The sequence below is a fragment of the Kribbella soli genome (genome assembly GCF_004331345.1).
Classification (GTDB): domain Bacteria; phylum Actinomycetota; class Actinomycetes; order Propionibacteriales; family Kribbellaceae; genus Kribbella; species Kribbella soli.
Window position 1 is genome coordinate 1,538,953 of the sequence record NZ_SJJZ01000002.1, and the last position, 54,364, is coordinate 1,593,316.

Consider the following 54,364-nt stretch of genomic DNA (forward strand, 5'->3'; position numbering starts at 1 on the left):
TCATCACACCCGACGTCGCGTGGGTCGGTGGCGAGGAATCGCTCGAGCCCCTCCCTCCACCCGGTCAATGTTTCACCTCTACCTGTTGATCAGAAAGCTGGGGTTGTCCGTCGGCGCTCTGCCCAGATATCCGTTGGTGGTTGGACAGGCACGGATCTTACGGCCCGCATCGAAACAATTTCCCGACCCTCGCGTGGTAAGACGTCGAGTGTGCGGTGCCGCGAATGCTTACGAGCCGAAAGTGCCGCGTAGGCGAAAGACTGGATACAAGGAGGTGCCTGATGAGGGCGATCGTGGTGACGGACCAGGCAGCAGGAACGGCCGGGATGACGCTGGCGGAGCGACCGAAGCCGCCGGCGGCGATCAACGACGTCGTCGTCGAGGTTCATGCGTCGGGCTACGTCCCGACCGAGCTTGAGTGGCCCTCGACCTGGACCGACCGTGCCGACCGTGACCGATCACCGTCGGTCCCTGGGCACGAACTGGCCGGCGTGGTCACGACGCTCGGCTATGGCACGACGGGACTGTCCGTCGGTCAGCGGGTGTTCGGCCTTGCGGACTGGCATCGCGACGGCACGCTGGCCGAGTACGTGGCGATCGAGGCCCGCAACCTCGCGCCGCTCCCGGGTGACGTCGACTTCACAGTAGGCGCGAGTCTGCCCATTTCGGGACTGACAGCGTGGCAGGGACTGTTCCAGCACGGCCGCCTTCAGTCAGGCCAGAGCGTCCTCGCCCACGGCGCGGCCGGCGCAGTCGGCACGATGGTGACCCAGCTCGCCCGCGAGTTCGGCGCCTACGTCATCGGAACCGGACGCGCCTCCGACCGTGAGAAGGCGCTCGACTACGGCGCGAACGAGTTCGTTGACCTCGCCAACGACTCGCTGGACGACGTCGGCCCGGTCGACCTGGTGTTCGATGTCATCGGCGGCGACATCCAGAAGAGCTCCGCGGCCCGGGTCAAACCCGGTGGGACGCTGGTGACCATCGTAGGCCCGCCCGAGGCGCGGCCGGCGGACGGCCTGGCGATCGACTTCGTCGTCGAGGCCGATCGCGCCCAACTGACCGAGATCGTCCAGCGGGTTCGTGACGGACGGCTGCGGACGAACATCGGCACCGTCGCAACCCTCGACGACGCCGTCGCCACCTTCAACTCGACCGAGCGGCTCAAGGGCAAGACGATCATCAGCATTCGTCCGTAGCGGACTGTCCCGCCTCGCCTCGGTACCGCGATGAGGCGAGGCAGTGCCCCATGAGAAGCGTCGAAGTCACGGAGCGATCTCGAGCTTGGTGATCAGACCGTCGGCGAGGGTGAACCGGTAGATGATGTCGACGACACCGCCGGGGAAGTCACCCTCCAGGTGATGGGTGACGACGTAATGGGTGTCGTCGAACCTCTCGACGTGGCTGACCTCGACCGTATAGGTGTACTCGCTGGTCTCGGTCTCCCGCCAGCGGTGGATCTCGTCGTGACCGGTGTAGGTGGTGCCGTCGTCGTCGATCACGGTGGCGTCGGCGGCGAAGGCGGCCAGCAGGTCGTGAGCGTTCGCTTTGTGCTGGGGATCGGCCTCGCGCAGGTACCTCGTGATCGCCGGTGGTAAATGCATCGCCATCTCGGCGGCGGTCGGGTCGGGCGGGTGCTGGATAGTCATCAGGCGCCTTTCACAGTGAACGTGGTGCGGCCATGCGCTGTCTATGGCATTCCGGGCAAGTCGACGCAGTACATCCCATGGCCTTCGGTGAGCATCAGCAGAATCGTGTCGCAGTCCCGGCATCGCCCCACCGTGCCGGGTCCTGACATGTACACGACCATCTCCGCCATGACCCCGGAACGGCCACAACCCGCGCACTTGTAACCCATGGTCGTCATGTCTCGCGCGAGGAGGTCATGCATGACGCCCGCCATGGCGTTGCCGTCGAGGGGTCCCATCTTCGTCACACTCCTGTCCCGCCGAAGCGTTCGGTCCGGATCCGCGCCGCGTCGTACCCCAAAGCCACCAAGCCGGCCGCCGCCGTCTCGACGAACGCGGTCGGTCCACAGATATACGTGAGCGGCATCTGATCGGCTGCCCACCCGGCCATACTCAAGAGCATCGGGTCGATGCGTCCGCGATAGCCACGCCAGCTGCTCGGGGCCTCACGAGTCAACGTGATCGAAACATCGACGAGGTCGTAGGTCGCCATCTCCATGAGCTCCTCACGATAGATCAGCAGCTCGAGCGAGCGTGCCGAGCACAGCACACGAACAGGCACTCTGCTACCGATCGCGCGGTGATACCGAAGCATCGACCGCAGAGGGACCAATCCAGATCCGCCGGCCACCAGGAACAACGGACCACCGAAGTCGTTGTCCCAGACGAAATGTCCGCCGACCGGGCCACGGAACTCGAGCTCATCGCCTGCTCGCAGCTCGTCCACCAGATAAGGCGAAACCTCGCCGTCGTCGAGTCGCTCGACGGTGAGCGAGAGGTACTCGTCCGTCGGCGCCGTCGCGATCGAATAGCTCCGTTCCGTCTGATACCCGTCGGGTGCTGTCAGCCGCACATCCAGGTGCTGACCTGCACGATGCCCGCGCCAATCAGGCACTGCGAGCGTGATGGTCTTCACCCGCGGCGTCTCGAAGGTCGTCGAGATCACCGTGCCGGTCTGCCACGTCAGTCGCCGTAGTAGCGCTGCTCTTTCCACGGGTCTCCGTAGTTGTGATAGCCGAACATCTCCCAGAAGCCGGGTTGATCTGCGGCGCGCAGGTCCAGACCACGGATCCACTTCGCGCTCTTCCAGAAGTACAGGTGCGGTACCAGCAGTCGCGCCGGCCCGCCATGCTCCGGATCAAGCGGCCGCCCGTCGTACTCGTCGACGACCCAGGCCCTCCCACCGCGGAGGTCCGCCAGCGGAATGTTTGTGGTGTAGCCGCCGTCGGAGAACGCCAAGGCATAGGCCGCCTGGGTCGGCGTCGCGTCCAGGAAGGTATCGAGAGATACGCCCGACCAGGCCATGTCCAGCTTCGTCCACTTCGTCACACAGTGGATGTCGACCGTGAACTTCTCGTGGGGCAACGCCTGGAATTCGGTCCACGACCACGAGACCGGCCTGTCGACGCCGCCACGGATCGTGAAGTCCCACGCGTCCAACGGCGTATACGGGGTCGGGCCGGCCGACAACACCGGGAAATCCCGCGTGACGTACTGCCCGGGCGGTACTCGCGAAGAATCCGCAGTACGCCGACCGACGAACCCTCTGGTGACAGCCATCAGGCCTTCTCACCAAGCTGCACACGCAACAGCCACTGCTGCTTCTCCAACGCCCCTACCACCCTGACCAGTACGTCCTGCGTCACCAGATCCGCGGCCCCGATCGACTCGAGTCGCGCCCGGATCCGCTCAGCCACCGCCGCCACCCTCCGACCCAGCTCCCAGACCACTACGTGATCAGCCAGCGACCGCACCGCCACAGGTTCGACCCGCGACCCAGCCGCCACTGCCGAGCTCTGTCCATCGGGTACGAAACCCAAGGTCACCGCACGCTCAGCGACAACATCCGCCAATTCGCGCCACTCCCCCACCAACTCATCGAGGAACAGATGAAGACCATGAGCGGCCGCCCCGACCACACTCCAGTGCAACTGCTTCCCGACCAGCGACAGATCGATCAGATCCTGCAGCACCACCTGCAGCTCCGCACCAACCGCCGCCCGCTCGTTCGGATTCTCCAACGGCGGCAACTGCACCGAATTAGCAACAGCTTCCGTAGACATACCTCTTCAGTGTCACGCCCACCGCCGTACCTTTCCTCCCCACCCAAACCAATCGCTGCCAGCAGAACAACACGGAGGCGACGGCCCGGCCCTGGCCGTCCGGACCGTCGAGGCGAGCGCCGAGATGATGGGCTCGACACTCCGCGGGCCATCGAGGAACACGGAGGGATCGCATGATGCCGGAGAACAGCGGCAAGGAGTTGACAGCGGACGAGATCCTGCAGCCGCCGAACCCGGGCGGTGCGGTCGGCTTCCGGTTGACCTGGTGCGCGCTCCGGCATCGGGCGCGGACGTCGCCGCAGAGCGACTGGGCGATGTCAGAGTGCGGTCGAGCCAAGGAGCTGGCCTATGCCGAAGGTCACTGCCATAGCGAGAGCGCCACCCAGTACTAGCCTCAGGGTGGCCGGCCACCGGCGGGCCTCACCCAGTTGGGCGCTCACAGCTCCGGTTCCGGCCAGGGCCAGCAGGACCACGACGAAAGTGATAGGGACACGAGTCCCCGGTCCAGGCAGGATGATCGCGATCAGGGGCAGCAAGGCGCCGACCGTGAACGCGAGAGCGGACGCACCGGCCGCATGCCAGGGGTTGGTCAATTCGTCGGGGTGAATCCCGAGTTCGGCCTCCGCATGCGCAACCAGCGCGTCGCGTTCGGTCAGTTCGGTCGCGACCCGCTTCGCCGTCTCCGGACGCAGCCCCTTGTGCACGTAGAGGGCAGCCAGCTCGGCCAGCTCATCGTCTGGTGACGCGGCCAGTTCGGCACGCTCCTTCGCCAGCAGGGCGCGTTCGGTGTCACGTTGGCTGCTGACCGAGACGTACTCCCCCAGCGCCATCGACACCGCGCCAGCCGCCAGACCGGCAACGCCCGCTGTCACGATGGCCACCGTGGACGTAGTGGCACCGGCCACACCCACCACAAGCCCTGCCGTCGAGACGATGCCGTCATTGGCACCGAGTACACCGGCACGCAACCAGTTCAGGCGTCCGGCCAGTCCCCCGCGGTGCGGTTCACCGGGATGTGCGGGCACCTCTGCCGAGTGAGACATCAGCCCACCACGTACGGCGCGGGGCTCGCCACCAGCACGGCGGCGATCGCGATCCAGCGCGTCACCGTCTTCGATGCCGGACGCAACCAAGTACGACGCCCGACTGCCTGCTTGATCATCGTGGCGACACCGGCCGGATCAGGATCGTCGGACGGTGCCCGGGCGGCGGTCGCGATCGAGGTCGCCTCGTGCTCGCGCCACCAGACCACGATCGGCATCAGGGCGAGCGCGATTGCGGCGAAGATCGCCGAACTGCCGAGATCTGCGTGCTCGCGGATCAGGGCCGTCGACGCGACCCGGTCTTGCAGCCATTCACCCGCGCCCGCGGTGAGCGGCACCAAGACGACAACCGACAGGGCCAGGAGCGCGTTGGCGCCGGCGAGGCGGCGACGTGCAGCGGGCGAGACAACGGTGAGGACCAGCAGCAGAGCCGACAACGGCAGGAGAACCACCACTGCGCGGACCAGGATGATGTGCATCGGCAGGCCGTTCAATGTGTTCACTTTGTGCTCCTCGACTCCGCTGGTCTCCTCATCGTTCACGGGCCGGCATGACCGGCACAGGGTCGAACGGCACGTTCAGCTGGTCATTGGTCCTGCCAGGCGACGCCGAGTCATGATCGCGTCCCCGCGCCGGCGAGGTCCTGGGGCTCGGAAGGGAGTCCAAGGTCCGCGGTGCGGCGACGGCTCCGGGCACCTAGGACAGTCGCGACGGCCAGGGACAGTACGGCGACAGCCGTGGCGCCGGCGTTGGTCCAGGGTGTCAGCGGCCTGTTGGAGACGAGTACAGCACGTGGTGGCAGGCTGCTCGGGACGACCCAGGTTCCGGTGACCGTGGCCGGACCGGGATGATTCCGGACGGCCACTATTCGCAGCGGCAACTGTCCGGTCGCCTCGACATCGACGGCGGAACCGTCCGCGGTGACCGAGATCAGGTACTTACCCGGCGGCAGATTGCTCAGCGCGGTGCCGTCGTTCAGCTCCGCCTCGGTGCCTTGGGCAACGATCGGTGCGAAGCCCGACGTCGGGCGGGTCGACGGCCACGGGCACGTGTCGGCGTAGTCCGGATCCGACGAGCCGCCGGTAGCGGTCGCCGGCAGGCATCGATCCGTCAGCTGGTTCGCCCGGGTACCGGGGTCACCGGTGTCGTCGACGTTGATGAGCCACTTGTAGTGCGGCACCGGATCGTTCTCGTGCACGAATCCGGGACCTGAGTTCACCGACCGGGCACTGGCGACATGCAGCGTCAGGCTCCCCGGCCCGGCGGCCGCCGCAGGTGCCGCACCGCGCACCGCCTGGCCGGCCGACAACATCGCCGCGATCAGGCTGAGTCCGGCCACCGTCCGGACCCAGCGCCGCGACACAGCTCTCTGCTGGTACGTCACGATCCCTCCCCCATTTGCGTCCCCCGGCGGACGTCCCACGGACGTCACGCTGTCAGCGGCAACAGTGCGGCAGCGACCCGGTCGGCGGGCCCGGATGACACTGTTGTCACGCGACTCTCACGGAGGCCCGCGTCCGCCGGCGGACCGGCGACACAAACTCGTCATGGGTCAGACGGAGCTGAACAGCTCCGTGTGGATGCGACGCAGTGGGACTCCGAGGTCCCGCAGGTCCTGACAGATCCCGGCCACCATGGTCGGAGGACCGCACAGGAAGTACTCCAGGTGCCGTGCACGGCGTGGCAGAACCCGGGACAGCAGGTCGAGGTCGATCCGCCCGACCTCCCCGCGCCACCCCGCGTCCGGGGTCTCCACGACCTCGATCACCTTCAGGTTCAGTCTGCCGCGCAACTCGTCGACCTGTCGGCTCAGGAGGATCCGGTCCTCGGTGCGGGCTCCCACGATCAGCCGGTGCCGACGGCCGTCACCGCGATCGGCGAGCGTGCGCAACATGCTCAGCAGCGGAGTGATTCCTACCCCGCCGGCGATCATCACGAAGCCTTCGGAGGCGCCGTGTCCCTCGATCGTGAACCCGCCGTACGGACCGTCGAGGAACACCCGCCGGCCGGGCCGCACCGCACTCACCAGCTCGGTGAAGTCCCCCAGCGCCTTGATCGTGAACTCGACCCGCTCGGGATGTTCGGCGCTCGACGCCACACTGAACGGATGTTCCTCGAACACGAACGGCGAAGAACCGATCTTGATCCAGGCGAACTGCCCGGCGTGGAACTGCATACCGCGATGGTGGTCGGCCCGGAGTACGAGCGTCACGGCATCGCCGGGTTCCAGGCGAACCATCTCGACCCGGTAGGCGTTGCGGCGCGCCCGCAGCGGCAGCCAGATCCATCTGCGGACGGCGAGACCGGCGGCCAGCGCGCCCATCGCGATGAACCACCCGCCCAGCAACGGATGACGGACGAGGTGAGCGAGCCACCACACGTGCAGCCATGCCGTGGTCAGGACAACCGCCGCCAGGGCGTTGTGCACCAGCCGCCAGCCCTCGTAGCGCGGCTGGCGACGACGTCGGCGTACCGCCAGCCCGATCATCAGGAGCAGCGCGACGGTGGACGTCGTCGCGGCCCGGGCCGCCCAGGTGGTGTGCCAGAGCTCGAAGATCCGCAGACCACGCGGATCCACGAACAGCACGACGACCGCATGGAGCAGGACCAGGACGCCCGCCAGCATCGCGATAACGCGATGGATCCGCAGCACGGTCTCGATCCCGAACGTCGCGACGAGCCGATGGAGCCGGGCGGGAAGCACCACGGCGACTCCGAGTGTGGAGAACCCCACGATGCCCGCGCTCAGGGCCAGTCCCTCACCCGGCCTGATGTGGCTGTCGTGCAGGATCAGCCACGTGAGGAAGAACGGAAGCAGCAGGACGGCCAGGTACGCGGCGAACCATCGCAGCCGCGCAGCCAATCCGTACATGCGCATCGGGGCAGACCGAGAAGACGACATCCGGCGACAACTCCTGACCGGTCGGGACCCCGATGAAACAGAGACGAAGGTACACATCACGATCCGTCCCGTCGACTGCCGAAGCCAGAGCTCGTCCGGCTTTGCGGACGGCTTGCGTTACCAACCTGTGACCTGCTAACTTCCGTGCCCTACAGACGGAGGCAGGAGTGAGCGACCAGCAGCTCACGGGGAGATACAACGTCCAGAGGCGACGGATTCGAGTGCGGCGGCTGACAGGCGCCGGAACCGTGCTCAGTGCGATCACCGTGGCCGTCGCAGGTGCCCTCCTCTTCGGCACGGACGGCGACCAGTCGGACACCGCGTTGTCAGCACCGCAGGCGAGAGCCGGCCGGCCGGCCCCGAAAGCCGCCCCGCCGACGCGACCGATCTCGAGGACAACACCTCAGCGCCCGAGCCGTGGTCAGGCAAGGCCGCGCCCCACGACCACCGCGGCGAAGCCACGTCTTCCGGTTACTCCGGTCACACCTACCCGCACCAGCGCGTCGGCGCCGAGCGGAGTCAGTCGGCTCCATCACCTCGGCGACCTGCTACGTGACGACGCGCGACTGCTGGCCATCGACGAGCTGCGATCTGCGGCGGCACGCCTCGACCAGGCCGCCACTCAGCTCTCGGCCGGCGACACGGCACCGGCCGAGGCCTCGATTCAGAACGCGTTCGAGAAGATCGCCGACACTCAACGAACCGGAGACTGGCAGCCGAGCCGGACCGAGTCCCAACTCCTGGCATCGTTCGGCTACCGCCCGCCAGCCACCTCGCTCGCAACAGATCACCACCACGACGACTGAATCCACCGGTTGCGCCGTGGCTGCTCAGCGGGTGTCGCTGCCGGACGAAGTCGGGGCGACGGCGGCGCGTCCGGCTTCGAGGCGGGCGATCGGGATTCGGTACGGCGAGCACGAGACGTAGTCCAGGCCCGCCCCGGCGAAGAACGCGATGGAGGCAGGGTCGCCACCGTGTTCGCCGCAAACGCCGATGACCAGGTCCGGGTTGCCCTTGCGGCCTTCGGCGACTGCGATCCCGACGAGCCGGCCGACGCCCTCGACATCCAGCGACTCGAACGGCGAGACCGCGAAGATGCCGGCGTCCAGGTAGCGCGGGAAGATCGAAGCCTCGACATCGTCGCGGCTGAACGCCCACGTCAGTTGCGTGAGGTCGTTCGTGCCGAACGAGAAGAAGTCCGCGGACCGGGCGATGCGCTCAGCACCGAGCGCCGCCCGCGGCACCTCGATCATCGCCCCGATCCGGGTCGCGACCACGCACCCGGTGGATGCCGCCACATCGGCAAGCACACTCTCGATCTCGTTCCGCACCAACCGCAGCTCCGCCTCGCCGGCGACCAGGGGCACCATGATCTCCGGGTACACCTCCAGCCCCTCTGCGGTCACCGCGGCGGCCGCCTCGGCGATCGCTCGGGTCTGCATGGCGAACAGCCCCGGGATGACGATCCCCAGCCGAACCCCGCGCAGGCCGAGCATCGGGTTGCTCTCGTGCATCCGCTGCACCGCCGTGAGGAGACGCTCGGCCTCAGGATCAGGTGCGTCCGTCGCACGACCCACGGCCACCCGCACCGACAGATCGGTGAGGTCGGGCAGGAACTCGTGCAGCGGCGGATCGATCAGCCGTACGGTCACCGGCAGACCGGCCATCGCACGGAAGATTCCGACGAAGTCAGCACGCTGCAGTTGCAGCAGATCCTCGAGCGCGGCCTCCTGCTCCGCAGCACCGTCCGCGAGCACGAGCCGCTCGACCAGCTTGCGCCGCTCCCCCAGGAACATGTGCTCGGTCCGGCACAGACCGATACCTCCGGCACCGAACCGGCGAGCGCGATCGGCATCGGCCGGGGTGTCCGCATTAGCATGTACGCCGAGCACTCGACGAGCATCCGCATGACGCAAGAGGCGATCCACGGCCCGTACGAGATCGTCCGACTTCGAGAGCTCCAGTCGCCCCTCGAAGTACTCGACCACAGGTGAAGCGACGACCGGGACCTCTCCGCGGTAGACGACGCCGGCCAGGCCGTCGAGGGAGAGCATGTCCCCTTCCTCGATCACAACTCCGTCGGAGGTGACGGCCCGGCGAGCGACCGGATCGACGGTCAGGGTGTCGACACCGCAGACACACGTCTTTCCGAGCCCGCGGGCGACGACTGCCGCGTGTGACGTCTTGCCGCCCCTGGTGGTGAGGATTCCGACCGAAGCAAGCATGCCGGGCAGATCGTCGGGGTTCGTCTCACGGCGGACAAGGATCACCTGCAGGCCTTCATCCCAGAACCTGCGGGCCGCAGCGGAGTCGAACGCCGCGATACCCACCGCAGCCCCTGGCGAGGCGGCGACGCCGTGAGCCACCACCGGTACGTCGTGATCCTCGCCGAACCGCGGGAACATCAGTTGGCCGAGCTGCGCGCCGTTCACCCGGAGCAGCGCCTCGTCGAGGGTGATGAGCCCTTCGTCGACGAGCTGGACGGCAATCCGGAACGCAGCTGCGGCGGTCCGCTTCCCGACCCGCGTCTGCAGGATCCACAGCCGGCCGCGCTCGATCGTGAACTCGATATCGCACAGGTCCCGGTAATGCCGCTCCAAGGTCGACATCGCGGTCCGCAGCTCGACATCGCTCACCGGGTCGATCGCCGCCAACTGCGCCAGTGGAACGGTGTTGCGGACACCCGCGACAACGTCTTCGCCCTGGGCGTTCTGCAGGTAGTCACCGTAGACTCCGGTCGCGCCGGAGGCCGGATCGCGAGTGAACGCGACGCCGGTCCCGCTGTCGGATCCGCGGTTGCCGAAGACCATGGCCATCACGTTGACCGCCGTACCGAGATCGTCGGCGATGTGTTCCTGCCGCCGGTACAGACGGGCCCGCTCCGTCGACCATGAGCGGAGGACGGCACGAACCGCCAGGTCGAGCTGCTCCAGCGGGTCCTGCGGGAACGGCCTGCCCGCATAATCGGCGATCGCCCGCTTCAACGCCGTACAGGCACGCTCGATCGCCTCGGCCGGCAACTCCTCCGGCGTACCGACTCCCCACTGGGCGTACTCAGTCGACACGGCCGCTTGCAGGAGCTCGTCAGGTACGTCGAGCACCGTCCGCGCGTACATCTGCAACAGCCGTCGGTACGAATCCCACGCGAAGTGATCGTCACCTGAGTGCTTCGCAAGCCCCTGGACGGACGCGTCGGTCAGCCCGATGTCCAGGATGGTCTCCATCATCCCAGGCATGGAGAACTTCGCGCCGGAGCGCACTGACAGCAGCAGTGGATCAGCCGGGTCACCGAGCCGACGGCCCATCGTCGCCTCGAGGCGACCGAGATGCTCGGTGATCTCGTCGGCCACGCCCGGTGGCAGATCGCCGTTCTCCAGATAGGCCCGGCAAGCCGTTGTCCCGATCGTGAAACCCGGCGGGACCGGCAGCCCCAGGCGGGTCATCTCGGCGAGATTGGCGCCCTTGCCGCCGAGCAGGTCCTTCTGGTCCATGCTTCCTTCGGCGAAGTCGAACACGTAGCGGGCAGTCGTCAGCGTTGCGGTCATGGGATATGCCACCTCCATCTCCCAGGCTCCAGCGACCGGCACGACGTCCACAGGGCCGAAGGTCCCGCCTGGATCAGACGCTCTGCCCTCGCCGATGTCGAGGGAGACGACGGCGACCTTCGGCCAAGGCTCGAAGAGCTCCTGGTCCGGTGACGGTCATGGGAGCTACTGACTCTTGAGGAATCTGGATGGATCGCCGGCGGCGCTGGCGGAGGACGCGAGCCACGCCTGCAGGCCCTCAGGGTCGCGCCGGTCAAGCTCGTCGAGGCAGCGCTGGCGCTCCAAGACGATGTGGAGACGCTGGTTATCTGTCCTCGCTTGCCGCAGTGCTTCGTAGCTGTCGCGCCATTGGCGGCAGAGGTCCGCAGTACTGCGTTGCGGTACGTCGAGGCGCTCGATCGCTGTACTGGTTCCAAGTCGCACGCCATACCAGTGCACCGCAGCAGGCGAGGTGACCGCCAAGAGAACGGCCAGCCACAGCACGCTCGGGCCGAGAACGACGGTAAGGCCGAGGACCAAGGTAGTCGCTGCAGTTGCTGCAGCGACGGCAGTGACGACCTGTCCTCTCGTCCGGCGGGCAGCGTCTCCGCCGTCATACAGACCAAAAGCTGCCGCGGCAGCGACGACAACCGCCAGGAGTGCCACGCCCAGAATCTCCGCTGGCAGCAACACCGCGGCGGCAACGACGCCGAGCGCAACAGCCACGCCTCGAAAGGCCCGCCAAACGGCTCGGTAGGCCGCCAATCGCGGACCCACCACGTCCCTACCCTCGAACGAGGAGCCTTCTGCCCCCATGGCCGAGCCCCCTGCCCCAGGCCGATCCCCTCCGCTTGCCGGACGACCGGCCGCGTCATGTTCCACCTTCGGCAGAGACCTCTGCCGCACGCCAGAGTCTGAAGACCTATTAGTTGGGGGTACGACGTCCCTGCAATCCAGGGCGGACGCGATGACGGGACTTTCGGCACTGTGCCTGTACCTCGGTCCACAGCACGCTGGACGCGAAGTCGGGTGATCAGGAGGCACTGAGATGGCGACCACGGTCAGCGGGCATCCCGCGGTTCGGCCCTTCCCGGAAGTCCGCAGCTATCCAACACACCATTGCGTGACCGGGTCGCTGAAGCACGTGTACGACTTCCACGGCTATCGCATCAGCGAGGACCTGCTGTTCGGCCTCGGGACGGGGCTCGGGTTCGCGTACTTCCACATCAAGGACACCGATCCCTTCTACGGTGGCCGCGCCAACACCGCCGGCCCCAAGCAAGAAGGCCTGGAGAAGACAGCGGGCCGACGTACGGGCGTCGCCGTCGCATCTCACGCCACGTCCAGCACGCGCGTTGCTCAAGCGGAGCTGCGCCTACTTCTGGAGGCCGGCGAGCCGACACTCGTGTACGTCGACATGGGATTCCTGCCGTACTTTGACCTCCCAGCCAACTACCACTTCGGCGGCCATGTCGTGGTCGTGGCAGGCTACGACCCTCAGGCCGGGCAGGTGCTGATCGCGGACCGGGATCAGCAACTTCATCCAGTCGACTGGGACGTGCTGGAGCAGGCGCGCGGATCCACCTATCGGCCGTTTCCACCCCGGCACACCTGGTACACCTTCGACTTCAGCAACGCACGCGAGCCACGCCCGGCCGACGTCCGCGCCGCGATCATCGAGGTGTGCGACGGCATGCTGAAGCCGCCGATCACCAATCTCGGCGTACGCGGGATCCGCAAGGCGATCCGGGAGACACTGCGGTGGCCCGATGCGCTGGACACCGACGCGCTACGCCGTACCTGCTTCAACACAGCGATGTTCATCGACGCGCGCGGAGGCACCGGCGGCGGCATCTTCAGGTACATGTACGCACGCTTCCTCGGCGAAGCCGCCATCATCACCGGCGAGGCCCGACTCGACGAACTCGGCAATGAGCTGAACGCGATCGGCGATCTCTGGGAAGACGTCGCCGCTACCTTCTCCGCAGCTGCCGAACTCGAGGACCCTGCCGACCTGCTGGAGCCGGCAACCACACCCATGCACGAGATCGCCGACCGCGAAGAGTTCCTCTGGCAAAGCCTGAAAACCCTGACCACGGATCACACCTGACTACTGGGCGCGCGCACCGACAGGTGGGCCGGGCCTTAAGGCACGAGACGGCTCGGGACTATCGGCCCTAGTCGCAGGGAGTGACGGCCAATACGGTGATCTTGATCCCGAGGGGGGCTCGGGGACAAGAACGGGGGACTTATCCATGAATAAACGTATGTCTGTTGCCGTCGCTATGGCCGCAACGTTGCTCGTCGGCTGCGGCGCCGTTGCCGACCCGATCAGCGGCGAAGCGACGCCCACGACTCAGGTCACGACGGCGCCCACCGTTGCTCCGAGCAGCGAGCCGACGACCGCGGAGCCGCCGGCCACCGAGGAACCGGCAGCCACCGAGGAGCCGAGCGCCGAGCCGGCAAAGGACACGGCGGTGATCGGCAAGACCCTGACCTACAAGTCCGGCCTGGCCGTCCGCGTCGTGTCGGTGAAGGTCTTCAACGCCGGCTCTTACGCCTTCGGACTGGTTGCGGGGCACAAGGCCGTTAAGGTGACCTGGACGATCACCAATGGCACGTCGGCCAACGTCGACCTGAGTGGGGCCGAGGCGCGGCTCACATACGGCGCCGACGGCATCCAGGCAGAGAATGTCTACACCGACGGCGTCGGCGGGCAGTACCCGTTCGAAGGCAGCCTGCAACCCGGCAAACGCAAGACCGCGACGACAGCGTTCTCGGTCCCGAAGTCAGGTCTCGCGAAGATCAGCATCGAGGTCGAGCCCGAATTCATGAGCGAGACCGCCTTCTTCACCGGCAAAGCCAACTGACTCCCGCAGAGCCGAAAGTCCCGACCACGCAGGCCCGCTGCCAGGCGGCGGATCTCAAGTGCGATATCGCCGTCTGCCGCGGTGTAGGTCGGACGGCCCACACCCACTCCCCCATCGCCATCGTCCGCCTACCGGTCCGCGCGGTGCATTAAGGATGTCCGATGACCACTCCGCGTCTGCGGTTCGACCGTTCTCGGCTCGCGATCCTCGCACAGGCCGAGTGCCGTCGCATGCTCCGGTCGGTTGCGCTCGGGCGGCTGGTGTACACGGCGGGGGTCTGCCCGCGGTCCGGCTGGTGAACTTCGTCCTGGACGACGACACGATTGTGCTCGGCACGGGCCAGGGCGACAAGTTCCGGGCCGCCGAACGAGGCGACCTGATCGCATTCGAGGCTGACGAAGCGGACAGGGAACGTCATGTCGGCTGGACCGTCACGGCGATCGGACACCTGTCGGTCATCACGGACGACGAGGCCGACGAGTTGCGTCGTACGCTGCCGCTCCACACGTGGATGCCGATGGACGATCCGCGACTGGTTCGGCTCGGGATCGAGTCTGTTCAGGGTCGGCGTCTGCTGCCGTGGGGACAGCGACCACGATTTCAGTAGCGTCGATGAGCCGAACGGCCCGCCAGGTCGGGACTGTTGCCCGCAGCGCCATCTGCCTTCCCAGGGCGAGCCTGAAGGTGAGACAAGTGGGAGGAGCAGTCATGAGCACGTTGCGTCAGGAGATCGACCGCTGGGAGGCCGACCTCGAGAACCTCGCCGAGACCAGCTTGTCCGACAACTGGTTCCTCGAAGAGCGTCGGCTGGCCGAGGCGCAGCACACCCTCGTCGCCTTCCGCGGTCACATCCTGCCGATGCTCGCCGCTCAGCGGCCGTACGACGTGATCGTCGTCGACGAGATCGAGCATCTCCTCGACGGCCTGGAGGACCTCCGCAACGACCTCTTCCGGACCGTCCACCCGACGAGTTCCCATCGGGAGATCGCCGAGACGGTCGCCGCGCTCCGCGCTCTCAGCCGGGTCGCCCTCCGCTTCGAGCAAAGCCTCGAAAACGCCTCATGAGCGTGCTCACCTTCCTCGGCGCGGCCGGAACGGTGACCGGCAGCAAGTTCCTGCTCGAGCACGACCGCCAGCGGATCCTGCTCGACTGCGGCCTGTTCCAAGGCGAGGCGCAGTGGCGCCGCCGCAACTGGGACCCGTTCCCGGTCGACCCGGCCTCGCTCGACGCCGTCCTCCTCACCCACGCACACCTCGACCACTGCGGCTACCTGCCGAGCCTGGTCAGGCAAGGGTTCCGCGGTCCGGTGATCTGCACCCCAGGTACGGCGGACGTCGCAGGGATCGTGCTCCGCGACGCCGCCCACCTCCAGATGGAAGACGCCCAGCACGCCCGCGCCGGCGGCTACTCCCGGCACGATCCGCCGCAACCGCTCTTCGACACCGAGGACGCGGAACGGGCCATCAGACTGTTCCGCCCCACCGACGGCCGCACGGAGCTGGGCGCGGCAACGGTGACTCTCCACCGCGCCGGCCACATCCTCGGCTCGGCCTTCGCCGAACTGGAGATCGACGGCCGACGACTGCTGGTCAGCGGCGATCTCGGCCGGCAAGAGCACCCCTTGCTCCGCCCGCCGGAGCCTCCGCCGGCCGTCGACACGATCCTGGTCGAGGCGACGTACGGCGATCGGCACCACCAGCCCCTCGACCACGCCGAGCTCGGCCACCTGATCAGCACAACCGCAACGCGAGGCGGCGTCGTCCTGATGCCTGCCTTCGCGATCGACCGCACAGCGGTCCTGCTGCACGAGCTCGCCGGCCTCATGCGCGCCGACCTGATTCCACACCTGCCCGTCTACGTCAACAGCCCGATGGCCCTGGCCGCCCTGAACGTCTACCGCGCTGCCGTCACGAACAAGTCACCCGAGCTCCGTCCCGAGATCCTCGGCGGGCCGGACCCGTTCGACCCCGGCACCCTGCGCCTGGTCCACTCCGTCGAGGAATCGATGCGGATCAGCGATCCCGGCCGTCCGTCGATCGTCATCTCGGCGTCCGGTATGGCGACCGGCGGGAGGGTCCTGTACCACCTGGCTCGGCTCCTGCCGAGCAAGCGGAATACCGTGATCCTCCCCGGCTTCCAAGTCCCCGGCACCCGCGGCCGGGCGCTGCTCGACGGCGCCCGCTCGGTCAAGATCCACGGCCGCTACATACCGGTCCGCGCACAGGTAGTCGGGCTGTCCGAATTCTCCGCCCACGCCGACTCCGACGAACTCATCAGCTGGCTGTCGGCGGTGCCGAGCGCACCGGAAACCGTGTACGTCGTCCACGGAGAGGACCACGCCCGTGCCGAGCTGGCCCGCCGGATCCACGACGAGCTCGACTGGACCGCAGTCACGCCGAGTCACCTCGAGCGGGTCAGGGTCTGATCAGGAATCGCGTCGTGGACCGCGGCTCTCTCGCGCTCAGAACCCTTGCTCGCCGAACAGTGCGACCTTCAGCGCTCCCGTGGTGGCCGGCGACCGTCCCGCCCGGACGTACGACGCGGGTGCACAGCTCGTCCGCTGCCCGGGACCGTTGTACTTCATCACAAACCTCCCTGAACGAGACTTCCCACCCTCGACTCTCGTCCCCGCGGCCCTCCGGGACAGCGGTTGAACAGCACCCGTGCACCGGGACCTTCGGTACTCCTCCTCGGGACCTTCTGTCCTGCCCACGCCTCCGCCGTACGACTTGACTGGAGCTGCAGGACTACAAGCCCGGGAGGTGTCATGTCCGCAGAGCTGCCGGTACTGGTAGGAATCGACGGATCCCGCGACGGCCTGATCGCACTGACCTGGGCAACGGCGTACGCCGAACTACACCAGGCACCGCTCCACGCCGTGTACGTCCTCGACGACGAAGGCGAAGTAGGCGGCGGCCCGCCACCCACCGAAGCCGACGACGGCAGCGAGGTCCTCGACGACGCCCTGCAAGAGCTCGGGCGGCTGGGATTCCGCGACGCGTCGCTCGAGGTCCGCCACGGCCATCCGGCACAGGCCCTCCTCGAGCTCTCCGAACGGTCCATCGCCTTGGTCGTCGGCCGGCGCGGCATGGGCGGCTTCGCCGAACTAGTACTCGGCTCCACCTCCCAGACCTGCACGGCGCTCGCCACGAAGGTCCCCCTGATCGTCGTCCCCGACACCTGGAACCCCGCGACGGCCGCACACCAGCGGATCGTGGTCGGAGTCGGCGGCCTCGGCCGTACGGCGTTCTCCGAACTACGCATGGGCTCCGTGGCCCGCGGCCTGCTCCACCACTCATACTGCCCGGTCGCCGTCGTACACCACCCGGAGCCCTGACATGGACCACGTCATCAGAACCCGCAACCTCACCAAACGGTTCGGTCACCGGACCGCGCTCGACGGGCTGAATCTCGACGTATCCGCCGGCATCATCCTCGGCTACCTCGGGCCGAACGGCGCCGGGAAGACCACCACGATCCGGCTGCTGGCCGGGTTGATCCGCCCGACCTCCGGGTCGGCGGTCGTGTTCGGCTTCGACGCCTCCGACCAGTACGACGCTCTCCAACGGCGCATCGGCTACCTGCCAGGTGACTTCGTGGCCTACCCGGACCTCACCGGTGCGCAGTACCTGAGCTACTTCGCCCATCTTTACGGCGGCGTGGACCGGGCCCGGATCGACCTCCTCACCAAGCGTTTCGACCTGGATCTCGGCGTCCGGATCGGCGCCTTGTCCCGCGGCAACCGGCAGAAGGTCGGCATCGTGCAGGCGTTCATGCACGACCCCGACCTGCTCATCCTCGACGAGCCGACGACCGGGCTGGACCCGTTGATGCAACGCGAGTTCCGTGAGCTGCTACGAGAGACCCGGGACGCTGGCCGGACCGTCTTCCTCTCGTCGCACGTCTTGTCGGAGGTCGAGGCGGTCGCCGACACCGTCGCGATCCTGCGCGCAGGACGGCTGGTCACCGTCCAATCGGTGCAGGCGCTGCGCGACAAGGCCCGGCGCCGGCTCGACCTGACGTTCGCCACGACCCCGCCGACGGACCTCGTTCGGGCCGTAGCGGGTGTGCAGCAGTTGTCGATCGACGGCCGAGTCGCCCACGTCGTCGTCACCGGATCGACGGCCGAACTGATCAAGACGGTCGCGGCGTACGGCGTGACGAACGTCGTCAGCCACGAGGCGGACCTCGAAGCCGCGTTCCTCGACTACTACGACGGACAGGGGTGAGAGTCGTGTTCCGCAACGTCTATCTCAAGTCGCTGTACGACGCGCGCCGCGGACTGATCGGCTGGTCGGTCGCGATCGCCGCACTGGTCCTGCTGGAGTGCGCACTGTGGCCCTCGGTCCGGGACATGCCCGACCTGGCAGAGCTGTACAAGTCGTTCCCCGAGCAGCTGCGCAAGTTCTTCAACCTGGAGGCGATGACCACCGGCGTCGGCTTCCTCAACGCCGAGCTCTTCACGCTGCTGCTGCCCAGCCTGTTCCTCGTCTACGGCATCGGCCACGGCGCACGGACGATCGCCGGCGAGGAGGAACGCGGAACACTCGAACTGTTGCTCGTCACCCCGGTCTCCGGCGCCCGCATCATCATCGACAAGGCACTCGCCCTGCTGACCTCGATCGCGGTCCTCGGGCTCGCACTCTTCACCGCCACGATCGTCGGCAGCTTGACCTTCGGCCTCGGCATCTCCGCAGCCGACGCCGCCAGCGGGGCCCTCGCGATGACATTGCTCGGCCTCGAGTACGGCGTACTCGCCCTGGCCGTCGGCGCCCTCACCGGCCGCCGCGCCACCGCCATCGCCCTCTCGGCGTCCGCAGCGACCGCGGCCTACGTCGTGTACGCCGCCGGCCTCATCCTGCCGCGCTTCGAGCCCTGGCAGCCCTACTCCCCCATCTACCAGGCCTTCCACAACGGCCCCCTCGGCGCCGGCCTCCAACTGACCCACCTCTGGCTCCTCGCAGGCTCCGCACTGCTGCTCGCCCTCGCCCTGCCAACCCTGGACGGCCGCGACATCTCAACCGCTCACGGCGGGTAAGAGCAATGCCGGTTCGCCGGAAACGCTCAGCGGCGGGCGGCCCAGTTGCTCCAACTGGCCTTGGCGCCGGAGTCTCCGATCCGAACCACGTCGTACATGGCGGCGCCCGCGACCAGAACGGCGACCACGGTCAACGCCGCGGTGAAGACCTTCGAGGCAGGAGCGAGGAACGTGCGCTTTGCCGGCGTCCGCCCGGTACTCTCCCGCTGCCGCCACCACAGGATCACCGCCAGGGCTGCGACCCCGATGGCCGCGTAGATGGCGGTGTCTCCGAGCTCGGCATGCCGATGGATCAGCGGGTTCGGTGAGACGCGGCTCTCCAGCCACTCGCCGGCGCTCGTCGTGATCGGCACCAGCACGACGACAAGCACCGACAGGATCGCATTCGGACCGGCCAGGCGGCGCCTGGCCGGCGGCCACAGTGCGGTGAGCACCAGGAGAGCCGCCGCGAGCGGGAGCAGGACGACGATGGCGTGCACGAGCAGCACGTGGGCGGGAAGACCGTTGACAGTCTGCATGCGGGTTCCTTCGAGTCGGGTCAGGGAGATCAGGCTGGCAGCCGCTTCTTGGGGAATTCTTGGAGGACTTCAGCCCGCCGCACGGAAGTGTGCGGCGTCCAGCGCGGATTGCAGCGAGCGGCGGTACCCGTCCGACGTGAAAGTTGCCCCCGACACCGTGTCGATCCGGGCGCTCTGAGCCGCGATCGCCTCCTGCTCGAGCTGCGGAAGCGCGAACGAGCTGATCTCCCGGTCCCGGCCGCCAGACGAGGGATACACCACCGCCGTCACCGTGATCAGTCGATGGCCGCGGACCGTGATCCGGACCTGCACCGGCCCGTACCGCGTACCCTCCGACGTCCCGTTCACGGTCAGGTCACTGGTGCCCGGCGAAGTACTGACGACGCCAGGCGTTGCTGCGGGCACCGATGGGCCCGACACGTGGTTCCTGCTCGTCGGGTACAGGAACAACAGCACCAGCAGTACGCCGGTGCTCCCGCCGACCACGAGATTGCGCCGCAGCCGCACCGAATGCGCTGTCACCGCGCACCGGCCTGGTGCGCGGCGTCGAGTGCCGACTGCAACGACTGGCGATACCCGTCGGACGTGAACGTTGCCCCGGACACAGTGTCGATGTTCGCGCTCTGCGCCGCCAGGGTCTCGTGGTCGAGTTGCGGGACCGCGTAGCTGTTGATCTGGTCGGTTTCCCCACCTCCGCTCGGGTGCTGCAGCGCACGTGCCTTGGCGATCCGCCCACCGCGCACGGTCACCTCGACCTGCACCGGCCCGTACTGGGTGTCGACCACACCGCCCGCCACAACGACCGAAGACGGGGTCGGGGTACTCGCCCGAGGGACAGTTGGCGTGCTACGCCGAGGGGACGCGCTCGAACGGGCGGACGGTGGTTTTCGTCTGCTGTCGCGGCTGGACTCCGATGGTCGAGCCGACGGGTCTCTCGCGGGGCCCGAGCTGACCACGGTCGCCTGTCCGCTGGTCGTGTTCGGCTGCGCACTCGCCCGGAACGCGACCGCGACCACCGCCGTGGTCGCCACCGTCATCAGCAGCTTGATCCCGCGCCTCACCTACCTACTCCTTTCACCACGAGAACCGTTCCTGGTGCAACTGCGCGGCCGGCAGCCCGGCGGCGAGAACAGCCGCACACATCGCATCCATCCAGCGGTCCGGTCCGCAGACATAGACGTCGTACTGCGAGATCCCGGGCACCAGGCGCCGTACGGCGTCCTCGTCGGACGAGAAGCGGGCGCGCTCGGGCAACCACGACTCCCGCGCCGCCAGTCGCGGGCCGAGCAGGTAGTGCAGGGTGATGCCGCGACGATGGGCCAACTGCTCGAGCTCGTCGCGGAACACCAGGTCCGCCACACTGTGCGCGCGGTACACGAGCACCGCGTCGCCAGGCCGGTAGTCGAGTTCCTCGAGCAGCGCCCGCAGTGGGGTGATACCGATGCCGCAGGCAAACATCGCGACGCGGTCGGTGACCCGTCGCTCCGCGGTCAGCCGGCCGTACGGCCCTTCGACCGCAACCCGTGTACCCGGCCGCAACCGGGCGAGCCGGCTGCTGCCGTCGCCCGCGGACTTCGCGGTCACCCGGAGCCGGTCCGGCGCCGGAGACGCCGACAACGAGTACGGGTTGCCCCGTGACCAGCCCGGACCGTCGAGGAACCGGAACACGAAGTACTGGCCCGCCCGGACCGGCATCCGGTGCAGCCCGCGCCCGCCGAGCAGCACGGTCACCACGCCGGGCGCCTCGCGGATCACGTCTCGCACGGTGAGCCCGTGCCGAAGCGTGCGCCAGAGCGGCAGCGCCAGGCGGTACAGCACGATCGCGCCGAGTGCGACGCCGTACGCCGACCACCAGTAGAGGCGCGCCACGCGCGAGGTCGTGAAGTCCGCACCGGTCCAGATCTCGTGCGGAACCGACAGCCCGACTCCGACGTACGCATACAGGTGGAGCAGGTGCCAAGACTCGTACCGGAGCGCCCTTCGCGCCACCTTGATCGATGTGAGCACCACGACCGTCAGTGCGGCACTCGCAGCGACCGCGAGCAGCATCCCGCCGTACGTCGTGACGACCGTCCACGTCTCACGCAGCAGGTTGTTGTGATCGCGCAACGTGTACCCGGCGAGGATCAAGGCAATGTGCGCCAGCAGAAGGTTGAACGACCAGAAGCCGACCAGCCGGTGGCGACGCGCCAGCTCGTCCTGCCCGTAGCTCCGCTCGATCATCGGCACCCGTGCCATCAGGAACACCTGCACCAGCAACAGATCCGCGGCCACCAGCCCGGACAGCCGCCCGAGCGAGGTGAGCAAGTCGGCCGTCCCAGTCACGAGTGTCTGCAACCCGCGGCCCGAAACCCACAGCGCAACGACCACCAGCACGCTGGACCAGCACAGCACCCCGGCAACGTCGCGCCACCACACCGGAGTCGGGCGCGGTCGCCGCCGGGCGTGCATCGTCCGCGGCCGAATCGCCTCTCGTACTGGTCCGCGGTACGTCATGCTCCGACGATGACCGCCGATTCTTAGTGCTTCCTTGGACCGCCTTCTGCGATGGCGGGCAGGACGAGCTCGAAGGTGGCACCGATCTCGCTCGGGGCGAGCCGGAGCTGGCCACCGAGCCGGTTCGCGACGTCATGCGCCAGCGCCAGACCGAGGCCGTAGTGCTTGCGCCCGGCTCGGTGGCCGCCTGAGTCGAACCTGCGCAGGACCCGCTGCGCCGCCTCCGGGTCGATCCCAGGACCCGTGTCGCTGACCGCAAGGATCACGTCGCCGCGCTGTCGTCGTACGGCGATCCGTACCTCCCCGTCGGCTGGTGTGTGGTCGATCGCGTTGTCGACCAGCGCGACAGTGGCCCGCCGAATCGCGCTCGGCGAGCCGAGAGCACGCGCAGCGTCGTCGTCGGCGGCCCAGTGGAGCCGTACTCCTGCCTGCGCCGCATGAGCTCCTGCAGCATCGGCCACGTCCCGCGCAATCCGAGCCAGATCTACCGGCTCGTGGCTGTCGGCACCGCGCGGATCGGCCGCGGCCAGCAGGTCATCGACGATCTCCGCGAGCCGGCGGGTGTCCGCCACAACGCCATCCACGTCGCCAACGATCTCGTCACTGGCACCAGTGCGACGCAGGGCCCGCCCGAGGACCTGCGCTCGTGTGCTCAGCAACGTCAACGGCGTCCGCAGCTCATGCCCCGCGTCGGCCACGAAGGCGCGCTGCAACGTCAGCGCCTGCGCAAGCGGCCGTACGGCGCGTCGTCCGATCACCACGCCGAGCAGGCCGGCCAACAGCAGTCCCAACGCCGCAGCCGATCCCATCGCCTGCAGCAGCCTGGCACGTTCCTTGTGCGCAGTCGCCAGATTCAGAACGGCCTGCACCGGCCTGCCTTCAACCAAACCACTGGCAACGCGGTACTCGCCGTCGTCGTTCTCCACGGTGACCAACCTGACCTGTCCAGCGGCTCGCGCCCGTAACGCGGCCAGCTCCGGTAGCAGCTCCGCCGGGAGCCCAGGTGAGCTGGTGGTTCCCGACGGACCGGTCATGACCAACCAGGCCCCGGCCGGCGGATCGCCGACATCGTCTGCTGTGGCGACAGCTGACCGGAGCAGATCATCCGCTGCACCCGCCTGCCCACGCACGACCACGACGGTGACCAGGCCCATCAACAGCAGCATCGCCACCGCGACCAACGCGGCTGCCTGTACGGCGACCCCGCGCGCGGCCCGACGTACGAGCACCTCGTCGCCGATCGGCCGGCCGGTCACAACTTCCCCAGCCGGTACCCGAGCCCACGCACCGTACTGATCACTCCCCGCCCGAGCTTCCGGCGGCAGTAGTGAACATAGGTGTCGACGACTGTCTCCGACTCGGCGTCACCGAAGACCCGATCGAGCAGCTCGGCCCGGGTGAACACAGCACCAGGTCGTGCCGCCAGCAAGCCGAGCAGGGCCGCCTCCCGCTCCGACAGTTCCACGGATCCGCCGTCGATCCGTCGTACCGTCCGGGTCGCCAGGTCCAGGGAGCCACCCGGTACGGCGAGGTGGACAGCATGATCCAGGTGCCGACGAAGCAGGGCACGGACGCGCGCGAGCAGTTCGGTGAGCTCGAACGGCTTGGTCAGGTAGTCCTCGGCCCCGGCATCGAGACCTTCGACCCGATCCTCCGTGCTGTTCCGCGCGGACAGCACCAGGATCGGCGTACCGACTCCCCGGCTCCGTAGCCGCGCGATCAGATCGAGGCCTTCGACGGCCGGCAGGCCACGGTCGACGATCATCGCGTCGACCGGCCGCGTGAGGGCGAGGTGCAGGCCGGTGTGTCCGTCGCCTGCCAGCGTCACGGCGTACCCCTCGTCAGTAAGCACGCGGTCGAGCAGCCGGGCCAGGTCGGCGTCGTCCTCGACCAGCAGGATGCTCGACGTCACAGCCGGCCCCAGCCGGCCGTCGCGGACAGGTTGCCATCGGCAAGAACACCGAGCCCTTCGTACCCCGCAAGCAACATTTTGGGCCAGTCGTCACCGGCGACGAAAGCCGCAGTCGCCAGCACGTCGGCGTACTCCAGAGACGGGCCGCTGACCGATACCGACAACCATCGGCTCGCCACCGACTGTCCGGTCCGTGGGTCGTACAGGTGTGCTCCGCGCGCCGCGGTCCCGCTCGTCGCCACCGCTCCGCCGATTCGTGGCACGCTCGCGACCACCCTTCCCGGATCTCGCGGATCCTGGACGCCCACGGTGAACGGCTCGCCGCTCGGGCACACCACCAGCACGTCGCCGCCCGCGTTCAGGCACCAGTCCACGTCGACGACCTCCCGCAACCGCTCACCGGCCCGCTCGACCGCCCACCCTTTCACCAGCCCGGAAGGATCCCACGTACCGCCAGGCACGTCCGCATCGAAGAGCCCATCGGTCGACTGCCGCGCGACAGCACACCGCTCCGCGACCTCCCGCACCACCGGATCGACACGATCCCAAGTCATCTCGCCCCGCGCGAGCAGACTCACCGCGCTGCCGGCTTTGTACGGCGAGAACACCCGATCAACCTCGGTCAGCTCGGCGAAGACCTCCCGCACCGCTGCGTCGGCCCGCAGCGACTCGGCGCCGTCCCCGCGGGCGAGCACACTGATGGGCAGCCCCATGATCTGCTCGACCCAACTCCGCCGCGACACCATGCCGCAACCGTACGTCGGCGTACTCACCGGCTGCCGTGAGGGACGGTGCAAGTTGTCAGTAGAAGACTCCGCCTGGAGCGCGTGCTGTGTCGTCGAACGCCCAGGTCAACTGGTTGCGTACGGCGATGACACCGTCGACGGCTGCGATGAGCTGTTCGGCGACGGCGGCGGTGCTGCGCTTCTCCACCTGGCCTGTCAGCGTCACGACGCCGTCCACCACCGACACGTCCACGGCTCGTGGGTCGTCCCACAGGTGACGCTCGATGACGTCGCGCCGTACCCGGGCGAGAGTCTCCTGGTCCGAGGCGAGATACGCGCTGAGTAGATCGGAGCGCGCCACGATCCCGACCAGCTTGCCGCCGTCGGTCACGACCAGGCGGGTGATCCCCCGGGCCGCCATCAGCCGTGCGGCCTCGTCCAGCGTGCAGCCGCCTTCCACGGTCACCGCGGGACTGGTCATCAACTGCTCAGGGGTCAACGCCTCGGCCTTCGAGTGCGCCTTGCGGTGGGCCAAGTGGACTGTATGTCGCGGTGACCGCTGGAACTCCTCCTTGCGCAGAAGGTCCGTTTCGGACACCACGCCGACAACCCGGCCGAACACATCGCGGACCGGAACCGCGCTGATGTGATGCTCGGCAAGGATCGCGGCAACGGCCTTGTACGGCGTGTCTTTCTCGACGGTGATGACGTCCCGGGTCATCACGTCGGAGACTGTCAGGAAGTTGCGCATCATGACTCCTCGTGCCGGCGGACGATCGCGACAGGCGAGTCCGCGTGGTGCAGAAGGCTCTGGCTGACGGAACCCATCAGCAGGCCGGCGACGCCGCCACGGCCGCGCGAGCCGACGACGACCAGCGAGGCGGTTTTCGACATCTTGATCAATCGCGTACTGGCTCGGCCCTCGGCAACGGAAGCGCGTACGTCGACCATCGGGTACTTGTCCCGGTACGCCGCGAGACTCTCGGCGAGCCAGGTCTTCAGCAGAGCCTTGGCGCCGGCGACCGACGCCGCGTGCTCCGCCTGCGGCTGCCAGCAGTACACGACCCGCAGCGGCTGTCCGCTCCGCGATGCCTCCTCGAACCCGAACAGCACTGCGTCCTCGGAGTCAGGCGAACCGTCCGTGCCGACGACGATCGGTCCGGTACGGCGTTCGCCGCGCACCACGACCACCGGACACGCAGCCTTGGCCGCGACCGCCGTCGCCACAGAGCCGAGCACCGCAGCCGACATCCTGCTCCGCGACCGTGAGCCGACCACGACCATCTCGGCCCCGCCAGCCTCCATCAAGAGCGCGTTCTGCGGGTCCTCGGCCGCGAGCCACCCGGACCCGCCCTCGTACCCGAGCCGGTCACGTGCGAACTGCACTGCCTCGTCGAGCTCGTGCTGCAACGTACCCAGCGGCATCCGCGGCGGTACGTAGCCGTCCATGCCGACCGCGGGCCAGCGCTTGAGATCATCCAGGTACGCCCGCACGACCCGCACCGGCAGGTCCCACTGTTCGGCCGCGTCCACGGCCCAGCGCAGCGCGATCTGTGCCTCGGGCGTGTCGTCCACACCGACGAGGATGTACTTCGTCATGGCCGGATTCCCTTCATTCACTGGGGTGCTGGACGAGGATTTCCTTCAGCGCGTCGACGAAGGCCAGCGACTCGTCGTACCCGCGCTGCCACACGTTCCGCCCGAAGATCAGGCCCAGACCGCCGGCGTCCATCGCCTGCTCGGCCTTGCGGTACATCGTGTCGTCGCCGGCCTTCGAGCCGCCGGACACCAGCACCAGCGTGCGGTTCGCGGACCGGACCACGCCGTCGATCGCCTGCTGCGGACTGAAGATCTCTTCGTACGGCGGCTTTACGTTGTCACGCTTGGCCGGATGCGGGAAGTTCACCTTCACCACGTCCGCGCCGAGTTCGCTCGCGACCCGAGCGGCGTAGTCGACGGCATAGAACGAGTCCTTGCCACCCTTCGCCTCGATCGCTTCGCCCCGCGGATACGCCCACACGACCAGCGGCATCCCGAGCCGCTCGGCGTCCGCGCGGATCTGGCGGTACTGCGCAAAATCGGTCTCCTGCGCCGGCGATCCGACGTACAGCGTGTAGCCGACCGCGTCGGCGCCCAGCCGTACTGCGTCCTCGACACTCGCGTGCACCGGCGACAGCGCCGCCGCGTCGGACGGGATGTCGGTCTTGCCGTTCAGCTTGAGGATCAGCGGGATCTCACCGGCGTAGTCCCAGAAGAACTTCTCCGCCAGCCCGATCTGGATCGCGACACCGTTGAACTCCCCGGCGACCGCCAGCTTCATGATGTACGCCGGATCGGACGCCTTCGGGTTCGCGAAGAAGTCCCGCGGCCCGTGCTCGAGCCCTTGGTCGTACGGCAGGAACAACGCCGTGCCGTTCCGCAGACCGTGGTCGAACAGGATCCTGCGCAGCCGGGCCTTCTTCCCGGTGCTCAGGCCGAGCTCGTTGAGCGATGCCCGTTTCTGCATGATCATCATCTCCCATTACCAATCTCACGCTGCCAGGCCCGCCAAGGGAGTGCCGTCAGCCCTCGATCCACAGGGACCTTCGGCCACCGTGTGCCGACCAGAGCGGAAGCGACCATGACGTCACGCCATTGAGGTACGCATGCCCCTCCGCGACCAGCGCCGAGCGACGTTCCAGGTCCTACCGCACCACTGCGATCGGGCATGCGGCGTCGTGGAGGACCGCGCGGCTGACTGAACCCAGCAAGAGGCTGCGGATCCGTCCTCGGCCGCGGGAGCCGACGACCAGCAATCCGGCGTCGCGGGACTCGTCCACCAGAACTTTCGACGGCATGCCGTGGACGAGCTTCTCAGTGACCTTCACGTCCGGATGATCAACACCCCGGCCCGCCACCGCCTCGCCGAGAACCGCGGCGCTGTCCTCCGCGAGGGCGTCGACGTCGTACACAGGAAACTGCATGTCGCCCGGCTGCACGCTCTGCGGGTCGTGCCACGCGAGCACGGCCCTGACGGACGCCCCTGTCTGCTCTGCGAACTGGAACGCGGAATCGATCGCCTTCCGGCTCTGCTCCGATCCGTCCACGCCGACGACCACGTCGCCCCGCCGGGGTGACCACCCCGCAGGCACGACGACCACCGGGCAGGAAGCGTGGGTCGCGATGCTCGCCGTCGCCGTTCCATCGGCGAGCTCACGGATCTCCCCACAGCCTGGGGATCCGAGGACCAGCAAGGACCCACCTTCCGCTTCACGCAACAGAGTCGGCACGAGATCGCCGAGCGACACCTCGGCCTCGATCGCCACGCCTGGATACTCGGTGCGGACGTGCAGGCAGGACGTGTCCACCAACCGCTGCGCCGCCTGCCAGAGCACATCTCCGCCGACCAGCACCCCTGTACCGCCGGCACTACGGAGGATCGGCCAGGGCATCACATGGACCATCCGGATGCCGCGCCCGAGGAGTTGCGCCGTACCGGCCGCCCAGCGAGCAGCCGCATCACTCTCCGACGATCCGTCGCACCCGACCACGATCGGGCGGCCGCCCACCGCATGCACCACACCGGACTCGTCCATGGGATCCCCCTCTCGCCTGCGCGTACGTCTGCTCTCGATAGTGACGCTCGTGACGTGGTAGGCAGCAGAGGCCAACGACCCTGTTTCGACCCCCAACGGACCCGTCGCTGGAGTCATGTCGCGCGCGTCTTCTGGTCGCCGTGGCAGCCAGAGGCGGTCAGGAGCGTTCGCGGATCATGGTGATGGCTCCGCTGGGGCATTCGGCAGCGCAGAGGCCGCAGCCTTTGCAGAAGTCCAGGTCAATCTCGTAGCCCTGGCCGGGGCCGAGCTTGATGATCGCGTTGTCGGGGCAGACTCCGAAGCAGTTGTCGCACTCGAGGCAGTTGCCGCAGGACATGCAGCGCCGGGCCTCGAACAACGCGTTCTCCGCCGTCAGCCCTTGGGTGACCTCGTCGAACGAGGTGATCCGGCGCGCGACGTCGAGCTGTGGTCGCAGGGTGGCCGGAGCGTCCGCGTAGTACCACGTGTTCAAGCGGTCGTACGTCGCAAGCTCGGGCCGCTCGGGGTGCTCGTACGTCGCACTGCGCAGCCAGGCGTCGATATTCCGCGCAGCCTGCTTGCCATGCCCGACGGCGACCGTGACGGTCCGTTCGCCCGGCACCATGTCGCCACCGGCGAACAGGCCCGCGTGCCCGGTCATCATCCGCCCGTCGACCTGCACCACGCCGTCGGCGATCTCGACGCCGGGCAGGTCGCGCACCAGTGCGAGGTCCGCCTGCTGGCCGAGCGCCAGCACCACCGAGTCCGCGTCCAGTTCCTCGAATTCCCCGGTCGGCTGCGGGAAGCCGGATTCGTCGAGCCGCATCTTCTCGATCCGGACGCGGTCGGCACCGGCGTACACGATGGTCGACAGCCACCGCATCCGGACGCCCTCGTCCAGTGCCTCTCGGACCTCGATGTCGTGCGCCGGCATCCGCTCGCGGGTACGCCGATACACAACGATCGCGTCCGAGGCTCCGAGCCGACGTGCCGTCCGGGCGACGTCCATGGCCGTGTTGCCGCCGCCGTACACCGCGACCCGTCGACCGAGCAGCGGCTGCTCGCCCTTCGCCAGACCAGCGAGCATCGAGACCGCGTCCACGATCCGCGCCGAGTCGCCCGCCGGGATATCCGCCCGCCGCCCGACGTGCGCCCCGACCGCGAGGAACACCGCGTCGAAGTCGACGAGCGCATCACCGAGGTCGGTCACCGACGTACCGAGCTCCAGCCGCACACCCATCTCGACGATCCGCTGGATCTCGGCGTCCACCACGTCCCTCGTCAGCCGGTACGACGGTATGCCGTAGCGCATCATGCCCCCGGCCTCCGGCGAGTCGTCTCGCACCGTCACCTGATGACCGCGCAACGCCAGGTGGTACGCCGCCGACAACCCCGAAGGACCCGCTCCGACGACCAGCACGTTCTTGCCGGTCGGCGGTGCCTCGACCACGACCGACCAGCCCCGGCTGATCGCCTCGTCGCCCAGGAACCGCTCGATCGAGTTGATACCGACCGGCTCGTCCAGGGTCGCCCGGTTGCAGGCGGTCTCACACGGCCGGTAGCAGACCCGGCCCATGATCGCCGGGAACGGATTGTCGACCATGATCTGCCGCCAGGCGGCCTCGTAGTCACCTTCCTCGGCCCGCGCCACCCACTCCTGCACGTTCTCGCCGGCCGGGCACGCGTCGTTGCACGGCGGCAGCCGGTCGAGGTAGACCGGGCGCTCGGTGCGCCACGATCCGGTCTTGTTCGCGAGGCTGGAGCCGACGTCCAGCGTGATCGCGTACGGATGGTGACTGTTTGCCTCGGGCATCTAACTCACCTCGGTGGTCTCGACCAGGCCGAACGTCCGGATGTTCCGGTCCGCTTCCGCCTGGATACTGCTGATCACGTCGCCGCGCGGCGTGTCGCCGAACAGGTGCGCGAAGCGCCCTTGCGGTCGCAAGTAGTCCTCGACCGGACGCAGCCGCCGGATCCGGGTCACATCGGTCACCTCACCGTCGACCGCCTCGAAGACCGGAAAGCTGCCGGTTTCCGTGGCCAGCCGGGCGATCTGGATGGTCTCGCTGGAGGCGGTGCGCCACCCCAGTGGGCACGGCACGAGCACGTGCAGGTAGCGCGCTCCGTGGAACTCCATCGCCCGGGTCGCCTTGTACTCGAGGTCGCGCAGATCCGCCACGGTCGCGGTGGCGACGTACGGGATCCGGTGCGCCATCGCGATCAACGGCAGGCTCTTGCCCTGCCGGAACGAGTTCCCCGCCGGCGTCGTGGTGGTCACCGCGCCGTGCGGCGTCGCGCCGGACCGCTGTACGCCGGTGTTCATGTAACCACCGTTGTCGTAGCAGACGTACAGCACGTCGTCGTTACGCTCGAACATCCCCGACAGACAGCCCAAGCCGATGTCGACCGTGCCGCCGTCGCCGCCCTGGCCGACGACGCGAACGTCGGTCCGCCCTTTCGCCTTCAGCGCCGCGGCGACCCCGGTCGCGACCGCCGGCGCGTTGCCGAACAGCGAGTGCAGCCAGGGCACTCGCCACGACGACTCGGGGAACGGCGTGGAGAAGACCTCGAGACATCCGGTCGCGTTGACCGTCACCGCATGGTTGCCGGTGGCACGCATCACCGCGTCGAGTACGTAACGGGCGCCGAGCGCCTCACCGCATCCCTGGCAGGCGCGGTGGCCCATGGTGAGTGAGTTCGTCCGTTCGGTGTCGGCCTGCACGGACCGCTGATCCGGGTCCAGCAGGCGGTTCCCGACGGCGAAGCTGCCGGTCTGGTAGAACTTGATCCGTTGTACTGGCATCGTCCGGTCCTCTCAGCTCAGCTCTCGCTCGACCACGTCATGCTTGAGATCCAGGAAGGTCAGCGGTTCGAGCCGATCGGCGACGGCATCGGTGAGCAGGCCGCGCAACGACTTCTTCGTCACCGGCCGGCCGCCGAGTCCCGCGATCACCGTGGTGATCGGTTTGTCCGGCACACTGCCGCAGACGTCGGCCGTGACGATCCCACCCATTCCGGCCGCGAGCGCCCGTTCGAGTACGACGACCCGTCGCGCACCGCGCAGCGCTGCCCGAACAGCGTCGTACGGGAACGGCCGGAACGTCGTCAGCCCCAGTACGCCGATGCTCACGCCCTCGGCGCGGAGCTCGTCGACGGTGTCCTTGACCGTTCCGAGTACAGATCCGAGCGCGACCACGACCGTGTCGGCGCCGAGGCAGCCGTACGGCCGAACCAGGCCGCCGGAGCTCCGCCAGAAGGTCGTCGCGAACTCGTCCGCCACCCGGGGAATCACCTCGAGAGCCCGCAGATGCTTCGCATGGGCCAGGTAGCGGACCTCGGTGAAGGCATCGGGGCCGACCATCGCCCCGATCGTCATCGGATCGTCCGGGTCAAGCACCTGTTGCGGCCCGAACGGCGGCAGGAACGCGTCCACCTGCTCCTGCGACGGCACGTCGATCCCCTCGACGGCATGCGTCAGGACGAATCCGTCCATACACACCATCACCGGCAGCGACAGCTCCTCGGCGATCCGGAACGCCTGGACGTGCAGGTCGGCTGCCTCCTGATTGGTCTCGGCGTACAACTGGATCCAGCCCGAGTCGCGCTGTGACATCGAGTCGCTGTGGTCGTTCCAGATGTTGATCGGGGCACCGATCGCACGGTTCGCGACCGTCATCACGATCGGCAGACCGAGCCCGGAGGCGTTGTAGAGCGCCTCGGCCATGTACAACAGGCCCTGGCTGGCGGTCGCCGTGTAGGCACGGGCGCCGGCCGCGGACGCGCCGATCGCAACCGACATCGCACCGAACTCCGACTCGACGTTCACGAACTCGCACGGCGCCAGCTCACCGGAGGCGACCAGCACGCTGAGCGCTTCGACGATGTGCGTCTGCGGAGAGATCGGATAGGCGCAGACGACCTCGGGCCGGCACCGTGCGACGGTCTCGGCGACGGCGCGCGAGCCTTCAATCTGTGATCGCATGAGCAGCCTCCTGAAGGGATCGGCGAGCCAGGTCGTACGCGTCGCGAACCGCCGCGACGTTGCCAGTGGCAACGGAACCGGAGAACCGCTCCCGGACGGCCGCGATGACGGACTCGACCCGCACCTGCGCTGTGAGGGCGGCGAAAGCGCCCAGCAGTACGGCGCCGGGCAACGGCCGGCCAAGGTGAGTGAGCGCCAGCTCGGTGGCCGGAACGGTCAGCACCCGGTCAGGCCGGTCGACCGCGTCCAGACCGAGCTCGGCCAGCGATCGGGACGTGTTGACGAGCAGATAACCATCGGCCCGGAGGCCGGCCAGGACGTCGGGCTGGTGAATCAGCGTCGCGTCCTGAATGATCACCGCATCCGGCGCGGCGATCGGTTCGTGGCTCCGGATCGGCTGGTCGGCGATCCGGCAGAAGCCGACCACCGGCGCACCGGTCCGCTCCGAGCCGAAGGTCGGAAACGCCTGCGCCTGCCGGCCCTCGTTGAACGCCGCGACGGAGAGCAGCTCGGCTGTCGTGACCACTCCCTGGCCGCCGCGGCCGTGGATCCGCACCTCGAACATCGCGCTCACCGGAGCCGTGACGCGGACGGCTGGAAGACAGCTCGGCCGCGGGACCGGATCGTCACCGCGGGTGCCACACCCGGCCGGACCTCGAGCAGGTACAGCTCGCCGGTGTGTCCGTCCTTCGCCCAGTCGAGCGTCGTCGGACGGCGGAAGTGTTTGTCGGCCACGACCGACCAGCGGGCGAGTTCCTGAAGCTCCTCGTCGGTCAGCACGAGGGCGGCGCGTTCGGCGGGCGTCGTCGGAACAGGCCGCGTCCCGCGCGGGTCGGCGTACACGGTCTTGGTGAGTTTGGCGCCGCGGTGCCGCACGATCAGCGGACGCGCGCCGGGGTGGACCGAGTACAGGTCGGCATCGGCCTGCGGTGGTTCGCCCAGGCCCCAGGACGCGCGGACCCGGACGAAGGTGTTCTCGCCGCGGGCCGTGCCCGAGCCACCGACGTCGGCACGCACCATCCGCTGCACGGTCACCGGCATCACGGCCTTCAGGTGGTCGATCGCCTCGGCCTCCCGGTTGCCGACGGCAACGGCGTTGTAGAGCGACGCGAAGCACCGCCGGCAGGCCGCGACGACATCTGCGCCGCTGGTGAGGTGCAGGAAGACGTCGTCCTGGACGGCGTCCGCGGACGCCACCGGGCTGCAGCGGACCGCAACCTCCGTGCCGTCACCACCCAGCTCCTCATACGCGTCGAGGATCTCGTCGGCCACTGCTGCGGGCAACGACGCGTCGCAGAAGGCCGAGCGGATCTTGGCCGCTGCCACGACGAGGTCGCGACCGGCGCGGAATCTGCGGATCTCTTGGGCGATCGTCGGGGCGAGCCCAGCGTGGTGGACGAATTCGCGGTACGCCTTAGCGGTCACCGCGAACCCCTCGGGGACGCGGATGCCTTCACGCGCAAGCTCGGCCAGCCGGGCTGCCTTCACACCGATCTGCTCCGGATCAACGTCCGCCTCGAACCGCATCGGTTCACCGTCGAGCCGTACGACGTACTCGCTGTTCATCTCATCCTCCTGAACTGCTCACAGTGAGGCGGCGACGAGCTCGGTCAGGTCGACCAGGCGGCTCGTGTAGCCCCACTCGTTGTCGTACCAACCGAAGACCTTGACCAGGTGGCCCTGGACCTGGGTGAGCTGCGCCTCGAAGATGCACGACGCCGGATCACCGACGATGTCACGCGACACGATCGGATCCGTCGTGTAGCGCAGGATTCCCTTGAGCGGACCGGCCGCGGCATCGGCGAACGCCTGGTTCACCTGCTCGACCGTGACCGGCTCCGAGAGCTCCACCGACAGGTCGGTGAGCGAACCCGTTGATCCCAACCCGTACGCTCATGATCGACCCTTCAGTCGGTGGTATCCGTCGTACTCATTCCACCCGCGCCGGTGGTGGTGCTTGCAGGGGCGAAGGTCCCGCCTTCGGCTGCCGGACGACCGCCAGCGTCACGAGGACCAGTCCCAGCAGGAGCGTCAGGCCCGCGCTCGTCAGCACGGCGATCCACGCCCACTCCAGCGCCGGCGCAGTCGCTCCGACATCGGCCCGGACGTCGTCGTACTCATCACGCTCTCCCGTCACTCGTCCATCGAGTCCAGCGTCGAACCGAATCGGCCGCGCGAGCAGGGCCGAACGTCCCGCACAAGGCACGTCTTGCTGCCCTGACCGGCCGACGCCCACCGATGGACGGTGGAAGTGACGAGCAAGGAGGCAGTCATGGACGACAAGACAATGCTCGACAAGACAGTGCTCGACACGACAAAGGTCGACGGGACGGCGGTCGACCGGACCGGTCCGGCGCCCACCGACGACGACCTGCGCGAACAAGCGGTGACAGAGCTGCGCAAGCGGCGTGAGCTCGCCGGTCACCTGCTCGCGTTCGTCCTGGTGAACACCTTCGTGGTGATCATCTGGTACGTCACCGGCGCCGGATTCTTCTGGCCGGTCTTCCCGATCTTCGCCTGGGGCATCGGCATCGTCTTCCACACCTGGGACGTGCTCTGGCCCCAACCCACCGAGGCCTCGATCCGCTCCACCATGGACCGCATCGCCCGCCACCGGTGACAAGTTGCGCGGAGCCGGCGGTGGCCGGCTCCGCCTACTTCTGGCCGTGGAGCCAGCGGGGAGCCACGGTGTCCCACTCGGCGTCCCAGTCCCGGGAGCGGCGGCGGTCCAGTGGCAGCCGGGCCAGGCCGAACAGGCCCCACAGAAGGAGCCACGAACCCAGCACAGTGAAGATCCCGGCCGCTACACCGAACGCGGCGCTGTCGGAGCGGGAGCGCGGCGCGGTCACGATGCTCCCGGAGCTGTCGATCCAGATGGTCACCTCGACGCCGGCTTTCGTTCCCATCGCGACACTCGCGGTGGCTTCGCGGTCCACGCCCTGCGGGTCGGTGTAGGAGACCCGGGCACGCGACAACACGTCCCCAGGGGCGCTGGGAACCATGCGCTCTGTGCTCCCCAGAGTCCGCGCCGACACCTCGTGCAGGACGGCCCGTTGCTGCGCTGCCGTCGCGTTGAGGGAGTCCCGGACGCCTGTCCCGACCGCCGCGCCTGCCGGGGCCAACAGCAACGCCGCGATCACCGCACACCACAACAGAGCGGTCTCGGCCCGATCCGACCACCGACGCAACGGGTTGCGTCCGAATCCGAGTCGGCGGGTCTGCAGGAGCACCCACAACTCCCCAGAACGTTGCTTTCCGGTGCTCATGGCGACCTCCTCCAAGCCGTCCAGTCTGGATACAGGGGACCGGCTCTCCGGAGCGGGGCCGTCTTGACGACGGTGGGTCTCGTGGCCCCTGGCCACCTCTTCCTGGTCCGCTTCCGGCGAGCCGGTAGTCCCCCTGCATGTCCAGATTCGCGCGACGAGCGATTCGTCGTCAGGGCCCAAGGTCCCGTTTTCCCCGGACCACCTGACCCGCGTACTCGGTGATCAGGACATCCTCGGCGGTACGTCCTCCGTAGCCGCCAGATCGCGTACGACGGGAATCCCGCCGGCGACCCGCGAGCCCAGGGCACCCTCCACGGCGCAACCGGGTTTGGCAGCGGCCCTCAAGTGCAGCGATCAGATGAAGAGGAGTTGGGCGCCTTCGGTCTTCTCGATGAAGTCGGCGGCGCTGATGATGGCTTCGACGTCGTCGTACAGGTCGGACTCGTCGAGATGCATCATGTCGGCCGACATCCGGCAGGCCCACAGGTGGCCGCCTGATGCGACGATCTGTTCCAGGAACTCCGGTACGTCGGGGACGCCGACGTCCTGGATCTGCTTCTTCATCTGATGAGTCGCCATCGCGGTCATGCCGGGAAGCCCGCCGAGACCTTGTGGCATGTGCGTAGCCGTGTTGCCGAGCATAGTGAATTTCAGGTCGTGCATCCGCGACTTGGTGATCATGTCGAAGCCCCAGAAGGTGAAGAACAGGTGCGTCTCAACCCCTTCGCCGAGGGCGGCGTTGGCCAGGATCAGGCCCGGGTAGGCCATGTCGAGGTTGCCCTTCGAGCAGATGATGGCCAGTTTGCGGCCTTCGGTTGCCTCGTCGCCGAAGTTCGGGACGGTCAGCGGCATCGTCGTGGTCATGTCGGTTCCTTCTCTCACACGCAACCGCGGGGTTTCGGCAGGCCGGCGACGTACGCCATCTTCTTGGCCGGCTTGCCGGGGAACAGGGCGAACAACTGTTTGACCGGGATGCCGGCCAGCGTCGACACCCGGCGCAGTGTGGCGGTCTCGCCGTGCGTCGGGTAGTCCTCGCGCAGGAAGCGGATCGCCTTCCAGTGCTCGTCGCTGAGCTCGATCCCGATCCCGGCAGCGAGCTGTACGGCGAGATCGTCGGTCCACTCGTCGTACTCGGTCAGGAACCCCTCAGCGTCGGTGTGGATCTCACGGTGGATCGTGGTCATGGTCGGACCTCCTCGTCCGGTCGGTGTTTGCCGCTCATGGACATCCGGCTCGGTATAGGCAACCAGCGGCCCTTGACCAGCAGATTCCAGTAGATCCACCGGAAGGCGAGCTTTCCCCAGTGATTCGCCTTCGTCTCATGGAGCAGGGACAGCGGACCGAGACGTCCGAACGGGAAGCGTCCGGGAAGTGGTTCGGTGTCGTAGTTGAAGTCGATCAGCAGGCCCTTGCCGTCGCCGGTCTCGACGAAGCAGTTGGCGTGCCCGTCGAAGCGGTGCGTCATCGCCAGGCCTTCGACGTACTGGAAGAAGTTCTCGACGAAGATCTCGCTCGAGAAGTGGGCCACGGATCCGGCCTTCGAGGTCGGTAGGTCGTTGGCGTCGCCAATGGCGAAGATGTCAGGGTGTGCGCGGGACTGCAGGGTGTGTTTGTCCACCGGCACGTAGTTCAGCTCGTCGCCCAGCCCGGACGCGCCGATGAAGTCGGCGCCCATGTTGAGCGGCACGGTGACCAGCAGGTCGTAGCCGATCTCGCGCTCGTCGTAGCTCACCAAGGTCTTGCGGTCGGCATCGACCCGTTCGACCAGGAAGTCGGTCTCGACGGTGATCTTCCGCTCGTCGAGCAGCCGGCCGAGGTACCGCGACGCGATCGGCTTGGTGAACGCGCCGTCCAGCGGCGTCACGTACACGATCTCGACCTGATCCCGCATCTCACGCCAACGGAAGAAGGCCTCCGCGAGGAACGTGAACTCCAACGGCGCGACCGGGCACTTGATGGGTTGTTCGACCACGTGTACGACAAGCCGCCCGCCGGTGAACCCCTGCAACGCGTCGCGTAGTGCGAACGCACCGTCGTACGTGTAGAAGTCGTGGATGCTGTGACGCCACTCCGCGCCAAGCATGCCGGGTGTCTGGTCCGGCCGCGAACTGGTGCCGGTGGCGATGACAAGGTAGTCGTAGCAGACCACGTCACCGTCGAGGAGCTTGACCGACTTCCGTTCCGGGTCGACAGCCGCGACCTCACCGATCAGCAACTCGATCCCGGCACGCAACAGTCTGCGACGGGGCTTCAGCAGATCTTCCCGGCCACCGAAGGGGACGAACAGCAGCCCCGGCTGGTACAGGTGGTCCGGGACCCGGTCGATCACCGTGATCCGCCAGTCCTCGAGCACCAGCCGGCGCCGCAGCTTGTTGGCCACCACCGTGCCGGCGGTGCCACCGCCCAGGATCACCAACCGCTTCATTACGCGTCCTTTCACGACGGGGCCCGGCCGGAGGCGGCCGGCCGGGCCAGGGTGTGTCAGTCGGTGTGCTCGATCGTGATCGCGCGCGCCTCAGCAGGTTTCGCCGAGATCGGCACGGTCACCTCGAGGATCCCGGCCGTGTACTTCGCGACGACCGCCTGCTCGTCGGCTCCGTCCGGCAGCAGCACCCGGCGGGTGAGCGTGCCGTAGTGGAACTCGGAGCGGGCTGCGTCGTGCTCCTCCTGCAGACGAGTCGCGGAGATGGTCAGCATCCCGTTCGCGACCTCGACCTTGATGTCCTTCTCCGGATCCAGACCGGGCAGCTCCGCGCGTACGACGTACTTGTCGTCGTCGGTGAACTCCTCGATCCGGACGCCGCGCATCGTGGCCGGCAACGTGAACAGATTCGGCAGGCCCTCGGCCCAGTCGAACAGATCCGCGAACTGCCGCCGAGTGTCCCGGTGCTGAATCGTCGTCACCATCGTGTCTCCTTCCGGTTGCCCGTCCTTACACCTCCACCCCACCTCGCGCAGGGTCACAGCAGCAGGGCCTTCCGCACCGGATCACCCCGGACCTTCGGCCCTCCCACACCGCCGTTCGGCCAGGCAAGCTGCATCGTGGAAGGGAGCGACCCATGGACGGTGCGACCGGGCCCAGGCCCGCCTGGCACCGGTGGGTCTGGTCCGCAACTTCGCTCGTGGTCGTGTTCGCCGTGGTCGAGTACGTCGTCCTCCCGAAACTCACCTTGGCCCGCGAATCCCTCGCCCGCGTCGCACATCTCAACCCGGCCTGGGTCATCGCCGGGATCGTGCTCGAGGCCTGCTGCTTGGTCAGCTACTCGCTTTTCACTCGTGCTCTGCTGGGCAGCGGGCAGGTGCGGTTCTCCTGGATCCTGCGCACCGACGTCACGGGGTACGGCGTGAGCCACGTGATACCGGGAGGCGCGGCAACAGCGACCGCCATTCGCTTCCGGCTGCTGCAGGCCGGTGGCGCGCGACCGTCCAACATCACGGCAACCATCACGGCGGAAGCCATCGGCTCGTACGCCGCGCTGCTTCTGATCGCCTGGCTGACCTCGATCCCCGCCCTGTTCCTGCGGGACGCGACCTCGGCGTACCTGATCATGTTCCTGATCGGCCTGGCCGCCATGGCCAGTTGCGTACTCGCCGTCCGCGAACGATCCGCGCTCGAGCGACTCGCCGCACGCCTGCTGCGTGCCTCGCTCCATCGGCTTCCCCGCCGGACGCGACCCTGGATCGCCTCGGTCGCGCTCCGGCTCCGCGACCTCCTGGCCGATCACGAGGTGCGCAGGGCGTTCCTGATCTGGGCGACCTTGAACTGGCTGCTCGACGCCGCCGTCCTCTGGACGTTCCTCGCCGCCTACGGCGAGCCGCTCAACCCGATCCCGTTGCTCCTCGCGTACTGCGCCGCCAACCTGGCGGCCGCCGTACCGCTGACGCCCGGTGGCATCGCCGTGGTAGAGGGCATCGCGATCTCGACCCTCCTCGGCTTCGGCGTCGACGGCCAGGCCGCCGTACTCGCGGTTCTGTCCTGGCGTCTCGTGCAGTTCTGGGGACCAGTTCCGGTGGCCGGCCTGTGCTACCTGAGCCTGCAGGCGCAGAGCGCAACGGCCCGTGCGAAGCAGGACTAACGCCCCGTGCGCCGAGTCCCGGCACGACAGATGCTCGAAGCGCGGAGTCTCCTCCGTACGCCGAGGAAGGAGCCATCATGTCCAAGTCGTCGACCACCGAGGTCCGTCGGGCTCCGGCTTCCTCCAGCAGCTGGTTCGTCTGGATGACCGGACTGTGGATCGTCTTCTTCGTCCTGATGCAGAAGAGCCAGCTCGACGATCTCGCCACCTGGATTCGCGACCTGCCGATCGTGGTCGAGATCCTCACCTGGATCGTGTTCTTCCCCCAGGTCCTGGCCACGGCCGTCTGGACGAGCGACTGGTCCGAGGGGCTGCGGGTCACACTGGTGGTCCTGTTCGTCTTCGTCTGGACCCTGCTGTCGCTGCCGCGACCCAAGCCATACGGCCGGCGGTAAGTTCGGTGAGACTACGGGTTCGCGATGCCGTTGCGGTCCTTCTGCTCGACCGCGCCGGGTCGCGGCGCGACGTCGAACCTGACCGATGACCGTTCGGCAGGCGCCTCCGCGCGGCCTCTCCTCGGACCAGGCCGCGCTCGCGCTGATCGAGCACGGGCCGAACACGATTCCGGCTCCCCGCCCACCGTCGACCTGGCGGCGAGTGCTGATGCAACTGCGGGACCCGATGATCCTGCTCCTCCTCGCCGCCGCGGTCCTTACCGCAAGCCTCCGTGACCTCACCGACCTGGCCGTGATCCTGGTCGTGGTCGTGCTCAACACCACCGTCGGCGTCATCCAAGAAGTACGTGCCGAGCACGCACTCGCCGCTCTCAACCGGCTGGCCGCCCCGCAGGCGACCGTACGGCGCAACGACCGCACCGCCGTCATCCCGTCGGCCGACGTCGTACCGGAGGACGTGATCCTGCTCCAGGCCGGCGACGTCGTACCCGCCGACCTCGAACTCTTCGACGCGATCCAGCTCCAGGCCGACGAATCCACCCTCACCGGCGAATCGGTCCCGGTCGAGAAGGACGCGACGGACGAGTTGTACGCCGGAACCGTCGTGACCCGCGGTCGCGGCGCCGGCACCGTTACCCGGACCGGATCGGGCAGCGCACTCGGGCGAATCGCCGCGCTGCTGTCGAACCAGCGGCCGCGGGCGACTCCGCTGCAACGCAGGCTGGCCGCGCTCAGCCGCATGCTGAGCATCGTGGCCGTCGCACTGTCCGCGATCGTCGCCGTCGCCGGTCTCGTCCGCGGACTCCCGTTGCCGAGCATGGTCGTGACCGCGGTCAGCCTCACGGTGGCCGCCGTACCCGAGTCGCTGCCCGCGGTCGTCACGTTGGCCCTCGCCATTGGCGCCCACCGGATGGCGCAGCGAGCCGCGGTCGTCCGCAAGCTGCCCGCGGTCGAGACGCTCGGCGCGGTCACCATGGTCGCCACCGACAAGACCGGCACCATCACCGAAGGCCTCATGCAGGCCGAACGCCTGTGGACCGAATCCGGCACGGCAGTCGCCACCGGCACCGGCTACGACCCCGCCGGTGACCTCGTACCACCCGGCGTCTCCCCCGACGTTCAGCATCTGCTGCGCGACGTTGCCCTGTGCAACGATGCTGCGCTGCGAGCGCCGACGGACGACGACCCGGCCTGGCGACCGATCGGTGATCCCACCGAGGCCGCGCTCCTCACGCTCGCCCACCGCGGAGCCGTCGACCCCGACGACCTCCGCGCTGCGTACCCGCGAACGCACGAGTTGCCCTTCGACAGTGCGCGCAAACGGATGACCACCTTCCACCTGTCGCCCGGATCCGACGACGTCCTCGTGATCGGCAAGGGCGCCCCGGAGGTGATGCTCACCCCCGACGTCACGCCGTACGGCGACCTCGATCACGCCAAGGCAGTCGCGGCCGAGCTATCGGAAGCCGGCTACCGCGTACTCGCCGTCGCGGACAAACTCGTGCCGCCGAGCGCTCCCCGTACCGAGAACGGACTGCGGCTCGTCGGCCTGATCGCGATCACAGATCCGGTACGGCGCAACGCCGCAGACGTCGTCGCCACCTTCGGCGAGGCCGGGATCGGCCTCCTGCTCATCACCGGCGACGCACCCGGCACCGCGCTCGCGGTCGCGAACCGCATCGGTGTTCACAACGGCGATGTCGTCACCGGCTCGGACATCGACAACGGGAAGGACCCGACCAGCGGGCACGTCTTCGCCCGCATCCGTCCGGAGCAGAAGCTCGACATCGTGCGCGCCTGGCAGGACCACGGTCACGTCGTCGCGATGACCGGCGACGGCGTCAACGACGCCCCAGCCCTCCGCCGCGCCGACATCGGCGTCGCGATGGGCGAAGGCGGTACCGAAGTCGCGCGGCAAGCCGCTGACCTGGTCCTCACCAACGACGACCTCGGCACCATCGAGGCCGCGATCGAGGAAGGCCGGCGGATCTACACGAACATCCGCACGTTCCTCCGTTATGCGTTGAGCGGCGGTCTCGCCGAGGTCCTGGTGATGTTGATCGGTCCGCTGCTCGGCTTCGCCGTACCGCTGCTGCCCGGCCAGATCCTGTGGATCAACATGCTCACTCACGGTCTCCCCGGCGTCGCCATCGGCGCGGAGCCCGCCGACCCCGAGACGATGCAGCAACCACCGCGCTCACCCCAGGAACAGATCCTCGGTGCGGGCCTGTGGAAGCGAATCGCCTTGACCGGCGCACTCATTGCCACCGTCACCATGACAGCGGCCATCTGGGCCCGAAGCGTGGGAGCACCGTGGCAGACCATGAGCTACCTCGTACTCGGTCTCGCCCAGCTGGGTGTCGCCATCGCACTCCGCCGGCCGAGTCCGCCCGACGGCAGGCGGCTGCGCTTCCTCGACCTCGCGGTGGCCGGCGCGTTGGCTGCTCAGGTGCTTCCGCTGGCGCTCGCACCACTGCGAGACCTGCTCGGCCTGCAGGTCTTGAACGTCACCGAGATCCTGTGCGCGCTTGCACTGGCCTCGGTACCAGGCCTCGCCACCGCGATCGGCTGGCACATGCGCCCCGCCCGAACCAGCCTCCACCGCACCTGGACCTGGTGGCGTGCCGGCCGCAAACGCCTCACGAAACACTGACCCCGCACCCACCCCACCCGACTTTGAGAAGCCACCGACCATTTCACTGGCGCCGAGATGGTTGGTGGCTTCTCAAAGTCGGGTCCGTCCAGCGCGGGGCAGGGCCGTCCGGTCCATTGGGGGCGGGAACTTCTGCTCTGTTGGGTGAGCGCGTCGGGGTGTGTGCTGATGGTGTGAGAGGAAGGAGTCGGCCATGAGCGACCTCGAGAACAGGCGCGCCCAGCGCGACGCGCAACGCTCCGCCGCAAGCCGCCGATCCAGCGGCCCGACCGCAGCCGAGAAGGCACTCATCCGCCACCTCGGCGTCGAGGCCTACAAGGAACGCCACCAAGCCGAGCCTGCGCCGGGAACGACCGGCGACGAGGCCGGCAAGTCCGAGTCCGAAAAGCCGGCGGGGCGATCGAGCGATCGGTGACCTTCGTCGTACAGCGGCGGGCGGGTGCCGCTCGCCGCCGATCGAAGGAGAAGCGGATGAACAAGCACCGAACCGGCGCCGACACCGAGAAACTCCCCCGGTGGAGCCGACCCGTGCGGATCGGAATCCGGCTGATCGCGATCGCCGTCATCGCGATCTTCGTCGCGCTGACCGTGGCACAGCTACTGGACTTCTGACGGGAGTCCAAGGACAGCGCGCGGCCCCGGAGGGCGTGCGGCACGACGTCATGGCGCCCGCGCGGACCCGGCCCGTGGCCGCGCTCGCGACACGTGCGACGGCTTCCAACTGTCCGGAGCCGCCAAGCGTGGAACCGTCCGGGTCCGGCGGCGTAGCCGACTCCGGTCGAACGCAGCCTGCCGCTCGGTGTCACGTGGATCGGCGCTGCGGACGACGACTGCTCGAGCTGCTTCCAGGTCTTCGTCCTCACCGCCGCCCGGTCGGGCCTGCAGGAGTCCAGCCGGCAGCGAGCATCGCGTGTCAGCTCTTCAGGTGGACGTGCTTCTTGGTGATCTGCTCGATGTCGGACGCGGCGGCGTGGATCAGTTCGTGGGACAGATTCGACAAAGCTCGCGCGACCGCGAGCTCGTCGCCAATTTCGGCGACCTCGGCGTCCTCGGGATGGCGGTGCGCACTGCCGTGACCGACGAGATGAGTCTTGTCGTTCGTGTGCAGACGTGCCTCCGCGTTGGTGATCCGCTCGTCCTCGTGCTCGTCGATGAAGATGTCGACACTCCATCGTCTCGTCCCAGCCATCGCCGTCCCCTTTCAGTCAACTCAACCTCTATCCACCCTCCGCTCCCGAGACCCTCACGACCAGGGCCGTCCGGTCCAGCACCACGGGCACTTCTACCCTGCCGGTCCGGCTCGCTGACGACCGTCCGTGCCATTACCCGGGCAGACCCACGGTTGCCCCGTGCTCTGCCGCGCCAGCACATCCATGTGACCGTCACCGTTGTCGCCCGGCCCGGACACGGAGGTCATCGCGTTCCAGCCGCCACCGAAGCGCATCCAGATCAGCCACCGTTGAAATCGTTGTTCTTGACGACCAGTGCGGCCGGTGCGGCCGTCCGGGCCCATCCGATTCGTTCGCAGCGGATGCCTTCGACCCCCACCAAATCGGACTAGTGCGGAGTCGCTCTAGAGTCAAGGTCGCACAGTCCGTGACAGTGGTCCTACTCACCGCTCCGAGGCACGCCTGAGGCCCGCGAGGCCGGAACAGGACCTTCGGCTCTACGCGGGTCCCGGAGGGCAGCGCACAGTCGAGGCATGAGCGTCGCGCCTGAGTGGATTCTCGCGTTCAGCGGATACGACCCAGCGGACGAGCGCCGGCGGGAGGCGCTGTGCACGACCGGCAACGGGTACGTCGCCACGCGCGGCGCCTGGGCCGGATCGGTCGCGGGCGACCACCACTACCCGGGAACGTACCTGGCCGGCTACTACAACCGTCTGACCGACCGGGTCGACGAGGTGGGTGTCGAGAACGAGAGCCTGGTCAACCTGCCCGACTGGCTGCCGCTCGTGGTCGCCGTCGACGACGGGAACTGGCTGACGCCGGACAACAGTGAGGTGCTCGAGTACGACCTGGAGCTGGATGTCCGGCGCGGCGTCGCAACCCGCCGGTTCCGGCTCCGCGCCGGCGACGGCCGGGAAGTACGTGGGATCGAACGACGCTTCACCAGCATGGCCGATCCACATATCGCCGGCCAGACGCTCGCTGTCACGGTCGTAGGCTGGTCCGGCCGGCTCCGGATCGGCTCCGCGGTGCGCGGAAACATCACGAACTCCGGCGTCGAAAGGTACCGCAAGCTGGCTGCCCGCCACCTCACCGACCTCTCACCACTAATTGCCGATGGCAATCTTCTGGTCACGGCGACGACGAGCCAGTCCCGCCACCGGATCACCGTGGGCACCCGAACCGTTGCCTCCCACAACGGATCGGTCCGGCCCGACTGGAGCACCTCCACCGACGGCACCTCCGTGTACGCCGAACTCACGGTCGATGTGACGGCAGGGGACGTTGTCACCGTCGAGAAGGTCGCAGCGATCCACGGCTCGCGTGATGTGGGGATCTCCGAACCTCAGCTGGCCGCGCAACTCGCGCTGGGCAACGCACCGTGTTTCCGCGATCTGCTGGAGGCACATGTCCTGGCGTGGTCCCAGCTGTGGCGCCGGTTCGAGCTGGCTCTCGAGGAGTCGCACGACGGGGCACTCGCCGCGCTCCGGTTGAACAACTTCCACCTGTTGCAGTCGGTCTCACCGCACAGCATCGACGCGGATGCCGGCGTACCTGCGCGTGGACTGCACGGCGAGGCCTATCGCGGACATGTCTTCTGGGACGAACTCTTCGTCTTCCCGGTCCTGACGCTCCGGACACCGGAACTCACCCGCGCCCTCCTGCGCTACCGGCACCGCCGCCTTCCCGCCGCGCGGCTGGCAGCGCGGCAGGAAGGCTTCCCGGGCGCGATGTACCCCTGGCAGTCCGGCAGCGACGGCAGGGAGGAAAGCCCGCGACTGCACCTCAATCCCTTGTCCGGACACTGGACCGAGGACGCGACCTTCCGCCAGCGGCATGTCGGCCTGGCCGTCGCCTACAGCATGTGGCAGTACGTCGAGACCACCGGCGACGTCGACTTCCTCAGCGACCATGGCGCCGAAGTCATCATCGAGGTAGCCCGGTTCTTCGCCCACCTGGCCGAGTACGACGCGGCGCGCGACCGCTACGTGATCAAGGGCGTCGTAGGTCCCGACGAGTTCCACACGTCGTACCCGGACCGCCCGGGTCCTGGCATCGACAACAACGCCTACACCAACGTGATGGCTGTCTGGCTGTTCGGCATGGCCGCCCGCGCACTGGATCGGCTGCCGGCCTGGCGACGGATCGAACTCGTCGAGTCACTCGGACTCCGGCAGGAAGAGCGTAACCACTGGGACGAGCTCACCCGCCGCATGTACGTGCCCTTCCACGACGGCGTGATCAGCCAGTTCGAGGGCTACGAGCAACTTGCCGAGCTCGATTGGCCGCGGTACCGGACGACGTACGGCGACATCCGGCGGCTGGATCGGATCCTCGAGGCGGAAGGCCACGATGTGTCGTCGTACCAGGTCTCCAAACAGGCCGACGTCCTGATGCTGCTCTACCTCTTGCCGCGCCGGGACCTCTACAGCTCGATGGAGCGGCTCGGATACCCGCTGTCCGCCGCCCTCATCCGCCGGACGGTCAAGTACTACCTCGCGCGCACCTGCCACGGCTCCTCGCTGAGCGCCGTCGTCCATGCCTGGGGCCTGGCGGCCTTTGATCCCGACCGCGCACTGGCCTTCCTCGAGCAGGCCCTGCACAGTGACGCCGGCGACGCACCGCATACCGGAACCACCGCCGAGGGCATCCACCTCGCCGCGATGGCAGGCAGCGCCGACCTGATCCAGCGCTGCTTCACCGGACTGACGACGTCCAACGACGTCCTGCGATTCGGCCCCCGCTGGCCGGCCAAGCTCGGCACACTCCGCATGGCCTTGCGCTACCGCGGCCACAGGCTGGTGGCGGAGGTCTCGAGCACGGCCGTCACCGTCACCGTCGATCCGGGGCCGGGCCTTGCCATCGCCGTCCGATGCTACGGACACACACGACTGCTCAAGCCGGGCGACGCCCACACCTGGACGGCCCCGGGCTGAAAGTCCTCCGTGGAGGTGACGTTTGCCCCTCCGGTGCGGCGGCTGTCCGAGGTGTACTGAAGGTGGGCGAGGGAAGTCAGGCATAAGGGTCCGGAGCAGCGGTTCCCCAGCCGTTCACCGTACATCTCGGCCCGCTGCTGTAGCGGCGGTTGGTTTCCCCCGCTCCTTTCTATTGGGGCAGCGACGTCAGCTCGCGGACCACGGCGTGAACGAGTCCGGGCAGGGCTGCCGCGACCGGGGCTGAGAGCTCGGTGCCGAAGGCGACGTCGGCTGCCTCGACCGCATAGACGACGAGCCGCTGTGGCACGCGATCCAGCGCCTGTCCGAGCCTCAGGGCGTCAGGGATGCCGAGGCTGTGCGAACCAGCCGTATGCGGGTGGCTCTCGAGGTCCGGGGCGTCCTGGTGACCGTGGTCGTGGAGGGGCACGTCGGTGCGGTAGAACGCGCCTGGTGTCGACGGTTCGCACAGGACGGCGTCGACGACGATCACCAGCGGCACACCGACCCAGTCGTCGATCAGTCTTGCCGGCTCGCCGTCGGAGACGAGCAGCTTCACGTCGGGTAGCCAGCGGTCTTCGAGCGCGGCGATGAGGGCGGGCCCGATGCCGTCGTCGCGGCGGTACTCGTTGCCGACCCCGATCACCACAGCTGTCCTCACTTCCGCTCCACAGTGAGGTCCAGGAAGTGGGTCGAGCAGGAGATGCACGGGTCGTAGTTGCGGATCGTCCGCTCGCACAACCGGGTCAGCGGCTCGTCGGCGAGATGCAGGTTGGCCGACACTGTCCGCCGGAGGTCGTCCTCGATCGCGGCCTGGTTCTGCGAGGTCGGCGGCACGATGGTCGCCGACCGGACCTGGCCGTCGGCCCCGATCCCGTACCGGTGGTACAGCAGGCCCCGCGGCGCTTCGCTGACACCGTGCCCCACCCCGTCCCTGGCCGGTACGTCGACGTACGACGGCACCGGCGGGTAGTACGACTCGATCAGCCGCAGCGCCTCCTCGACGGCGTACACGGTCTCGACCGCCCGGACCACGATGCTCCGGAACGGGTTGCGGCACTCATCTCCGAGACCCGCGTCAGCCGCGAGGCCGAGCGCCAGCGGTGACAGTCGTTCGTGATTGAGCGTGTAGCGGGCCAATGGACCGGTGAGATACCGGCCGTCGTCGAGGCTGGCGTGCAGCGCGGTCGAGCGCTGAACGTGTTCCTCGACGACATGGTTGCTGAAGGCATCGACCGCGAAGGAGGCGCCGGCGGTGCGGCGCAGCGTCGTACCGCCCTCGATCGCGTAGCGGGCCGGATCGTGAACGGCAAGCAGTTCGTGGTCCAGCTCGAGGTCGGGGAAGTCGAATCCGGCCACCCAGTGGACCGTTGCGATCGCGGCGTCGAGCGCCGGTCGCAGTTGCTCGGCCAACCGGTCGAGTTGGGCACGCGTCGGCGCCGCGTAGAAGCCGCCGACGCGGACGTTGATCGGGTGGATCGCCCGGCCGCCGACCAGCTCCAGGATCGCGTTGCTGGCCTTCTTCAGCATCAGGCCACGTTCGACGAGGTCGCGATGGTCGGTCGCCAGGGCGATCGCGTCCGGGTAGCCGAGGAAGTCCGGCGCGTGCAGCAGGTAGATGTGCAGCGCATGGCTGGAGATCCATTCGCCGCAGTACAGCAACCGCCGCAGTTCGCGGATCGCGCCGCCGACCGGAACCCCGCAGGCGTCCTCGATCGCAGTGCACGCACTCGTCTGATAGGCGACCGGGCAGATCCCGCAGATCCGCGCGGTGATGTCCGGCGGCTCGGTGTAGCTCCGGCCACGCAACAGTGCCTCGAAGAACCGCGGGGGTTCGTAGATCTGCAGGTCCGCGCGCTCCACGTCACCGTCTCGCACGATGACGTGGAGCGCGCCCTCCCCCTCCACCCTGGCCAGCGAGCTCACCTTCAGCTGCCTCGCGCGGTGACTCATGACGACCAGCCTCCAGACGCGGCGTTGAAGGTGAGGAACACCCGTTCGACATCGCCCTCGCTCATCCCGCACTCCTGCAGCCGTGGGATCAGCGCTGCCACGTTGGGCTTCGTCATTGGGCCGAAGCAACCGAAACAACCACGTTTGTACGCCGGACACAGCGCACCGCACCCGGCATGGGTGACCGGACCGAGGCACGGCGTACCATCCGCAACCATCACGCAGGTCAGGCCGCGGCGCTTGCACTCGGTGCACACCGAGGTGTCCGGCAGGTCCGGCTTGCGGCCGGCCAGGAAGGCCGTCAGCACCTCGAGCAACTGGCGGCGGTCGATCGGGCAACCGCGCAACTCGAAGTCGACCGGGACATGATCGGCGATCGCCGTCGAGGTGGCCAGCGTCTCGATGTAGTCCGGCCGGGCGTACACCACCGACGCGAACTCGGCGACATCGCCGAAGTTCCGCAACGCCTGGATCCCGCCGGCGGTCGCACAGGCGCCGATCGCCACCAAAACGCGCGACTCCGCCCGGATCTGCCGGATCCGCTCTGCGTCCGCCGGCGTGGTGATCGAGCCCTCGACCAGCGTGACGTCGTACGGACCGGGCCGGACCGCGCTGGACGCCTCCAGGAAGTGCGTGATCCGCACCCTCCCGGCCAGCGTGAGCAGCTCGTCCTCGCAGTCCAGCACAGTGAGCTGGCAACCGTCACACGAGGCGAGTTTGAAGACCGCTAGCGTCGGAGTGTTCATCCCTGCGAGCACACCAGGTGGCGGGCGTGTCCACCAGGGACCGACGGCCGCCTCTGCCGGGACCTTCGACCCTGGAGTGGTACGGCGGGACGCAGCACGATCACGGCATGGGTCACGCGACGATCGACACCGACGAACTCGGCACGCTCGTTCAGGTGCTGATCGCCGACGGTTACCAGGTGATCGGGCCGACCATGACCGGCAGCGCGATCGAACTGGCCGAGCTGACCGATGCCGGCCAACTGCCCGCCGGCTGGGGTGTCGAGACAGGTCCGGGGCACTACCGCCTCCACCGGCGTGAAGACGACGCGATGTTCGCCCACTCCGCCGGACCGCAGTCCTGGAAGACGTTCCTGCATCCGCCCCGCCGCAAGCTGTGGTCATCGGATACGGACGGCTCGTTCCAGGGTGCAGACGAGGAGACGCCGCGGTACGCGCTGCTCGGTGTCCGCGGTTGCGACCTGGCCGCGATCGGGAAGCTTCGCGACGTGCTCGGCGGCGGCACGTATCCGGACAGCTCGTTCCAGGCCCGGCACCAGGCGTTGTTCATCGTGGCGGTGAACTGCACCGAACCCGGCGAAGTGTGCTTCTGCGCCTCCATGGGCACGGGTCCCGCCGCCGGACCGGGCGCGGACCTGACTCTCACCGAGATGAGCGATCACTTCCTCGTCGAGGCAGGTACGGACGCCGGACGCGAGCTACTCGCCCGGATCGACCATCGCGACGCGACCACGGACGAGACGGGCGCTGCACGATCAGCGCTCGAGATGGCCGCGCACCGGATGGGACGCGCGATGCCGGAGGTGGACCTGCGAGCGCTGCTGGCCGGTAGCCGCGAGTCGTCGCACTGGGAGGACGTCGCCGAACGATGCCTGACCTGTGGCAACTGCACGATGGTCTGCCCGACCTGCTTCTGCACCACGACCGAGGACGTCACCGACCTCACCGGTGACCATGCCGAACGCTGGCAACACTGGTCGTCCTGCTTCGAACTCGACTTCTCCCACGTGCACGGCGGCAGCGTCCGCAGCTCCGGTGAGAGCCGCTACCGGCAGTGGCTCACCCACAAGCTCAGCACCTGGTACGACCAGTTCGGCGGCTCCGGCTGCGTCGGCTGCGGCCGCTGCATCGCCTGGTGCCCCGTAGGAATCGACCTGACCGAAGAGATCAGCCGGCTCGCCGAGTCCGCTCATGACTAGCGCCGGCCTGTTCGACGGTCTGACCGCGACTGAGCGGGAGGCACTGCTCCGCGCTTCTCATGAGGAGTTCTACGAGGACGGCGACCGGCTGTTCGAGGAGGGCGGCCACGCCGGGTACTGCTGGCTGATCCGGAACGGGCGCGTCGCACTCGACACGACGGTTCCCGGCCGCGGTCATGTGGTGATCCAGACTCTCGGAGCCGGCGACCTGCTCGGCTGGTCGTGGCTGATCCCGCCGTACCGCTGGCACTTCGGCGCCCGCGCGGTCGGCACTGTCGAGGCGACGGTGTTCGACGCCGCACAGCTGAAGGTGCTCGCGGACCAGGATCCGCGGCTCGGCTACCTGCTGACGCAGCAGTTGCTGGCCGTCGTACTCGACCGGCTGCAATCCACGCGGGCACGGTTGCTGGACCTGTACAGCCATGACTGAGCCAATGCTGCCCGTCGGCTACCGGGTGATCGACCGCACGGTAGAGACCCACGACTCGGCCACGATTCAGCTGGAGCCGATCGACCGGTCGCTGGATCGCTTCCGGCCGGGCCAGTTCGCGATGATGTACGCGTACGGCGTCGGCGAGGTGCCGATCTCGATCAGCGGCATCGGCGACGACGGCACCTTGACCCACACCATCCGGTCCGTCGGAGCGGTCAGCCGGGCACTGCACGACGCACGGCCCGGGACCGTGATCGGTGTCCGCGGTCCGTTCGGTACGACGTGGGCACCAGAAGGTGCTGCTGGCAACGATCTCGTGGTGGTGGCCGGCGGCGTCGGACTGGCACCACTGCGTCCGGTCGTGCTGTCCGCGCTCGCCGCGCGATCGGCGTACAGCAGAGTCGTGGTGATCGCCGGGGCGCGGACGCCGGACGAATTCTTGTTCCGTGCCGAGCTGGATGCCTGGACAGCACGCGACGACCTCGACGTCGAGCTCACCGTCGACCAGCCGGCCGCGGGCTGGGACGGTACCGTCGGCTTCGTCACCGAACCGCTAGCCCGGCTCCGGCTCGATCCGGAGCGAACTGTCGCGTTCCTCTGCGGCCCGGAGCCGATGATGCGCTTCAGCGCCCGCGTCCTGCTCCGCGCACAGATGCCATCCGACCGGATCCACGTGTCGCTCGAGCGCTCGATGAAATGCGGAATCGCGTTGTGCGGTCACTGCCAGCTCGGACCCCTGCTGGTCTGCCGCGACGGCCCGGTAGTGACCTACACCGTCGCCGAGCCCTTGCTGACAGTACCGGAGCTCTGAGCCGCGATGAGTTCGCGGTGGCCGCACAAGTTCGACCGATGGATGTACCGCGGTGGCCGGCCGAACCGGGTGGCGCGGATCCTGAACCGGATCAGTGCGATCCAGTACGCGACCGGGATCGCCGTACCTCAGCGGGCGCCCAGTACCCCGTCTTTCGCATCACGCCCGCTCCAGCCCCCTGACGTGGTGCTCGACGGCCGGCGGGGATACAAGTTTCCACCGAGCAACGGTTTCTTTCCCCGCCGGGGCCGGCCGGGGCGAACGGTTCTTCAGACGGTGTGACGGTCATCCCCGACTACCTCTGCGGCGGAGGAGCTTGGTTGAGGTGTCGACGAGGAGGAGGGCGATCACCCCCATGCCGGCGAACAGCCAGCCCTGCGCGGACGGCCAGCCGCCGCCCAGCAGGTCGGCCACCGGCGGGACGCCGAGGAAGACCGCCAGCAGGACCAGCTCGATGGCAAGTGCCAGCAACAAGGTCCGGTTGGTGGTGAAGCCGACCTTGAAGATCGTGCTTCGCTCACTACGGCACGCAAGCGCGTTCGCCATCTGCATCAAAGCGATCACCGCGAACGCAGTCCCGGACGCGACCGCCAGTGCCGCGCCGGACGGTTCGGCCCCGAAGTGCCAGCCGTGACCCGACAAGATCACGACGAACGCCGTCATCGCCACCACGGCTTCTGTCAACCCGAGCACACCGAACGCCCTGACCAGCAGCGCCCGATCGACGAGCCGGTGATGACGTGCCGGGCCGTCCAGAACGTTCGGCCCCGGCCGCTCGACTCCCAGCGCGAGCGCCGGCAGTACGTCGGTGCCGATGTCCAGTGCCAGCACCTGCAGTACGCCGATCGCAAGCGGAATCGAACTGCCGGTCAGCGCCCAGGCCACGAACGGCGCGAGCTCCGCCACGTTGTCGGCGAGGTGGTAGGTGAGAAACCGCCGTACGTTGGAGAAGGTCGCGCGGCCGAGGCGGATCGCGGTCACGATGCTGGCGAAGTGATCGTCCAGCAGGACCAGGTCGGCCGAGGCGCGGGCGACATCGCTGCCCGAGGCGCCCATCGCGATGCCGACATCGGCCTCGCGCAGCGCCGGCGCGTCGTTGACGCCGTCACCGGTCATAGCCACCACGTGACCGCGCTTGCGTAACGCCCGCGCGATCCGCAGCTTGTCCTCCGGTGTCACCCTGGCGACCACGACCCCGTCGTCACGGTCGAGCAGCTCACCCAGGCGCTCGTCGTCGTCCGGCAGCTCATTGCCAGTGACAACCAGTCCATCAGGTCCGAGCAGGCCGACCTCCCGAGCGATGACCTCCGCGGTCGCCGCGTGATCGCCGGTGACCACCGCGATCCGCACCCCGGCCCGCCGGCAGGCCGCGAGGGCGGCGTGAACATCGGTTCGTGGCGGATCCTCCAGCCCGACCACGGCCAGCAGTTCGAGAGCGTCGGCGCTGAGCTCCAACTGGCCGTCGTGCACCAGTACGCCGGATGCCTGCGCCACGGCGAGCACACGCCGTCCGCGACTGGCCAGACTGTCCACCGCCGCCGTCGCATCCGGACCGCCGTTCGTCCGGCAGTACGGCATCAGCGCGTCCGGAGCACCGATCACCACAGTGTTGCCGCTGACAACTACCGCGCTGTACCTCGTCTCGCTGGTGAACGTGACCCGATGGGTAATGGTCGCCCGATCCACCGGCGGCACACCGAGGCGGCGGGCGAGCACGTCGACGGCGACCTCCATCGGATCGCCTTCCGCGACCCAGCGGTCCTTGGACCGCACCGCCCTGCCCCTGATGCAGGCGATCGCCGACGCGGCGGCCCTCGCTGTGGCCTGGATCGCCGCCCGGTCCCCCTCGGCCGTACTCTCTGGATCGTAACCGTGACTCTTCATGGTGACCGATCCACTCGGGGTCCAGACCTCCAGCACCTCCATCTGGTTCATCGTCAGCGTGCCGGTCTTGTCGGTACACACGTACGACGTCGCGCCGAGCGTCTCGACCGCGTCCAGCCGTCTGACCAGAGCGTTGCCGTGTGCCATCCGTTGCGCGCCCCTGGCCAGGGACAGCGTCACTGTCGGCAACAGGCCCTCGGGTACGAGCGCCACCATCACACCTACGCCGAACAGAAGTGCCTTCGAGACGCTCAGACCGAGCAGCATCGACGCCACCGTCAGCGAGATGCCGACGGCAACGGCAATCACCGCGATGACCCGGATCAGGCGATGCAGCTCGACAGTCAACGGACTCGGCGGGCGCGCCGCGCTCTCGGTCAGAGACTGGATCCCGGCCAACCGGGTGTTCCCGGCGACCGCGGTCACAACAGCGTCAGCCTCTCCCTGAACCACGAACGTCCCCGCGAACACCTGTTTGCCGGACGACGGGCGGACCGGAACAGACTCGCCGGTGAGCATGGATTCGTCGA

60 protein-coding genes and 1 pseudogene (1 of these 61 cut by a window edge) are annotated in these 54,364 nt (G+C 68.2%); 21 read left to right on the forward strand and 40 right to left on the reverse strand.

Annotated elements, in window-relative coordinates:
- Positions 1-281: 281 nt before the first annotated feature.
- Positions 282-1,199 carry an NADP-dependent oxidoreductase gene (locus E0H45_RS21385; RefSeq protein WP_131339863.1) on the forward strand — a complete coding sequence of 306 codons (918 nt, stop codon included), beginning with the start codon at positions 282-284 and terminating at the stop codon, positions 1,197-1,199.
- A gap of 66 nt (positions 1,200-1,265) precedes the next feature.
- Here E0H45_RS21385 and E0H45_RS21390 read toward each other — a convergent pair whose 3' ends face one another.
- The 9 genes from E0H45_RS21390 to E0H45_RS21430 form a co-directional block, all read right to left on the reverse strand.
- Positions 1,266-1,649 (reverse strand): DUF4440 domain-containing protein, encoded by a 384-nt coding sequence (locus E0H45_RS21390; RefSeq protein ID WP_131339865.1) that lies wholly within the window; start codon positions 1,647-1,649, stop codon positions 1,266-1,268.
- 41 nt (positions 1,650-1,690) lie between these two features.
- Positions 1,691-1,927 carry a DUF6510 family protein gene (locus E0H45_RS43885; RefSeq protein ID WP_131340683.1) on the reverse strand — a complete coding sequence of 79 codons (237 nt, stop codon included), beginning with the start codon at positions 1,925-1,927 and terminating at the stop codon, positions 1,691-1,693.
- Positions 1,928-1,932: 5 nt separating this feature from the next.
- A complete protein-coding gene (locus E0H45_RS21400; protein WP_131339867.1) occupies positions 1,933-2,682 on the reverse strand; it encodes a ferredoxin reductase in 750 nt (249 codons plus the stop codon).
- Positions 2,652-3,248 carry a sulfite oxidase-like oxidoreductase gene (locus E0H45_RS21405; protein WP_238155129.1) on the reverse strand — a complete coding sequence of 199 codons (597 nt, stop codon included), beginning with the start codon at positions 3,246-3,248 and terminating at the stop codon, positions 2,652-2,654. The genes E0H45_RS21400 and E0H45_RS21405 overlap by 31 nt, the downstream gene beginning before the upstream one ends.
- On the reverse strand, positions 3,248-3,751 hold the full coding sequence (locus tag E0H45_RS21410; protein ID WP_131339871.1) for a Dps family protein: 504 nt from the start codon (positions 3,749-3,751) through the stop codon (positions 3,248-3,250). Before E0H45_RS21410 ends, E0H45_RS21405 begins: the two co-directional genes overlap by 1 nt.
- 317 nt (positions 3,752-4,068) lie before the next feature.
- Positions 4,069-4,794, reverse strand: a complete 726-nt coding sequence (locus tag E0H45_RS21415; RefSeq protein WP_131339873.1) for a VIT1/CCC1 transporter family protein — start codon at positions 4,792-4,794, stop codon at positions 4,069-4,071.
- A complete protein-coding gene (locus E0H45_RS21420; RefSeq protein ID WP_131339875.1) occupies positions 4,794-5,297 on the reverse strand; it encodes a hypothetical protein in 504 nt (167 codons plus the stop codon). The genes E0H45_RS21415 and E0H45_RS21420 overlap by 1 nt, the downstream gene beginning before the upstream one ends.
- A gap of 110 nt (positions 5,298-5,407) precedes the next feature.
- Positions 5,408-6,178 (reverse strand): hypothetical protein, encoded by a 771-nt coding sequence (locus E0H45_RS21425; protein WP_131339877.1) that lies wholly within the window; start codon positions 6,176-6,178, stop codon positions 5,408-5,410.
- A gap of 168 nt (positions 6,179-6,346) precedes the next feature.
- Positions 6,347-7,672 carry a ferredoxin reductase family protein gene (locus tag E0H45_RS21430; RefSeq protein ID WP_165546532.1) on the reverse strand — a complete coding sequence of 442 codons (1,326 nt, stop codon included), beginning with the start codon at positions 7,670-7,672 and terminating at the stop codon, positions 6,347-6,349.
- 245 nt (positions 7,673-7,917) lie between these two features.
- Between E0H45_RS21430 and E0H45_RS21435 the strand changes: the two genes are divergently transcribed.
- Positions 7,918-8,502, forward strand: a complete 585-nt coding sequence (locus E0H45_RS21435) for a hypothetical protein (protein ID WP_131339881.1) — start codon at positions 7,918-7,920, stop codon at positions 8,500-8,502.
- 24 nt (positions 8,503-8,526) lie between these two features.
- Here E0H45_RS21435 and ppdK read toward each other — a convergent pair whose 3' ends face one another.
- Both ppdK and E0H45_RS21445 read right to left on the reverse strand, forming a co-directional pair.
- Positions 8,527-11,241 (reverse strand): pyruvate, phosphate dikinase, encoded by a 2,715-nt coding sequence (gene ppdK, locus E0H45_RS21440; RefSeq protein ID WP_131339883.1) that lies wholly within the window; start codon positions 11,239-11,241, stop codon positions 8,527-8,529.
- A 165-nt stretch (positions 11,242-11,406) separates the two neighbouring features.
- Positions 11,407-11,946: a hypothetical protein gene (locus tag E0H45_RS21445; protein ID WP_131339885.1), complete on the reverse strand. Its 540-nt coding sequence runs from the start codon at positions 11,944-11,946 to the stop codon at positions 11,407-11,409.
- A 322-nt stretch (positions 11,947-12,268) separates the two neighbouring features.
- Here E0H45_RS21445 and E0H45_RS21450 point away from each other — a divergent pair, with 322 nt between their 5' ends.
- The 6 genes from E0H45_RS21450 (at position 12,269) to E0H45_RS21470 (ending at position 16,516) form a co-directional block, all read left to right on the forward strand.
- The gene (locus E0H45_RS21450; RefSeq protein ID WP_131339887.1) at positions 12,269-13,330 is read left to right on the forward strand and encodes a BtrH N-terminal domain-containing protein; all 1,062 of its coding nucleotides are present in this window, start codon (positions 12,269-12,271) and stop codon (positions 13,328-13,330) included.
- A 145-nt stretch (positions 13,331-13,475) separates the two neighbouring features.
- Complete coding sequence (locus E0H45_RS21455) at positions 13,476-14,090, forward strand: YajG family lipoprotein (protein WP_131339889.1); 615 nt, start codon at positions 13,476-13,478, stop codon at positions 14,088-14,090.
- A 161-nt stretch (positions 14,091-14,251) separates the two neighbouring features.
- Entirely contained in the window at positions 14,252-14,389 is a 138-nt protein-coding gene (locus E0H45_RS42520; RefSeq protein WP_165546533.1) for a hypothetical protein, read from the forward strand.
- Positions 14,386-14,697: a pyridoxamine 5'-phosphate oxidase family protein gene (locus E0H45_RS21460; RefSeq protein WP_165546534.1), complete on the forward strand. Its 312-nt coding sequence runs from the start codon at positions 14,386-14,388 to the stop codon at positions 14,695-14,697. The genes E0H45_RS42520 and E0H45_RS21460 overlap by 4 nt, the downstream gene beginning before the upstream one ends.
- A 101-nt stretch (positions 14,698-14,798) precedes the next feature.
- Positions 14,799-15,155, forward strand: coding sequence for a hypothetical protein (locus E0H45_RS21465; RefSeq protein ID WP_131339893.1), 357 nt, complete (start codon positions 14,799-14,801; stop codon positions 15,153-15,155).
- Positions 15,152-16,516, forward strand: a complete 1,365-nt coding sequence (locus E0H45_RS21470) for an MBL fold metallo-hydrolase RNA specificity domain-containing protein (RefSeq protein ID WP_131339895.1) — start codon at positions 15,152-15,154, stop codon at positions 16,514-16,516. The genes E0H45_RS21465 and E0H45_RS21470 overlap by 4 nt, the downstream gene beginning before the upstream one ends.
- A gap of 36 nt (positions 16,517-16,552) precedes the next feature.
- Here the strand turns inward: E0H45_RS21470 and E0H45_RS43655 are convergent, their stop codons facing one another.
- Positions 16,553-16,675, reverse strand: a complete 123-nt coding sequence (locus E0H45_RS43655; RefSeq protein ID WP_272948997.1) for a hypothetical protein — start codon at positions 16,673-16,675, stop codon at positions 16,553-16,555.
- Between the two features lie 183 nt (positions 16,676-16,858).
- Here E0H45_RS43655 and E0H45_RS21475 point away from each other — a divergent pair, with 183 nt between their 5' ends.
- From E0H45_RS21475 to E0H45_RS21485, 3 genes are read left to right on the forward strand one after another with little or no spacing between them, the layout of a single operon-like run.
- Positions 16,859-17,428, forward strand: a complete 570-nt coding sequence (locus E0H45_RS21475) for a universal stress protein (protein WP_131339897.1) — start codon at positions 16,859-16,861, stop codon at positions 17,426-17,428.
- Between the two features lies 1 nt (position 17,429).
- The gene (locus E0H45_RS21480) at positions 17,430-18,320 is read left to right on the forward strand and encodes an ABC transporter ATP-binding protein (protein ID WP_131339899.1); all 891 of its coding nucleotides are present in this window, start codon (positions 17,430-17,432) and stop codon (positions 18,318-18,320) included.
- On the forward strand, positions 18,317-19,129 hold the full coding sequence (locus E0H45_RS21485; protein WP_202872427.1) for an ABC transporter permease subunit: 813 nt from the start codon (positions 18,317-18,319) through the stop codon (positions 19,127-19,129). The genes E0H45_RS21480 and E0H45_RS21485 overlap by 4 nt, the downstream gene beginning before the upstream one ends.
- Positions 19,130-19,155: 26 nt before the next feature.
- Here the strand turns inward: E0H45_RS21485 and E0H45_RS21490 are convergent, their stop codons facing one another.
- The 18 genes and pseudogenes from E0H45_RS21490 to E0H45_RS21575 all read right to left on the reverse strand — a co-directional run bounded on the left by E0H45_RS21490 (position 19,156) and on the right by E0H45_RS21575 (position 34,453).
- A complete protein-coding gene (locus tag E0H45_RS21490; RefSeq protein ID WP_131339903.1) occupies positions 19,156-19,647 on the reverse strand; it encodes a DUF2231 domain-containing protein in 492 nt (163 codons plus the stop codon).
- Positions 19,648-19,716: 69 nt separating this feature from the next.
- Positions 19,717-20,169 carry an FMN-binding protein gene (locus tag E0H45_RS21495; RefSeq protein WP_238155130.1) on the reverse strand — a complete coding sequence of 151 codons (453 nt, stop codon included), beginning with the start codon at positions 20,167-20,169 and terminating at the stop codon, positions 19,717-19,719.
- Positions 20,166-20,708 (reverse strand): FMN-binding protein, encoded by a 543-nt coding sequence (locus E0H45_RS21500; protein WP_238155131.1) that lies wholly within the window; start codon positions 20,706-20,708, stop codon positions 20,166-20,168. Before E0H45_RS21500 ends, E0H45_RS21495 begins: the two co-directional genes overlap by 4 nt.
- Before the next feature lie 13 nt (positions 20,709-20,721).
- Positions 20,722-22,143, reverse strand: a complete 1,422-nt coding sequence (locus tag E0H45_RS21505) for a ferredoxin reductase family protein (protein WP_202872428.1) — start codon at positions 22,141-22,143, stop codon at positions 20,722-20,724.
- A gap of 23 nt (positions 22,144-22,166) precedes the next feature.
- Positions 22,167-23,399, reverse strand: coding sequence for a sensor histidine kinase (locus E0H45_RS21510; protein ID WP_131339905.1), 1,233 nt, complete (start codon positions 23,397-23,399; stop codon positions 22,167-22,169).
- Complete coding sequence (locus E0H45_RS21515; protein ID WP_238155132.1) at positions 23,396-24,055, reverse strand: response regulator transcription factor; 660 nt, start codon at positions 24,053-24,055, stop codon at positions 23,396-23,398. The genes E0H45_RS21510 and E0H45_RS21515 overlap by 4 nt, the downstream gene beginning before the upstream one ends.
- Entirely contained in the window at positions 24,052-24,801 is a 750-nt protein-coding gene (locus E0H45_RS21520; protein ID WP_131339909.1) for an FAD:protein FMN transferase, read from the reverse strand. Before E0H45_RS21520 ends, E0H45_RS21515 begins: the two co-directional genes overlap by 4 nt.
- Positions 24,802-24,856: 55 nt before the next feature.
- Positions 24,857-25,534: a CBS domain-containing protein gene (locus E0H45_RS21525; protein ID WP_202872429.1), complete on the reverse strand. Its 678-nt coding sequence runs from the start codon at positions 25,532-25,534 to the stop codon at positions 24,857-24,859.
- On the reverse strand, positions 25,531-26,379 hold the full coding sequence (locus tag E0H45_RS21530; RefSeq protein WP_131339911.1) for a universal stress protein: 849 nt from the start codon (positions 26,377-26,379) through the stop codon (positions 25,531-25,533). The genes E0H45_RS21525 and E0H45_RS21530 overlap by 4 nt, the downstream gene beginning before the upstream one ends.
- Positions 26,380-26,392: 13 nt before the next feature.
- A complete protein-coding gene (locus tag E0H45_RS21535) occupies positions 26,393-27,286 on the reverse strand; it encodes a class I fructose-bisphosphate aldolase (RefSeq protein ID WP_131339913.1) in 894 nt (297 codons plus the stop codon).
- A gap of 178 nt (positions 27,287-27,464) precedes the next feature.
- Positions 27,465-28,355, reverse strand: coding sequence for a universal stress protein (locus E0H45_RS21540; RefSeq protein ID WP_165546535.1), 891 nt, complete (start codon positions 28,353-28,355; stop codon positions 27,465-27,467).
- A 157-nt stretch (positions 28,356-28,512) separates the two neighbouring features.
- Entirely contained in the window at positions 28,513-30,147 is a 1,635-nt protein-coding gene (locus tag E0H45_RS21545; protein WP_131339917.1) for an NAD(P)-binding protein, read from the reverse strand.
- Positions 30,148-31,137 (reverse strand): thiamine pyrophosphate-dependent enzyme, encoded by a 990-nt coding sequence (locus E0H45_RS21550; protein ID WP_131339919.1) that lies wholly within the window; start codon positions 31,135-31,137, stop codon positions 30,148-30,150.
- Between the two features lie 12 nt (positions 31,138-31,149).
- Entirely contained in the window at positions 31,150-32,316 is a 1,167-nt protein-coding gene (locus E0H45_RS21555; RefSeq protein ID WP_131339921.1) for a transketolase C-terminal domain-containing protein, read from the reverse strand.
- On the reverse strand, positions 32,300-32,881 hold the full coding sequence (locus E0H45_RS21560; RefSeq protein ID WP_131339923.1) for a 2-oxoacid:acceptor oxidoreductase family protein: 582 nt from the start codon (positions 32,879-32,881) through the stop codon (positions 32,300-32,302). The genes E0H45_RS21555 and E0H45_RS21560 overlap by 17 nt, the downstream gene beginning before the upstream one ends.
- A 5-nt stretch (positions 32,882-32,886) precedes the next feature.
- On the reverse strand, positions 32,887-33,882 hold the full coding sequence (locus E0H45_RS21565; RefSeq protein WP_131339925.1) for a PEP/pyruvate-binding domain-containing protein: 996 nt from the start codon (positions 33,880-33,882) through the stop codon (positions 32,887-32,889).
- A gap of 18 nt (positions 33,883-33,900) precedes the next feature.
- Positions 33,901-34,191, reverse strand: a pseudogene (locus tag E0H45_RS21570) (type I glyceraldehyde-3-phosphate dehydrogenase); the annotation flags it as partial.
- A 55-nt stretch (positions 34,192-34,246) separates the two neighbouring features.
- The gene (locus tag E0H45_RS21575) at positions 34,247-34,453 is read right to left on the reverse strand and encodes a hypothetical protein (RefSeq protein ID WP_131339929.1); all 207 of its coding nucleotides are present in this window, start codon (positions 34,451-34,453) and stop codon (positions 34,247-34,249) included.
- A gap of 135 nt (positions 34,454-34,588) precedes the next feature.
- Between E0H45_RS21575 and E0H45_RS21580 the strand changes: the two genes are divergently transcribed.
- Positions 34,589-34,936, forward strand: a complete 348-nt coding sequence (locus E0H45_RS21580; protein ID WP_202872430.1) for a 2TM domain-containing protein — start codon at positions 34,589-34,591, stop codon at positions 34,934-34,936.
- 34 nt (positions 34,937-34,970) lie between these two features.
- Here E0H45_RS21580 and E0H45_RS21585 read toward each other — a convergent pair whose 3' ends face one another.
- The 5 genes from E0H45_RS21585 to E0H45_RS21605 all read right to left on the reverse strand — a co-directional run bounded on the left by E0H45_RS21585 (position 34,971) and on the right by E0H45_RS21605 (position 38,489).
- A complete protein-coding gene (locus tag E0H45_RS21585; RefSeq protein WP_131339931.1) occupies positions 34,971-35,582 on the reverse strand; it encodes an Rv1733c family protein in 612 nt (203 codons plus the stop codon).
- Between the two features lie 354 nt (positions 35,583-35,936).
- The gene (locus E0H45_RS21590) at positions 35,937-36,446 is read right to left on the reverse strand and encodes a DsrE/DsrF/DrsH-like family protein (protein WP_131339933.1); all 510 of its coding nucleotides are present in this window, start codon (positions 36,444-36,446) and stop codon (positions 35,937-35,939) included.
- 14 nt (positions 36,447-36,460) lie between these two features.
- Complete coding sequence (locus tag E0H45_RS21595; protein ID WP_131339935.1) at positions 36,461-36,766, reverse strand: TusE/DsrC/DsvC family sulfur relay protein; 306 nt, start codon at positions 36,764-36,766, stop codon at positions 36,461-36,463.
- Entirely contained in the window at positions 36,763-38,007 is a 1,245-nt protein-coding gene (gene sqr / locus E0H45_RS21600; RefSeq protein ID WP_131339937.1) for a type III sulfide quinone reductase, selenoprotein subtype, read from the reverse strand. Before sqr ends, E0H45_RS21595 begins: the two co-directional genes overlap by 4 nt.
- Positions 38,008-38,063: 56 nt before the next feature.
- Positions 38,064-38,489: an Hsp20/alpha crystallin family protein gene (locus tag E0H45_RS21605; protein WP_131339939.1), complete on the reverse strand. Its 426-nt coding sequence runs from the start codon at positions 38,487-38,489 to the stop codon at positions 38,064-38,066.
- 152 nt (positions 38,490-38,641) lie between these two features.
- Between E0H45_RS21605 and E0H45_RS21610 the strand changes: the two genes are divergently transcribed.
- The 5 genes from E0H45_RS21610 to E0H45_RS42525 all read left to right on the forward strand — a co-directional run bounded on the left by E0H45_RS21610 (position 38,642) and on the right by E0H45_RS42525 (position 43,318).
- Positions 38,642-39,658 carry a lysylphosphatidylglycerol synthase transmembrane domain-containing protein gene (locus E0H45_RS21610; RefSeq protein ID WP_131339941.1) on the forward strand — a complete coding sequence of 339 codons (1,017 nt, stop codon included), beginning with the start codon at positions 38,642-38,644 and terminating at the stop codon, positions 39,656-39,658.
- A gap of 77 nt (positions 39,659-39,735) precedes the next feature.
- Positions 39,736-40,053, forward strand: a complete 318-nt coding sequence (locus tag E0H45_RS21615; RefSeq protein WP_131339943.1) for a hypothetical protein — start codon at positions 39,736-39,738, stop codon at positions 40,051-40,053.
- Positions 40,054-40,138: 85 nt separating this feature from the next.
- Complete coding sequence (locus E0H45_RS21620) at positions 40,139-42,706, forward strand: cation-translocating P-type ATPase (protein WP_131339945.1); 2,568 nt, start codon at positions 40,139-40,141, stop codon at positions 42,704-42,706.
- A 193-nt stretch (positions 42,707-42,899) separates the two neighbouring features.
- On the forward strand, positions 42,900-43,121 hold the full coding sequence (locus E0H45_RS21625; protein WP_131339947.1) for a hypothetical protein: 222 nt from the start codon (positions 42,900-42,902) through the stop codon (positions 43,119-43,121).
- 56 nt (positions 43,122-43,177) lie between these two features.
- Entirely contained in the window at positions 43,178-43,318 is a 141-nt protein-coding gene (locus tag E0H45_RS42525; protein WP_165546536.1) for a hypothetical protein, read from the forward strand.
- A gap of 301 nt (positions 43,319-43,619) precedes the next feature.
- Here the strand turns inward: E0H45_RS42525 and E0H45_RS21630 are convergent, their stop codons facing one another.
- On the reverse strand, positions 43,620-43,895 hold the full coding sequence (locus E0H45_RS21630; protein WP_131339949.1) for a DUF1876 domain-containing protein: 276 nt from the start codon (positions 43,893-43,895) through the stop codon (positions 43,620-43,622).
- 513 nt (positions 43,896-44,408) lie between these two features.
- Between E0H45_RS21630 and E0H45_RS21635 the strand changes: the two genes are divergently transcribed.
- Positions 44,409-46,811, forward strand: a complete 2,403-nt coding sequence (locus tag E0H45_RS21635; protein WP_131339951.1) for a glycoside hydrolase family 65 protein — start codon at positions 44,409-44,411, stop codon at positions 46,809-46,811.
- A gap of 169 nt (positions 46,812-46,980) precedes the next feature.
- On the opposite strand, the gene E0H45_RS21640 is transcribed toward E0H45_RS21635, so the two are convergent.
- The 3 genes from E0H45_RS21640 to E0H45_RS21650 are packed head-to-tail and all read right to left on the reverse strand — an operon-like array spanning position 46,981 to position 49,507.
- Positions 46,981-47,469 carry a hydrogenase maturation protease gene (locus tag E0H45_RS21640; RefSeq protein WP_131339953.1) on the reverse strand — a complete coding sequence of 163 codons (489 nt, stop codon included), beginning with the start codon at positions 47,467-47,469 and terminating at the stop codon, positions 46,981-46,983.
- Positions 47,466-48,761: a Ni/Fe hydrogenase subunit alpha gene (locus E0H45_RS21645; protein ID WP_131339955.1), complete on the reverse strand. Its 1,296-nt coding sequence runs from the start codon at positions 48,759-48,761 to the stop codon at positions 47,466-47,468. Before E0H45_RS21645 ends, E0H45_RS21640 begins: the two co-directional genes overlap by 4 nt.
- The gene (locus E0H45_RS21650) at positions 48,758-49,507 is read right to left on the reverse strand and encodes an NADH-quinone oxidoreductase subunit B family protein (RefSeq protein ID WP_131339957.1); all 750 of its coding nucleotides are present in this window, start codon (positions 49,505-49,507) and stop codon (positions 48,758-48,760) included. The genes E0H45_RS21645 and E0H45_RS21650 overlap by 4 nt, the downstream gene beginning before the upstream one ends.
- A 107-nt stretch (positions 49,508-49,614) precedes the next feature.
- On the opposite strand from E0H45_RS21650, the gene E0H45_RS21655 reads away from it, so the two are divergent.
- Genes E0H45_RS21655 through E0H45_RS21665 form a run of 3 tightly spaced genes read left to right on the forward strand, consistent with a single transcriptional unit; the run spans position 49,615 to position 51,950 of the window.
- Positions 49,615-50,706, forward strand: coding sequence for a 4Fe-4S dicluster domain-containing protein (locus tag E0H45_RS21655; RefSeq protein ID WP_131339959.1), 1,092 nt, complete (start codon positions 49,615-49,617; stop codon positions 50,704-50,706).
- A complete protein-coding gene (locus E0H45_RS21660; RefSeq protein ID WP_131339961.1) occupies positions 50,699-51,136 on the forward strand; it encodes a Crp/Fnr family transcriptional regulator in 438 nt (145 codons plus the stop codon). Before E0H45_RS21655 ends, E0H45_RS21660 begins: the two co-directional genes overlap by 8 nt.
- The gene (locus E0H45_RS21665; protein ID WP_202872431.1) at positions 51,129-51,950 is read left to right on the forward strand and encodes an FAD/NAD(P)-binding protein; all 822 of its coding nucleotides are present in this window, start codon (positions 51,129-51,131) and stop codon (positions 51,948-51,950) included. The genes E0H45_RS21660 and E0H45_RS21665 overlap by 8 nt, the downstream gene beginning before the upstream one ends.
- A gap of 285 nt (positions 51,951-52,235) precedes the next feature.
- Here the strand turns inward: E0H45_RS21665 and E0H45_RS21670 are convergent, their stop codons facing one another.
- Positions 52,236-54,364: the 3' portion of a cation-translocating P-type ATPase gene (locus tag E0H45_RS21670; protein ID WP_131339963.1), read on the reverse strand. The gene runs 445 nt beyond the window's last position; only the last 2,129 of its 2,574 coding nucleotides appear in the window; the start codon falls outside the window, past its right edge; the stop codon is at positions 52,236-52,238.

What these genes read in the sequence shown, in the direction of transcription:
- E0H45_RS21655 (WP_131339959.1), top strand. Translation starts at nt 49,615, where the DNA reads ATGGGTCACGCGACGATCGACACCGACGAACTCGGCACGCTCGTTCAG.
- E0H45_RS21560 (WP_131339923.1), bottom strand. Translation starts at nt 32,881, where the DNA reads ATGTTCGAGGTGCGGATCCACGGCCGCGGCGGCCAGGGAGTGGTCACG.
- E0H45_RS21590 (WP_131339933.1), bottom strand. Translation starts at nt 36,446, where the DNA reads ATGACCACGACGATGCCGCTGACCGTCCCGAACTTCGGCGACGAGGCA.
- E0H45_RS21630 (WP_131339949.1), bottom strand. Translation starts at nt 43,895, where the DNA reads ATGGCTGGGACGAGACGATGGAGTGTCGACATCTTCATCGACGAGCAC.
- E0H45_RS21450 (WP_131339887.1), top strand. Translation starts at nt 12,269, where the DNA reads ATGGCGACCACGGTCAGCGGGCATCCCGCGGTTCGGCCCTTCCCGGAA.
- E0H45_RS21525 (WP_202872429.1), bottom strand. Translation starts at nt 25,534, where the DNA reads ATGATGCGCAACTTCCTGACAGTCTCCGACGTGATGACCCGGGACGTC.
- E0H45_RS21620 (WP_131339945.1), top strand. Translation starts at nt 40,139, where the DNA reads ATGACCGTTCGGCAGGCGCCTCCGCGCGGCCTCTCCTCGGACCAGGCC.
- E0H45_RS42525 (WP_165546536.1), top strand. Translation starts at nt 43,178, where the DNA reads ATGAACAAGCACCGAACCGGCGCCGACACCGAGAAACTCCCCCGGTGG.
- E0H45_RS21390 (WP_131339865.1), bottom strand. Translation starts at nt 1,649, where the DNA reads ATGACTATCCAGCACCCGCCCGACCCGACCGCCGCCGAGATGGCGATG.
- E0H45_RS21625 (WP_131339947.1), top strand. Translation starts at nt 42,900, where the DNA reads ATGAGCGACCTCGAGAACAGGCGCGCCCAGCGCGACGCGCAACGCTCC.
- E0H45_RS21540 (WP_165546535.1), bottom strand. Translation starts at nt 28,355, where the DNA reads ATGGACGAGTCCGGTGTGGTGCATGCGGTGGGCGGCCGCCCGATCGTG.
- E0H45_RS21455 (WP_131339889.1), top strand. Translation starts at nt 13,476, where the DNA reads ATGAATAAACGTATGTCTGTTGCCGTCGCTATGGCCGCAACGTTGCTC.
- E0H45_RS21660 (WP_131339961.1), top strand. Translation starts at nt 50,699, where the DNA reads ATGACTAGCGCCGGCCTGTTCGACGGTCTGACCGCGACTGAGCGGGAG.
- E0H45_RS21595 (WP_131339935.1), bottom strand. Translation starts at nt 36,766, where the DNA reads ATGACCACGATCCACCGTGAGATCCACACCGACGCTGAGGGGTTCCTG.
- E0H45_RS21580 (WP_202872430.1), top strand. Translation starts at nt 34,589, where the DNA reads ATGGACGACAAGACAATGCTCGACAAGACAGTGCTCGACACGACAAAG.
- E0H45_RS43655 (WP_272948997.1), bottom strand. Translation starts at nt 16,675, where the DNA reads ATGAAGTACAACGGTCCCGGGCAGCGGACGAGCTGTGCACCCGCGTCG.
- E0H45_RS21585 (WP_131339931.1), bottom strand. Translation starts at nt 35,582, where the DNA reads ATGAGCACCGGAAAGCAACGTTCTGGGGAGTTGTGGGTGCTCCTGCAG.
- E0H45_RS21555 (WP_131339921.1), bottom strand. Translation starts at nt 32,316, where the DNA reads ATGCGATCACAGATTGAAGGCTCGCGCGCCGTCGCCGAGACCGTCGCA.
- E0H45_RS21385 (WP_131339863.1), top strand. Translation starts at nt 282, where the DNA reads ATGAGGGCGATCGTGGTGACGGACCAGGCAGCAGGAACGGCCGGGATG.
- E0H45_RS21410 (WP_131339871.1), bottom strand. Translation starts at nt 3,751, where the DNA reads ATGTCTACGGAAGCTGTTGCTAATTCGGTGCAGTTGCCGCCGTTGGAG.
- E0H45_RS21565 (WP_131339925.1), bottom strand. Translation starts at nt 33,882, where the DNA reads ATGAACAGCGAGTACGTCGTACGGCTCGACGGTGAACCGATGCGGTTC.
- E0H45_RS21650 (WP_131339957.1), bottom strand. Translation starts at nt 49,507, where the DNA reads ATGAACACTCCGACGCTAGCGGTCTTCAAACTCGCCTCGTGTGACGGT.
- E0H45_RS21610 (WP_131339941.1), top strand. Translation starts at nt 38,642, where the DNA reads ATGGACGGTGCGACCGGGCCCAGGCCCGCCTGGCACCGGTGGGTCTGG.
- E0H45_RS21645 (WP_131339955.1), bottom strand. Translation starts at nt 48,761, where the DNA reads ATGAGTCACCGCGCGAGGCAGCTGAAGGTGAGCTCGCTGGCCAGGGTG.
- E0H45_RS42520 (WP_165546533.1), top strand. Translation starts at nt 14,252, where the DNA reads ATGACCACTCCGCGTCTGCGGTTCGACCGTTCTCGGCTCGCGATCCTC.
- E0H45_RS21415 (WP_131339873.1), bottom strand. Translation starts at nt 4,794, where the DNA reads ATGTCTCACTCGGCAGAGGTGCCCGCACATCCCGGTGAACCGCACCGC.
- ppdK (WP_131339883.1), bottom strand. Translation starts at nt 11,241, where the DNA reads ATGACCGCAACGCTGACGACTGCCCGCTACGTGTTCGACTTCGCCGAA.
- E0H45_RS43885 (WP_131340683.1), bottom strand. Translation starts at nt 1,927, where the DNA reads ATGGGACCCCTCGACGGCAACGCCATGGCGGGCGTCATGCATGACCTC.
- sqr (WP_131339937.1), bottom strand. Translation starts at nt 38,007, where the DNA reads ATGAAGCGGTTGGTGATCCTGGGCGGTGGCACCGCCGGCACGGTGGTG.
- E0H45_RS21490 (WP_131339903.1), bottom strand. Translation starts at nt 19,647, where the DNA reads ATGCAGACTGTCAACGGTCTTCCCGCCCACGTGCTGCTCGTGCACGCC.
- E0H45_RS21505 (WP_202872428.1), bottom strand. Translation starts at nt 22,143, where the DNA reads ATGACGTACCGCGGACCAGTACGAGAGGCGATTCGGCCGCGGACGATG.
- E0H45_RS21470 (WP_131339895.1), top strand. Translation starts at nt 15,152, where the DNA reads ATGAGCGTGCTCACCTTCCTCGGCGCGGCCGGAACGGTGACCGGCAGC.
- E0H45_RS21550 (WP_131339919.1), bottom strand. Translation starts at nt 31,137, where the DNA reads ATGCCAGTACAACGGATCAAGTTCTACCAGACCGGCAGCTTCGCCGTC.
- E0H45_RS21405 (WP_238155129.1), bottom strand. Translation starts at nt 3,248, where the DNA reads ATGGCTGTCACCAGAGGGTTCGTCGGTCGGCGTACTGCGGATTCTTCG.
- E0H45_RS21480 (WP_131339899.1), top strand. Translation starts at nt 17,430, where the DNA reads ATGGACCACGTCATCAGAACCCGCAACCTCACCAAACGGTTCGGTCAC.
- E0H45_RS21520 (WP_131339909.1), bottom strand. Translation starts at nt 24,801, where the DNA reads ATGGTGTCGCGGCGGAGTTGGGTCGAGCAGATCATGGGGCTGCCCATC.
- E0H45_RS21430 (WP_165546532.1), bottom strand. Translation starts at nt 7,672, where the DNA reads ATGCGCATGTACGGATTGGCTGCGCGGCTGCGATGGTTCGCCGCGTAC.
- E0H45_RS21545 (WP_131339917.1), bottom strand. Translation starts at nt 30,147, where the DNA reads ATGCCCGAGGCAAACAGTCACCATCCGTACGCGATCACGCTGGACGTC.
- E0H45_RS21475 (WP_131339897.1), top strand. Translation starts at nt 16,859, where the DNA reads ATGTCCGCAGAGCTGCCGGTACTGGTAGGAATCGACGGATCCCGCGAC.
- E0H45_RS21665 (WP_202872431.1), top strand. Translation starts at nt 51,129, where the DNA reads ATGACTGAGCCAATGCTGCCCGTCGGCTACCGGGTGATCGACCGCACG.
- E0H45_RS21530 (WP_131339911.1), bottom strand. Translation starts at nt 26,379, where the DNA reads ATGACGAAGTACATCCTCGTCGGTGTGGACGACACGCCCGAGGCACAG.
- E0H45_RS21465 (WP_131339893.1), top strand. Translation starts at nt 14,799, where the DNA reads ATGAGCACGTTGCGTCAGGAGATCGACCGCTGGGAGGCCGACCTCGAG.
- E0H45_RS21605 (WP_131339939.1), bottom strand. Translation starts at nt 38,489, where the DNA reads ATGGTGACGACGATTCAGCACCGGGACACTCGGCGGCAGTTCGCGGAT.
- E0H45_RS21635 (WP_131339951.1), top strand. Translation starts at nt 44,409, where the DNA reads ATGAGCGTCGCGCCTGAGTGGATTCTCGCGTTCAGCGGATACGACCCA.
- E0H45_RS21535 (WP_131339913.1), bottom strand. Translation starts at nt 27,286, where the DNA reads ATGCAGAAACGGGCATCGCTCAACGAGCTCGGCCTGAGCACCGGGAAG.
- E0H45_RS21615 (WP_131339943.1), top strand. Translation starts at nt 39,736, where the DNA reads ATGTCCAAGTCGTCGACCACCGAGGTCCGTCGGGCTCCGGCTTCCTCC.